Genomic DNA, 40,488 nt, shown 5'->3' with positions numbered 1-40,488 from the left:
ATTGTCACTGGTGAACAGCACGACAGTATTGTCAGCCAAGCCCTCTTCCTCCAGCGCCGCATTGATTCGGCCCACACTGCGATCCAGGGCGCGAATCATTGCGGCATACACGCGCAGGCGATGGGGCTTGATATCGCCGACTGCCTCGTAGTCTTCCCGGGTGGCCTGCAGGGGCGTGTGCACACCCCAGTGAGCGAGATAAAGGAAGAACGGCCGGTTTTTGTTGGCCTTGATCACCTTAATGGATTCATCGGTCCAGTAATCCGTAAGATAGCCGCCAGGCTCAAAACGGTCTTCATTGCCGGTATTAAAGCTGTTCGCATAGACAAGGCGCGCCCAAAGAAACTGATCGATAGGGTCGAAGTCCAACTTGGCATTAACCACGTTTGGGTCGTCCTCCGGGAGGTACAGGCCACTGGCCATAAGCAAGCTCTCATCGAAGCCCTGCTCATTAGGTGCCATGCCGTTTTTACGACCCAGATGCCATTTGCCGATATGAGCAGTCTGGTATCCCTTGTCTCGTAGTATCTCGGCGACGGTAACTTCTTCAGAAGGCAGGCCCTGGGTCTCGTAGGGAGGTTTGGATTCGTCCAACTCAGCATCGTAGATGCCGGGCGGTAAGCCATTGTCCAATCCCGCCGCGATACTGGAAACCATTCCACCCATACCCGAGGGTGTCGGCGTGAACTCAAACCCCGTGCGCGTCGGGTAGCGCCCGGTCATCATCATCGCTCTCGACGGCGCACAGGTACCCGCCCCGGAGTAGGACTGGGCAAACACCGCCCCTCCGGCCGCCAGCTGATCGATATGCGGGGTCTGCACACGCCCACCCGCCACGCCACCGCCAAATGTAGAAATATCGTTGTACCCGAGATCGTCAGCGACAATGAGAATGATATTCGGCGGCCGCTGCTGGGCCTCCGCAGCGGCCTCTGCGGGACCTTGCGCCCATTTAATTTCGCGCGCAGGCCCAACGTCATACTCGTTGGCAGACTTGTACTTAACAAGGGCGAGGAGCAGCTGCGTTTTCATCGAGTAGCCAACCCCGGCGGCTACCACAAGCAATACCAGCAGGGGCAGGAGTATTTTTCTAATCATTCTCTTCTCCGATCATGTGGACGAGAACTGGCGGCTCCCCCCTGATCCGCAAATTGTTCCGCCATGTCAGCTGTACGCGTCGTTGCCTTCAATCAAATTCTTCAGCAAGTTCTTTACGATGTTGCTACTGCTCTTCTTACTCAGTTTTTGGTGACGCCGCAGCCTGTGCCACATTTCAAAGGAGGCTATGCCGTCTATGGCTTCACGAGTCTCGCGGGTTAAAGATTTGAGCTCTGGCAATCTGTCATCTAGATCCTTGCGCAAGCCACGCTGGTTCCGGGCGTAGTTTTTGCGCAACACCTCGTAGCGCCACAGCTGCGCCTGAGTTCCCAGCATAATATTGCTAACACCCTCATAACCATCGGCATAACGTTCCACAGCCTTGTCAATCCGCTGCGCAAGCGTGCCGCTGCGATCTCCGCCCAGAAAATGCGCTTCGTAGGAATCTCGGATGTGATTGTCAGCCACCTCAAAAAGAGACTCCATGTCCTCAAAATGACGGAAGAAGGAACGAATGCCCAGTCCCGCACGATCGGATATCTGCTGAGCAGTCGGCACCAGCACGCCCTCTTCCTGCAAAGCCAAAGCCGCTTCAATGATGGCAAGTCGACTCCGTTCGCTGCGCAGACGGCGCCCGTCTATAACCTCGTCAAGCTGATCGTTTGACATATTGACCCCGAGTTACGCTCCGAAAACGCTTACTTATTGACACTAACTATGCAACAAACGGGTTCTGAGTTTCCAGTTTCGACTAACTGCGCTGCGCGTTAGTCGAAACTCGTAGAGGCTGCGGACTGTGCGGCAGAGAAGGAGGGTCTGGGGAGAGTCCGACGGGCGTACCGCAGTGAATCAAATCCCAATGCACTCATGAGACGCCGTATGTGACTATGTGACAGATACGAAAAAGGCCCCAGAGGGGCCCTTTCTTGTATCTGGCGGAGAAGGAGGGATTCGAACCCTCGATACGCTATTAACGTATACGCCCTTAGCAGGGGCGCGCCTTCAGCCACTCGGCCACTTCTCCGTAAGGCGCGGGATGATACCACCGTCCTCTATTGGGTCAAACCCGTTTTAGCCTACTCGGGCAAATCATTTGATTCCACAAAAAAGGACGCGATCTCCTCCAGCGGTTTCTTTATCAACGCCGCGGCAGGCACTGTCGCGTCAGCAGCTGGATGACCGACCACTATCAGCATGTAGGGCCGTTCGGTGGATGGTCGATTCAAAATCTTGCTAAGGAATTTCATAGGGTTGGGCGTATGCGTCAGGGTAGCCAGACCTGCGCTATGGAGCGCATTCAATAAAAACCCTGTGGCGATACCCACGGACTCAGACATGTAATAGTTTTTGCGCTTATTGCCTTCTGCATCCTTACCCTGGCGCTCGACAAAAACAGCGATAAGCCAGGGCGCCGTCTCCAAAAAAGGCTTGAACTGATCAGTACCTAGTTTGCTGAGATTGTTAAGCCACTCATCCCCGCCTCGTCCGCCATAGAATTCGGCTTCTTCAATCTCAGCAGCCTCACGAATCTGCCGTTTGAGGTCGGGAGCATTGACGCAAGCAAAGTGCCAGGGCTGGTGGTTTGCACCACTAGGGGCCGTGCCAGCAGCAAGAACGCAGGCTTCGATGATATCGGCCGGTACCGGGGTATCCGCGAAGCTGCGAACGGAGTGACGAGCTTGTACATGTTTTAAGTAGCCTAAAGCGCGCTCACGGGACTGCTCAACGCTCAGGTTTTGAACGTCAGGCAGTGGAACCGCTTGGTAGTCGTCGCTCACAGACCGGCTCAGGAGGTATACATTAGCTTTCGTCGCCGCTAGTTGGCTCTGAGCCGGCATCAGCGATTTTGTCGTAAATTTCTTCTCGGTGTACCGCCAAATCTCTCGGAGCGTTCACCCCAATGCGCACGTTGCCGCCTTTTACGCTGACCACGGTGACCGTAATGTCGTCCCCCAGCCTAAGGGACTCACCCTCTTTTCGTGTCAGGATTAGCATGTCATTCGTCCTATGTTGGCGCCAAGCTTACGCGACGCGACCACAGATTAGGCAGCAGACTCCTCTGTGGGTTCCGCATCAAGCCCGAAAGAGGAATGCAGAGCCCTTACCGCAAGTTCCAGAAACTTTTCTTCGATAATCACCGAAATCTTAATTTCTGATGTCGTAATCATCTGAATATTGATTCCGACGTCAGCCAGCGCCTCAAACATTTGGCTGGCGACACCGGCGTGGGAGCGCATACCCACGCCAACGACAGAGATTTTGGCGATGCGGCTGTCTGAGCGAACCTCTCTCGCACCCAGTTCGGCGGCGATTTGCTTAAGGATTTCCTCACCCCTGGCCAACTCGCTGCGCGAGACCGTGAAGGTAAAATCCGTGCTGTTGTCCTCAGCCACGTTCTGAACAATGACGTCGACCTCGATGTTCGCCTTGCCGATAGGGCCCAGTATTTTAAAAGCGACGCCAGGCATGTCGGGAACGCCAAGAATGGTGAGTTTGGCTTCGTCGCGGTTAAAGGCAATGCCGGCGATTGTCGGGGTTTCCATAAGGTCTTCCTCTTCCTCTAGGCTGATGAGGGTGCCCGGCCCGTCCTGAAAGCTATGGAGAACGCGCAACGGCACGTTGTACTTGCCAGCAAACTCCACTGCTCGAATCTGTAACACCTTGGATCCCATGCTGGCCATTTCCAGCATTTCTTCGAAGGTGATTTTGTCCAAACGCTTCGCGCCGTCCACAACCCTTGGATCGGTCGTGTAGACACCGTCCACATCGGTGTAAATCTGACACTCGTCAGCCTTAAGGGCCGCTGCAAGCGCCACGGCAGTCGTGTCTGAACCACCGCGCCCTAAGGTGGTGATGTTGCCTTTCTCATCGACCCCCTGAAAACCAGCGACAACCACCACGTGGCCGCTTTTTAAATCGGCGTGGAGCCGAACATCGTCAATCTCTCGAATACGCGCCTTGGTGTGGGCGTCGTCCGTGAGAATACGCACCTGCGAGCCGTTGTAGCTCTTGGCCGCCTTGCCGCGTTTTTGCAGGGCCATAGCCAGCAAAGCGGTGGTGACCTGCTCTCCAGTGGATACCAGCACATCCATTTCCCGTGGCACCGGTTGGTCCTGTATCTGCTGAGCAAGATCAATCAAGCGGTTAGTTTCGCCACTCATTGCAGACACTACGACGACAATGTCATGCCCCTGATCACGAAAGTTCGCAACCTTCTCGGCCACCTGCTCGATACGCTCCACACTGCCTACCGAAGTGCCGCCAAACTTTTGAACAATCAGTGACATCTCAAGCCTTCAGATTTTCCGCTACCCAGGTCGGAACCGCTTCCAGAGCTGCAGGCAGCAAAGTCGGCTCAGTACCACCGCCTTGGGCCATATCAGGACGACCGCCGCCTTTACCACCCAGACGTCCAGCGAATTCGCGCATTAAATCACCCGCCCGAACGCGATCCGTGAGGTCCTTGGTTACGCCCGCAACCAAAGCAACTTTGTCGTCATTCACCGCCGCGAGCAGTATCACGCCACTGCCAATTTTGTTCTTGCACTGATCCATGATCCCTCGTAGCGAACCAGCATCTGCACCGTCAACAGCGGTGGCGAGCACCTTCACGCCCTCGACCTCTATCGCAGACGCCGTGATATCACTGCCCGCCGAGGACGCCAGTTTTTGCTTTAAGCGCGCGAGTTCTTTCTCGAGGTCGCGATTTTGGCCGCGCAAAGCCGCGACTTTGGCACTGACGTTTTCCCTTGTGCCACGAACCACCTCACAAACATTGGCAAGAGCATCATCAACTGTGCGCATCTCCCGCAGGGCGTGGGCGCCCGTAACCGCTTCTATCCTCCGAACACCTGACGCGAGTCCTCCCTCAGAGAGGATCCTCAGCAAGCCGATATCGCCAGTGCGCCCCACGTGAGTTCCTCCGCATAACTCTACCGAGAATCCATCTTCGCCCATGCTGAGCACGCGAACTTCGTCGCCATATTTCTCACCGAAGAGCGCCATGGCCCCGGCCTCGCGAGCATCATCCATGCTCATCACTTGGGTAGTTACTTCCGCGTTGGCACGGATTTGAGCATTCACGCTGTCTTCTACAGCACGTACTTGCTCGGCTGTCATCGCTTCGGGGTTGGAAAAGTCAAAACGAAGGCGCTGACCGTCGACCAAAGACCCCTTCTGAGCAACGTGATCGCCAAGCTCATTGCGAAGAGCGGCATGTAAAAGGTGCGTTGCGGAGTGATTGAGACGGGTATTCTGCCTGAGCTCGTTATCAATCTCGCTGGCTACCGTATCGCCGACAGCAACAGAGCCCTCTAGGACTTTGACGTGGTGTAGATGATGACCCTGCGCCTTTGTCGTGTCGCCGACCTCCATACGAAGGCCCTCGCCGCTGAGGTAACCGCTGTCCCCCGCCTGACCACCGGACTCTCCGTAGAACGGTGTTCGATCCAGAATCACAACGCCGTGTTCCCCGGCGCCCAGTTCAGACACTTGCTCGCTGTCGCGCAGCAAAGCGACGACGATTCCATTACCGGTGATCTGATCGTAACCGGTAAATGTCGTCTCTCCCTCAAGCGTCAGGGTGCTGTTGTAATCTACGGTAAAGCCACCGCCCTCTTTCGAACGCTCTCGCTGGGCCTGCATAGCGGCTTCGTAGCCGGGCATATCCAGACTGAAGTTTCTCTCCCGCGCAATATCGTTAGTCAGATCCACAGGGAAGCCGTAGGTGTCGTAAAGCTTAAACACCACATCGCCGGGAATGACATCCCCGTCCATCGCCGCGAGGGCTTCATTGAGGATTCCCATACCCTGCTCAAGGGTCCGGGCGAACTGCTCTTCTTCACCGCGTATGACGTCTTCGATGCGCGACTGCTGCTCTGACAGTTCGGGATAAAAGTCTCCCATTTGAGCGACGAGGGTTCCGACCAATTTGTAAAAAAACAAGGCGTCAGCACCCAGCTTGTTGCCGTGACGAATCGCCCTGCGCATGATCCGGCGCAACACGTAGGAACGGCCTTCGTTGCCCGGTAACACGCCGTCAATAACAAGAAACGCGCTGGAACGAATATGATCGGCAATGACGCGTAAAGAAGATGCCGCGTAATCCTTGGTACCCACCACCTCAGCGGCAGATTTGATCAGCGCCTGAAACAGGTCGATCTCATAGTTGCTATGCACACCCTGGAGGATCGCCGCGATGCGCTCCAAACCCATGCCCGTATCTACCGAGGGCTTGGGTAAGGGGGTCATCTCGCCATCAGCGCTGCGGTTGTACTGCATGAATACCAGGTTCCAGATCTCTATGTAGCGATCCAGGTCATCATCGGGACTTCCGGGAGGCCCTCCCGGTACGTCTTCGCCGTGGTCATAAAAGACCTCTGAACTCGGCCCACAAGGCCCCGTATCGCCCATCTGCCAAAAATTATCTTCATCGAGTCGAGAAATACGCTCTGCTGGAAAGCCGATCTCCTCAATCCAGATTTTTTCCGCTTCGTCATCACTGATATGCACGGTGACCCAAAGTTTTTCCTTGGGGAGACCCAGGTTTACCGTAAGAAAATCCCAGGCAAAACGAATCGCTTCACGCTTAAAGTAATCACCGAAGCTGAAATTTCCCAGCATTTCGAAGAAGGTGTGGTGCCGCGCGGTGTAGCCCACGTTCTCAAGGTCATTGTGCTTACCCCCCGCACGAACGCAGCGCTGGGCACTGACCGCTCGGTTGTAGGGGCGCGACTCTGCGCCAAGAAAAACATCCTTGAACTGATTCATACCGGCGTTAGTGAACAGCAACGTCGGGTCATCGGCTGGCACCAGTGAGCTACTAGGAACTCGCTGATGGCCATGGGACTCAAAATAGGCGAGAAACGCCTCGCGGATTTCTCCGGTTTTCATGCCTTACTCTCTCTACTGGTGATTTCTGGGGTCGAAATCGCGACTAAGCGTTTTTATCAGTACGCGTTTTTAAAAATACTGCTGTCTTGGGTGTTCGCAGGGCGCGAACTCAGCCGACCATTTTACCCTCAGATAGCGTGCCACCGGCAATGATGTGTAAGTGCAAATGATGCACTGTCATTCCAGCGCCCTCTCCATTGTTGATGATCAAACGAAAGGCCTCGGCTACACCCAGCTGTCTGGCGACGTTTCCTGCAGCGAGCATTAAATGGCCGAGCAGGGCTTGATCGTCACCCTGCGCGTCAGAGAGTTTTTCGATCACTCTTTTAGGTATCACTAACACGTGCACCGGCGCCTGAGGATTAATGTCATTGATCGCGATGCAGTGATCATCTTCGTAGATCTTCTCTGCCGGGATTTCGCCATTAATGATCATTGTAAAAATACTGTCTGCCATGCCTAGCGCCTGCCTCTTTACTCTACATTTTTTCGGTGTCTACCCTACTTTGACAATTTTCTAACCCAGCTTCTCATCAGCCGTGAGCTGGCGGGCTTCCTCTTCCAGCATCACGGGTATGCCATCTCGTACCGGGTACGCTAATCCGCTGGCCTTGCAAAACAGCTCTTCGCTGGCCTCGTGATATTCGAGGGGCGCCTTACTCACGGGGCATACGAGGATGCTCAAAAGCTTCTTGTCGAGCACGGTGTGTCATCCTTTCACAGAAATATACGATTATACGGTTTTTTGCCCGCTGCAGGCGCTTCTCACGCCATTTGTCTTGTGTTTCTGGCTACCATGGAGGAGAATTTCGCGCCCGAATTAACCCCATAAGAGTCAATCTCATGTCATTAAACAACGTTCTTTCCAGTATTTTCCTGGCGGCGAGCCTCACCGCAGCGCCTTTCGCTGGCGCAGCCCATCACGAAGAGCCCATGTCAGACCACGCCGAGCGTGCGATGGCAATCGAAGTCGATGCCGAAGTTATTGCTGTGGATGCTGAAACCCGAGAAATGGTTCTTCAACTCCCTACGGGCGAGCAACTGACCACCAAAGTTGACCCCCAAGTAGAGCGTCTGTCCGAAGTCGTACCCGGTGACTTTTTGGTCGTTACCTATCTCGCAGCATTGGCCGCTGAGCTTCGTGAGCCTACAGAAGAAGAGATGGCCAACCCTTGGGTTGAAGGTGCTGATGCCGGCGTGGCAGGTGACGACGAAGCACCCGGCGGCGCTATGGTGTCAGCGGTTCGTGCTGTGTGCACCATCGAAGGCATGAACCGCCTTCTGGGAACCGTGACCATCATGGATTCTCGCGGCAAAGCTCACGTCATTGGCGACGTTAGCGCCGAGCGCATTGAGCAGCTCAGCATTGGTCAGTCTGTAGTGATTACCTTTACTCAGGCGCTGGCTGTTGGGATCGAAAAAGCAGCAGAGATGTAAATTGACCTCGCTCCCCGCCGATCTATCGGCGAGGGAGCGACGTTACTCCTGAGTGGATTTTTGAGGTGCCGGCTCGGGTTTAGGCGCAGGCTGGGGTTTAGGCGCAGGCTGGGGTTTGGGCATAGGCGGCACGAGTCTTTGCGGGTCGACCCGCCGATCTCTCCAGCTCATCCGCCAGTCCAAATGGGGTCCCGTCGCCCTCCCTGTTGCACCCACTGCACCGATTAGATCGCCTATTTCCAGCTCGTCACCTACTTTTGCAGACACCTCACTCATATGCAGGAAGGATGACGACAGACCGTAGCCATGATCAAGAATGACGGTACCCCCTGAGTAGAACAAATCCTGCTCGGCCAGCGTGACCCGACCCGCAGCTGGCGCATAAATTGGCGTTCCCGTGGGAACAGCGACGTCCACACCATAGTGCGGGCTTCCTGGCTTACCGTTGTAAAAACGCTGACTGCCGTAGACACCCGAAATCCGCCCCTGCACTGGCCAAACAAAGCCACCATCAATCTGCATGAGCCAATCGGGGCGCTCAATTACTTGTGCCTTTGCGGCGGCCACCAACTGCCGCTCACGACGAATTCGCTCTAGCTGCTCTTTGGGTGGCGTCACGGTCCTTTGGGGAACCCCCTCCACGCGCGAAATCCGATACTCACGCTGAGCAACAATTACCGGGTGCTCGCAGTCGCTCCCTACTCGCAGCACACTGCTTTTCGGCGCATCTCTATGGAAGGCTGCTACTACGTAGCCATTGGGCGTCACCGTTAACTGCTGATCATCCAGCTGTACCGGGGTGTCCGGTGCAACTTTTGCCCAGATCAAGCCGCCCTCCACGGGGTCTCCTTGCACATCGACGCATTGAGCCAAGGCAGACGACACAAAGGAAGCCGCAAAGGCTCCTGCGAAACATGCTCTGAAAAAGTAATGTGATCTCATATGGCGAGTGTAGGTGCCTCTGGTGTATGCAGCAATAAGCCCCGGGCATTTGTATGGATAGATCGTCTTAACACCACGGGAAATGCACTCCAAAGGACACCTGCCAGGCTAGAATACTGCTATGGGACGGTACAGAGCACCACGCCCGCGAGGGACACCACTAATCACGGCTGCAGGTGAGGCGCGACTGCGAGCGGAACTTGACGATTTATGGCGCAAAGAGCGACCCGTGGTAGCACTGGCTGTACAGGATGCCGCCAAGAACGGAGACCGCTCGGAGAACGGTGACTACATTTACGGCAAGAAACGCCTTCGAGAAATTGACGGCAGAGTACGGTTTATCAGCAAGCGACTCGAAGTCCTTCAGGTCGTGCGCGAACCCCCGAGCGACCAGGAACGGATATTTTTTGGAGCAACTGTAGAGGTCGAAGATCAACATGGTGCTCAGCAAAGCTTCACCATCCTCGGGCCCGATGAGTTCGAATCTTCTCGAGGCGAAGTGTCTATCGATGCGCCCATCGCCCGAGCGCTTTTGGGAAAAGGCGTTGGCGACTGTGTAAACCTCGAGAGCCCGGGGGGCCTAAGAGAGCTGGAGGTACTGGACGTTGCTTATCGCCACAGTTAAGCGGCTATTCTTGCCCCGTACTACTAGTCCAGTACCGCTAGCCGAGCACCACTCGCCCAGCGCCACTAGTCGAGAGCAGCATACACGAGCGCTTCCAATTGCCCTCTAAAATTAAAGGTGCTCGAGGGTATCAGCTGCGTCATGAACACCACCGCAAGATCCTCGGCTGGATCAACCCAGAATAGCGTGCTCGCCATACCTCCCCAATAAAAGCTCCCCTGCGTTGCCGGGTAGCCATTAACGACGGGATCGACCTTGGACGCGAAGCCCAAGCCAAAGCCCACACCTTCATGGTCGGTTTCGGTAAAGCCGGCCATGGCGACGCTCGCCAGATCAGCTTCCTCAGGTAGATGATTAGCCGTCATAAGATCCAGAGTCTTGCGACTAATGATCCGCTGCCCGTTAAACGCCCCTCTGCCAAGAAGCATCTGACAGAAGCGTAAATAATCGGCAGCGGTAGATACCAATCCACCACCACCGGAGTAAAAGCTGCGGCCCATGTATTGCGACGATTGAGCATCATCCTGAAGGACCAGTCGTTTCTGCCCATCTCTTGTGTAACAGGACGCGAAGCGATGCAATTGGTCATCTCGGGGACTAAAGGAGGTGTCGCACATTCCCAAGGGATCAAAAATGGTCGACTGCAAATACTCCGGAAGACTCTGGCCGCTGATCCGTTCCACGAGGTAACCCACCACATCCGTGGCCACCGAGTAGTTCCAGCGATCTCCGGGCGAAAACTCCAGGGGCAGCGTAGCGAGCTGCTCAATCATATCCTGGAGCGTGTACCCCTCAACGGGTCTGGCTACCTTAAGTTTTCGGTACGCCCTATCGATCTCCGTAGACTGCATAAAGTCGTAAGTAAGACCTGACTGGTGCGTCAGTAAGTCGCGAATCCGCATTGGACGCTCGGGAGCTCGGGTTTGGAACTCAGGATAACTCCCACCCTCTCGCACCTGGAGGCCTTTCCACTGAGGAATAAATCGATGAACCGGATCATTAAGTGAAAACAAGCCACGCTCCCAAAGCGTCATGAGCGCAATGGATACAATGGGCTTGGTCATGGAATAGATACGAAAGACCGTATCGTCAGTCATTGGGAGTTCGCGCTCGCGATCACGCTGACCAGCAATGTGTAGGTACGCGAGCTGATCGCCACGCAAAACAGCGGTAAGGCAGCCGGCGATTTTGCCCGGCTCCACATAGCTCCGCTCCAGATGCTCACCGATGCGTTTGAGGCGACCCTCGGACATCGCTGCGCGGGAGGGATCAACGCGAGTAAAATCCATTGCTCCTGGCTCCAAGTCGTGATTTTCGAAAGCGCGCAAGTGTAATGGAGGCGGTGATTAAGGTATACAAAACCGCCACGGCAATTGCTGGTCCGGCGACCACGCTGCTAAAATGGCGCGCTTTCCAACGGGCAACCAGCCCCCGCATTTGTGGAACGCTACCATGAGCATGGACCGCCTCACGACACTTGAAGGCCACGACGAGTTTCTCGCCCGACACATAGGGCCTAGCGCTGCACAACAGAGCGAAATGGCCTTAGCCGCCGGGTACGACAGCGTTGAGTCTCTCATCGACGCCACCGTCCCCTCAAACATCCGCCTGAGCAATCCCATGGCCTTAGACGGCCCTCAACGCGAAGTCGATGTTATCTCCCGCTTAAAGGCAATGGCAGAGAAAAATCGCATCTGCAAAAATTTCATCGGCATGGGGTACTACGGCACCCACACCCCCGCGGTCATCCAAAGAAACGTGCTGGAGAACCCGGGTTGGTATACCGCGTACACGCCGTATCAGGCAGAGATATCCCAAGGACGCCTCGAAGCCTTGCTCAGCTACCAACAGGTCATTATGGATCTGACCGGTATGGAGCTCGCCAACGCGTCCATGCTGGACGAGGCGAGTGCCGCAGCAGAGGCAATGACGCTGACCCAACGGGTCAACAAAAAGAACAAGAGCATGCGCTTCATTGTGGATAGCGACTGCCACCCGCAGACCCTTGCTGTCCTGAAAACCCGAGCCGAACCACTGGGCATCGAGATTGTGCATGGCAATGCTGCACAATTGCTGCAGCAAGGGGATGCCTTCGGCGTATTCATTCAATATCCGGGCAGCAGCGGCAACGTGTCTGACCCCACCGAAACCATAGAAACAGCCCACGCTCAAAACACTTTGGTCGTGGTAGCGAGCGACCTGCTAGCGCTTTTACTGCTCAAGTCTCCGGGGGAGCTCGGTGCCGATGTGGTTGTTGGCAATAGCCAGCGCTTTGGTGTCCCCATGGGCTACGGCGGACCTCACGCGGCGTTCTTTGCCACGCGAGATGCTTACAAGCGCTCGACCCCCGGACGCATTATTGGTGTCTCCGTCGATCGCGATGGGCGCCCTGCCCTGCGTATGGCAATGCAAACCCGGGAACAACATATTCGGCGTGAGAAGGCCACAAGCAACATTTGTACAGCGCAAGCCTTACTCGCGGTTATGGCGGCTTTTTATGCGATGTATCACGGACCAGCGGGTCTGCGCCAAATCGCCGAGCGCGTGCAGTTACTAACGGGCGCACTGGCTTCGGCGCTGCGTTCATCGGGCGTAAAGGTTCTTAACTCGCACTTCGTGGACACCCTGACGATCGCAAGCGACGATCAAAGAGAAAGCATATTGGCTCGCGCAGAGGCCAAGGGCGTCAACCTGCGCTGCGACAGTACTGAAACACTGGGGGTTTCGCTGGATGAAACAACTACGCGTGCCGACCTTGAACTACTCTTGGAAGTAATCACCGGAGAACCTGTAAGCATCGATAGTCTCGACGTGGAAAACGGCATTCCGGACGACCTGCACCGCGACGTCGATTACCTTCAGCATCCACTCTTCAACGAATATCATTCTGAGACTGAAATGCTGCGCTATATGCGCCGTCTCGAAAGCAAAGATATCGCCCTCAATCGCTCCATGATTGCACTGGGCAGTTGCACCATGAAGCTGAATGCCACCACTGAGATGTTGCCGGTCACCTGGGAAGGTTTCGGTGCGATACATCCGTTTGCGCCCCTTGACCAGGCGGCGGGTTATGCAGAGCTCCTGACGGATCTTGAGCGAATGCTCACGGAATGCACTGGTTACGACGCTGTATCGCTGCAGCCCAATGCGGGATCCCAGGGAGAGTACGCAGGCTTGCTAGTGATCAAGCGCTACCACGAAAGCCGGGGGGATACGGACCGCAACGTATGCCTTATTCCATCGTCTGCACACGGAACAAATCCCGCGAGCGCGGTGCTGGCAGGAATGCGTGTTGTCATCGTTGAGTGCGACGAGCAAGGCAATGTCGACACAGCTGACCTTCGCGCAAAGGCTGAGCAACACAGTGAGCAGTTGGCAGCGATCATGGTGACCTACCCCTCCACACACGGGGTTTTTGAGGAGGACATCGTAGAGGTCTGTGAGATCGTGCATGAACATGGTGGTCAGGTATATGTCGATGGCGCCAATCTCAACGCTTTAGTCGGCTTAGCAGCTCCCGGTAAGTTCGGCGCAGACGTGTCTCACCTCAACCTGCACAAGACCTTTTGCATACCCCACGGCGGTGGCGGTCCCGGCATGGGACCCATCGGCGTCGGCGCGCACCTGCAACCATTCCTGCCGTCAAACCCCGTAGTACCCGTTCCGGGACTTTCACCAGATAACGACGTCGTGTCAGCAACTCCCTACGGCAGTGCATCAATCTTGCCGATTTCCTGGGCCTACATTGCACTGATGGGTGCCCGTGGACTGACACAGGCCAGTAAAGTTGCCATCGTGTCCGCAAACTACATTGCCCATCGACTGCGCGATCATTATGGCGTGCTTTATACGGGTAGCAGCGGCACCGTCGCTCACGAGTGCATTATTGATATTCGTCCGATCAAAGAGGCTAGCGGCATCGGCGAGGAAGACATCGCCAAGCGACTCATGGACTTTGGCTTTCATGCTCCCACGATGTCATTCCCTGTCGCCGGCACTCTAATGATAGAACCCACGGAATCCGAGTCTCTTGCAGAGATCGATCGCTTCTGCGATGCGCTTATCACCATTCGTGAAGAAATACGTGAAGTGGAGAGTGGACGCTGGTCGCTGGAAGATAACCCGCTGGTCAACGCACCGCACACGCTACGTGATCTGACGACAGAGGAATGGACTCACGCCTATAGTCGTAAGCAAGCCGCGTTTGCTATGGACTCTCTCCAGCAAGACAAGTACTGGCCACCGGTAAGCCGTATCGACAACGTCTACGGCGACCGGAATCTGTTTTGCGCCTGTCCGTCTATCGACAGCTTTCGTGAAAGCACTGAGAGCGAAACTACTTTGGGATAAACAGTTTACCGACAAGAGCGTTTATCGAAGTCGCACACATCACTCAGCAGCGTGAATAACGTTAAGCAGGCGATGACGTTAGCGCGATGGCGAAAAGCTAGCTACACTCAGGAGTGTCATCCCTGACGAGGTGGTAGCTGTAGTGAGTGAGACACATCTCTTGCCGCAAAGCGATGCTGTGTTCCTGTCGGCAGGTATCGGCACGTGGCGCTGGGACGCGAAGAGCGGCGAATTTCAGCTTTCCGACGATGGCATTGAAATGCTGCAAGTGCGCAACGACGAATTGCCCCTTTGCGTAGATACTATCCTCGGTCAGATTCTCGACGAGGACGTCGACGACTTTCAAGCAGCCATGGCTCAACTTATGATCGAGCCAGGCCTTATCAAAGTCGATTTTCGAGCCCTCCTCGACAACGGCGATGTTCGGTGGTATCGCGCGGTTGGTCAAAGTTATGAAGCCGACTCAGGCAGCGTAGCGTACGCTTCAGGCGTGCTTGTTGATGTCACAGGCCAGCACAATGCTGAGCACTACTACGATACGTTCTTTCAGCAGCCCAACGGTATGCACTTGGTCGCGAGCATTGACGGCGTCATTGCACTCGCAAACAGTGCGTGGCAACTCGTTTTAGGCTACACCCCTTCAGAACTTATTGGGCGTAACTTTCTGGATCTTGTGCACGAGGAGGATCAGGAAAGCACCGTTGCCGAAATGGTCAACCTGTCAAGGGGTCTGAAAACCCTGTACTTTGAAAATCGTTATCGGCACAAGGACGGCAGTTACCGAGTCATTGCCTGGTCTGCCGCCACCGTAGAGCGAGAGTCGGTTATCTGTGGGGTGGGTAGAGATATATCGCTGGAACACGCGGCTAGACGCGAGCTCTTTCAGGCTGCGGCATTGTTCAACAATAGCGGCGAAGGAATCCTCATCTCTGATGCAGACGGCCGCATCCGGGATGTGAACGCTGCGTTCTCCCGCATAACCGGATACAGCCGCGATGAGGCTATAGGGGAGTCCACAAACCTACTGCGGTCCGGGCGTCATGACGCAGATTTTTATCAGACAATGTGGCACGCCCTGCAGAAAAATGGTGTATGGCGAGGCGAGATATGGAACCGGAGAAAGTCTGGAACCGTTTTTCCCGAGCTACTCACGATTAGTAAAATTGACGGCCCGGATGGCGGCTTCATGGCAATCTTCAGTGACATCAGCCAACTCAAAGAGACCGAAGCCCAGCTGCAAAAACTCGCGTACTACGATCCGCTGACCAATCTGCCCAACCGCTTTCTTATTAATGAGCGGCTCGAGCACGGCATTCGCCGCGCTCAGCGTCGCTCTGATCACCTTGCTGTATTCTTTCTCGATATCGATGGCTTTAAAAACATCAACGACAGCCTCGGGCATCTCGCTGGAGACAGGCTCCTCGGTATCACCGCGAACAGGCTCCGAGATGTGCTTCGTGAAGATGATAGCGTCGGCCGAATTGGTGGAGACGAATTCCTCATGCTCCTTGACGACATCGGATCACCCGAAGACGCCACCAACATTGCAGAGAAAGTCATTGGTGCCCTTCGCAAGCCTATGATCCTGGAGGGCCGCAGCGTATCGGTAAGTGCAAGCATTGGAATCAGCATATTCCCCGATGATGGGCAAACCGCCGAAACGCTGATGAGCAATGCCGACGCAGCGATGTACAACGCAAAAGATCAAGGCCGCGACACCTTCCGATTTTACTCAGAGCATCTAACGCGACAGGCATTTCAGAATGTCCTCATTGACTCTGCTCTTCGCGAGGCCATAGCAAAAAAAGAACTTCGTTTGGCGTATCAACCGCAAGTGATTAATGACAGCCAAACACTCCTCGGGCTAGAGGTTCTCCTGCGCTGGCATCACCCCACACTAGGAAAGGTACCCCCTGCGCAGTTTATTCCTCAAGCCGAACGTACCGGACTGATCCGCGACATTGGTCACTGGGTACTCGAACAGTCTTGCATTCAAGGTAGCCATTGGCTGGCTGAGGGACTGGAGTTCGGTCACCTGGCGGTCAATGTATCTGCGCCCCAGTTCCGCGCCGAAGACTTCGTAGCGCAAGTAAAGAAGGTCATCCAGGACACCCAATTCCCTCCAGAAAAACTTGAGCTAGAACTCACGGAGAGCGTTTTGGTGAAGGATACAGAAGCACTCATTGAGAGCATGCATGAGCTCAGAGCATTAGGTGTGATGTTCGCCATCGACGACTTTGGCACCGGCTACTCTTCCCTGTCCTATCTAAAGCGCATGCCCATAGATCGACTCAAACTAGACAAGTCCTTCGTAGACAACATTGCCAGTGATGAAAGCGATCGCATCATTGCCGGGGCGGTACTCGCACTGGGCGACGCACTTGACATACCAGTCATCGCGGAGGGTATTGAGCTGGACACGCAGGCACAGGTGCTAAAGGGACTTGGCTGCACGCATTTTCAGGGTTTTCTGTATGGCATGCCGATGTATGCGCCGCGCGCGGAGGCGCTTTTACGTTCGCATAAGGCCTGAGCCCGCCACACGACGCTTGCAAGATTGTCTTACCCAAAATGCCCATGCGAAAAAAAGGCGCCCGGAGGCGCCTTTTCAACTTCTAAAGGTTTTAGAAGCTGTAACGGAAGTCCACTCCGTAGCTTTGAAGCGCAGAAGGATGCAAAAAGCTTCCGCCGAACTCGGGCGTAGGAATCACTTCCTGCAGATACTCCTCATCGGTGATGTTGCGACCCCAGGCGGTAATCGCCCAGTTTTCGCCCTCGAGCCCTACTCGCAAGTCCACGGTGCTAAACGCATCGCGAGATGACTTGGAGAAGTTCTGATTGAATCCAGGACCGAAGAAGGCGTTCCAAATTGTGGGAGTCTCCTCACCCTGTAGGGTGTGGAACCACATCTCGCCGGTGTACTGCCAATCCAATCGGCTCACCAACTGCATGTTGCCGCCCACGGGGAAGCTTAGCTCCGCACCAAGGTTACCGGTTGTCTCTGGCGCTTGAGGAACATCATTGCCCTCAGACAGAGGACGGTGATTGTTCTTCTCAATCTCAGAATCCATGAGGCCTATTCCGCCATAGACTGTAAGGTATTCAGTCGCAATGAAGGTGAAGTCCGCCTCGATACCCTGAATATAGAGCTCATCGATAGTTGTAACTGTACGCAAGATTCCGAAAGGTCCCGCGTAGAACTCAAAGAACTGATTGTCTTCAACATCCGTGCGGAAGGCAGCGGCATTTAAGCGCAGACGACGATCCATCAGTTCGGACTTAAAGCCTACTTCAAAGGCGGTGGAGATTTCCTTGTCATAGTCGTCGGTTACCTGAAGCTGCGCATCAACGACTTCGCCCGGGCCACCAAAACCTGAGTTAAACCAGAAGTTCAACAAGTCCTCGGTACCGATAGCATTGAAGCCACCGCTTCGAAATCCAAGACCATAGCTTGCATACACGTTCACAGCATCAGTCATCGCCCAGTTCCATGTTGCCTTGGGCTGAAGCTGACTAAAGTCACGCGCACGATCAGGAATGCCATTAGGGTTGTTGGCAAAGGCCGGGTTGATCGGCAATGGAGCGCCCGTCGCCGGATCCAGCAGGTTAATGTTGAGGCCCGAGTTCAGAACGTTAGGCACCTTGTTACTGACCTCTCGCTCTTCACGGTCATAGCGCAGCGCGAAAGACAGCTCCATGGTGTCGGACAGATCGAACTCCAACTGCCCGTAGATGGCATACACCTCAGTGTTAAATTCATCCCAGAAAAGGAGATCAGTGGGATTAGGTCCCGTTGGGTCAACGTAGGGCTGCTTTAGGAACCCCTGCCCTTGGTCAGCACCGTAGCCCACCAGCGATTCTCGCTCAATATCTGCGTAGTAAACGCCCGCGATCCAGCGAATCGCGTCGTCTTCAGGGCCGACTAAACGCGCATCAATACTAATGTCTTCCTGATTACGCTCTTGATACTGATAGCCATCACAGGTCAGAGGATTGTATGGGCCGTAGACACCCTGGAAGTCAGCACCCGGCGGCAAGACGCCAAAGGGGTTGAACGGTTCGCCGAACAAATCAGGACGAGTAAAGCTGTTTAATTCGCCGCGACCTGCCTGACAGGATGGTGTCAGCTCGTAGCCATAGAAGGTCGCTGCTGTGCCATCAGAAAGCAGAGACTCTTCTAGATCGCTGTAGGCAACGCTCGCAACAAGGTCCGCAAAGTCCAAAGCCCAATCCAGCTTGATCGCAAAGTCCGTGGTGGTCTGCTCATTCTCGCCCGGCGTGTTGAACGTGAAACGGAAATCCACGTCATTAACATCCTGGTTGTAATTAGGCGCACCAAAAGCGTCAACAAATGCGGGAATCGCAAATCCGGCGTTGAAGTTGATAGCGCCAGCACTGACATCGGAGTAACCACCCCTGAAGTCTATGGTCAGATCGTCAGTAACATTCCACTTGAGACGACCACGCACGCTAGTGTCTTCAAGATAATCAACAACATCATCCTGATTGGTGAAAATGTTCTCGTAAAAACCGTCGGTCTCGCTGGTGCTGATAGCGATACGACCCAGCAACTTATCCTTTACGATAGGACCGCTAAACATCGCGTTCCCACGGAGAGTACCGACATTTCCAACGGTGCCTCCCACGCGACCTTCAAATTCGTTAGTCGGCTCTTTGGTGGTAACAAGAATCGCACCAGCCACGGCGTTCCGACCATAAAGAGCGCCCTGAGGACCTTTCAGGACCTCAATCTGCTGAACATCGAAGAGCTCTTCGTTAAAGCTGTTCGGGTTGGTGCTTAAGACGCCGTCGACGACATAAGCGAAGGTCGATTCCGCATCTCGTGTAGAAATGATGCCGCGAATGCTTAACTGTGTATCACCCACGTTCGCTGAATCTACGAGAGTAACGTTGGGTACCAGACCGACGTAATCACCCGCACGCTGAATGCCTGCACGCTGAATCGTGTCCTCATCGATAGCAGAAATCGCGATGGGTACTTCCTGAAGGTTCTCAGAACGCTTTCGCGCCGTTACCACCACTTCTTCGATGGCGAGGTTATTCCCCTGAGCCATCACCCATTGCGTTGCAGGCAATAACAGCGTCGCTGCCAAAGCCTGCACTAGCGGTTTCTTCATGCTTTGCATTCCCGTTCTCCTACCCTCGTGAGTGTTGATTGCTTTTCTTATTGCCAGCACCATCGGTGCCGAAATCTTGATTCAGGTCCATTTCCTTGAGGCGCCGCCACAAGGTGGTGGGACTAATACCTAACTCTTTACTGACCGCGTTCTTATCTCCGGCGAAGCGCTGCATTGCCTCAGCAATAGCTCGGCACTCCTGCTCCTTAAGCAAACCTGCGGGCATCTGCCGGGCAGGCTGCACTGCTGATAGCTCCGGAAGAAGCTCCTCAAGCTCCAATTGGTCCACCGCAACACCTTGAGCTGCGTTCACAGCGAGCCGCTCTGCAAAGTTCTGCAGTTCACGAACATTCCCCGGCCAACGGTACCCCAGGAAAGGGCCTGTTAACTGAGCCATCAAGGCCGCAACATCCAAATCAACCTCATACTGCCTCGCGTACTCAGCCAAATAATGCTCGGCAATGGCTTCCACGTCCTCAGGCCGCTCCCGAAGGGGCGGAAGTCTTAAAGTAAATACGTTGAGGCGGTAATAAAGATCATCTCGAAACTGACCGGCATCTACCGCTTCTTGCAGATCGGCGTTAGTAGCTGCGATCACCTTAAAATCGAGAGGTAATTCTCGGGTGCTACCCACAGGCCGCACACTCCGCTCCTGCAATACCCGAAGCAGCTTCACTTGTTGCGAGAGAGGCATCTCCCCGACCTCGTCCAGATATAGAACACCGCCGTTGGCTTGTTCGACCAATCCTACTCGGCCGCCTCGCCGAGAGCTCGTGAAAGCTCCATCGACGTAGCCGAAAAGTTCGCTCTCGAAAAGCTCATTGGGGATGCTGCCACAGTTGATGGCAACCAACGCCCCGTTGCGATAGTCCGAGGCCTGATGAATCTCTCGCGCGATGTGCTCCTTACCAGTACCACTTTCTCCCTGAAGTAGCACCGCAGCACTGCCTCGAGAGTAGGTCCGCGCCAATTCCGCAACGCGGGACATTTGCGGAGAGTCGATCACGAATCGGCCTGGTGATTGCGCCGTGTCTCGCTCTGCTGAGCGCACACGAGCCTGGCGTAAAGCCTCATCGAGCATTGAGCGCGCGGACTCTCGACTGTAGATCAGTACTGCGGGCAGGCCTCGACGGGTCGCTAACTCGCAAATATAGCTTGGACCCACGACCACGTCGGCACTGCCAGCCGCCGCCATGGCCAGAAGCTTCTCAGCCGCCTCGTCAGTCGTTGCATAGCTTTGGTGCCGAAGACTCCCACCCAACAATGCTGGCAAGGCAGTAAACAGACGCCCTTCAGATTCCGGCACCGCGGCGTAGGTGAACACGTGAACCCGTTCAGCAATACGTCGAGCTCGCGCCACTGCATCCACAATATCGGTATCGGTTACCGGTTGAGCGATGACTGGGACCTTCAGTGAGTTCTGCAGGAAAGCAGCGTTTGATCCTGCACTGGCGATCACGTCGGGCTTGTGCTCCTTCACCAGGGCCTGATAGTCCACACTCCCCGATGCCACGGACTCTACGATAATGATCTCAGCCTCATCCTTGTACTCGGGTAGTACAGAGTTAATAAGTTCGCTGAACTTGCGATAGCCGATGAGTAAGATGCGCGCGCGGCTGCTCATGAAGCGACCTCAATCGCATCGCGCACATCATCCAACGATACGACTTCAGCATATTTCGCGTGCATATCGTGCAGGTTCGCGTTATGAGCCTCTTTGTTGCGATCACCTACTGCTTCTTCAACCACCCAAACCACGTAGTCATGTTGCAGTCCATCCACCACCGATGCTCTTACGCAACCACTCGTGGTTAAACCCACCATCACCAGAGAGTCCACTGCCTGATCCTTTAACCACTGCTGAAGCCCCGTGGCAAAAAATGCACTGGCGTAGTGCTTCTCAAAAACCGGCTCTGAAGCCAGGGGGCTGAGTCGATCGTCAACCTCTACCGCAAGGCTGTCCTTGGAGAGAGTATTCAACGCAGGAAGCCGTTCTCGAAATACGGCAGCTTGAGCTTCATTCGAGTACGCCACGGTAGTGAAGCACACCGGCAAATCACGACTGCGAAAAATTGTTTGCAAATCAGCGCAGGCCGCGACGACCGCATCGCTTTCTGATCCGAGAGGACTCCTGGAATCAGTAAACGCGTTGATCATATCGATCAGCAACAAAGCCGGACGGGCTCCGAGTGCTAGCGGTTGTCGGGCGAGATCAGGCATGACTCAGGCTTGACGCTCCGCAGGAAATTGCGGGGTCACTGGTGGAGGAAGATGCGTCTCTTCTTCACAGCGCGCCTTAATCTCCTCGATCGTGCCACCGCGATTAAACAGAGGCTGATCGTCGCTGCGCTCTGACCGAAGCTGCTGGCGAAGGGACTCTGTGGCATCAGTATCGACGCTGCCATCAGCAGCCATCACCACGCCGTATCGCTTTGCGCCGTCTGCACTAACCAAGCGCCTCGCTACGTCCGCACGAACTAGCTCGGGGTCCCGTGCGAAGGGATCACCCCAGCCGCCGCCACCCCAGGTATTAAAGTACAGCAAGTCGCCTGCCTTGACCTTTATGCCCTCTACCTTGGCCGGCAACCATTGCTCACTGCCATCGCCCCGCACCAGACGCTTCGTAGAACGCTGCCCCGTATCACCGCCCAGAACCCCCCAGGGATGGGTCAACCAGCGCTCATCGTGAATACCGATCTCGCCATCTGCCAAAAACCGATAGGCGACAGAAAGACCATTACCACCGCGGTGGAGTCCAGCGCCACCAGAATCGCAAATGGTTTCATAGCGTTCTATGCGCAGTGGAAAGTAGGACTCAATGAACTCATTGGGAACATTAGTAAAGCCCGGCCACAGAGAGTGGCCATCAGGTCCGTCACCAACAGGACGGCCTGGTATGCCGCCGAAACCAATCTGAAACAACTGGAACCACTCGCCGTCCTTACCGGGGCGCTGATCGTAGCCCGAATAAAAAAGGTGCGGTGAATCAGAAAAGCCAGCTGCGTTAAGCATTTGCTCTGGCGCCCCCATACCCAGTAACGCGCCTAGCAAATCAAAAATTCGTCCCAGGGCATGAGTACGTCCTGACAAGGCTGCGGGGAACCTGGGCTTTAGGAGCGTGCCTTCAGGGATACGCACGTCCACAAGATCATAAAAACCGTCGTTGAATACGATCTGGGGATCCACCACGTTGATAGTGAAGGAACCAAAGAACATCTTGAACATATCCTCATTGAGGAAGAAGTTCACAGAACTCTGCGCCTGGGGATCCGTGCCATCAAAGTCAAAGATGGCGGTGGAGCCCTCGCGCCACATACGGCATTTAATCCGATAGGGACCCATACCCATGCCGTCGTCGCAAAGATAATCTTCGAATTCCCGAGGCTCTTCCGGGATAAACATCTCGATGATGTGCTTCATTGCTGAATGGTTGCGATCAAGCATCACGTCCATGGTGGACTTGAGCACATCATCACCAAAGCGCTCCGCCAGCTCCACACAGCGCTTAGCCGCCGTGTTGCAGGCTGCCACCAAGGCATTTAGATCAAAGCGATTCCATTGCGGCGTTCGCACGTTATGCAGAATAAGCTCCAGCAGATCAGTCTGCAGTTCACCGCGCTTGTAAAGCTTCGTAGGCGGTATGCGAATGCCTTCCTGATAAATGGTGGTGGCCTCGATGGGGATAGAACCCGGAACCATTCCACCGTTGTCGGACATGTGCCCAAACATAGCCGACCAGGCTATGTGGCGACCGCCCTTGAATACAGGCACAAGAACCACCCAATCGGGCAAGTGAGAAACCGCAGCGTTACACATGTAAGGATCGTTCGTGAGGATAATATCTCCCTCCTCGATCTCCGCGTCGTAAGCTTCCAGAAAGGGGCCGATAAAAGATCCAAACTGACCCACAACCATTTTGCCTTCACGGTTGGCGATCATGGGAAAACAATCGCCCTGCTCACGGATACCTGGCGACATCGCGGTTCTAAACAGTACCGCGTCCATTTCTTCGCGAGCGTTGCGCAGAGCATTCTCAATAATATCGACCGTCACGCCATCGACGTCGACACTCTGAAGTGCCGCGGTATTAGTCTCTTTGATGATCGCGGGCATATCAGGCGCCTCCATTGCTTGGGTTGATCAAAAGATTGCCAACGGCGTCTACTTTTGCCGTATAGCCCGGAAGCACTACAGTGGTCGAGTCCATTTCCGCAACCACACAGGGGCCAGCAACATCCAGGCCTTCGTGCAGACGCCCGCGATCGTAGATGGGCGCCGGGTGCCAGGCACCCTCAAAGTAGAAACGGCTGTCATGTATCTTGCACTCGTCAAGTGAGCTCTCGCTCGCAGCCACATGCTTATCCGCGATCTTGCGGGCGGCCGCTTTCACGACGGCTCGGATCATCAATATCTCATGACCGTCGCCCAGCTTGAACGTGAACAGCTGCTCGTGCTCGGCGTCAAAGGCTTCAGTGAGCAGTGCGACGCCTTTATCCATGAGCTCCTGTTCATCGAAGTCCACAGTGATCTGAAAGGCTTGCCCCGCGTAGCGAAGATCAGCCTGATAGGAAACTTCCTGCTCTGCATCAGGAATGCCATCAGCTCGGAGCGACTCGCCAGCGCGATCGCGCAATTCATGCAAATCCGTCAGCATCTGTGCGTCACTAAGGTCTCCAGCCATCGTCAAATAGGTGCGAGCGGCTTCGTCCTGAACTTGAGTCGTCGCATCACCATAAGCACATAAAACGCCTGGACCTGGAGGCACAATCACCGGCCAGGCGTCTGTGAGAATACCCAGCGCGTTCGCATGCAGAGGACCTGCACCGCCAAAACCCACCAACGCAAAGTCTCTCGGATCATAGCCCTGCTCGACCGACACAAGTCGGAGTGCACCAAACATCGACTCATTAACTATTTTGATGATGCCTTCGGCGGCTTCCATAAGGTCGATGCCCATGGCATCAGCAACCTTCTGCACCGCCTTTTCTGAAGCGTCGCGATTGATCTGCATCTTGCCGCCAAGCTGAACATCGGACGGTAAATAGCCGAGTACGACGTTAGCGTCACATACCGTGGGCTCTTCGCCGCCCTTCATATAGCAAGCTGGGCCAGGAACAGCGCCTGCTGACTCCGGCCCAACACGCAGTGCTTTCGTCAGCTCAGGCACGAATGCAATAGATCCTCCACCGGCACCGACCGTGCGGACATCTACGGAAGGCGCGCGAACGCGAACATCTCCGACTATGGTCTCGCGCCGTACTCGGGCGCGGGCATCCTGAATGAGAGCTACATCAGTAGAGGTGCCGCCCATATCAAAGGTGAGAATGTCGCGGAAACCGGCCCGCTCACAAAAATAGATTGCGCCGGCCACCCCACCCGCTGGGCCACTCATCAACAAGTTCACAGGTGAATCTGCTGCCGCACGCGCCGACGCCAACCCACCATCGGATCGCAGGATAGAAAGCTGAGCTCCCTCGCCCAAACGCTCATCCAGGGCAGCCTGAAGGTTGTTAACGTAGCGAGCCACTTCGGGACGCACGTAGGAGTTAACAACCGTGGTCTCTGTTCGCTCGTACTCCTGCATTTCCGGAACGACATCGCTGGACACCGATATAGGGGTATCCACAAAGATCTCCGCAGCGATGGCAGCGACTTGCCGCTCGTGTTCGGAATTTATGTAGGCGTTGATCAAACAGATAGTCAGAGCCTCAACTTCGCCGCGATCACGCAGCGCCTGGAGATCTCGTCGCAGAGAATCCTCATCGATCGGCTCAACAATCTCCCCATCCGCGCCGATGCGACCGGCGGCACCGATGGTGAGCTCCAGGGGCGCGAGTAAAGGACTTTTAACAAAGCTGACCCATCCACCCAGACCACCCGGGCAATAGGAACGAGCGACCTGCAAGGTATCTTCGAAGCCAGCGGTGGTAACAAGTCCAACGCGCGCGCCGCGACCAGTGAGCACGGCGTTAGTCGCCACGGTCGTACCGTGCATAACCAGCTCAATATCTTTTGGATTTACACCTGACTCGTCGCAGATTCGCGCTATGCCATTCAAAACGCCGATGGACGAATCCTCGGGGGTCGATGGCACCTTGGCTGTGAAAGTTTCTCCACTTTCTTCATTCAACAGCAGAAAATCTGTGAAAGTTCCGCCTACGTCTACACCTAATCGGTAACTCATTCCTCGTCCTTCTACCTGATTGCAGCGCCGCCTGAAGCTGACGCAAAAAAGTTTTAAGCCGCGTTACGACTCAACCAGTAATGCGCTCTTCCACCCTGGGGTCGCCCCAGCATCTCACTTACAAGATCAACCGCTTGAAGCAAAGCCGGCATTTCAATATCCGTTTCGCAACCCATTTGCTCACAAAGCATGACAACGTCTTCCGTAGCGACATTGCCCTTTGCACCAGGGGCAAAGGGACAGCCACCGAGACCGCCAATGGAAGAGTCGAAGCGTCGCACCCCGCTCTCAAGCGCGGCGTAAATATTGGCAAGGCCAAGGGCTCGAGTGTCATGAAAGTGACAGGCTAGGCGCTCAGACTCATGCTCTTTCGCGAGGGCGGTCATCAGCTGTTTCACCTGCGCGGGATTCGCAGCACCAATCGTGTCGGCAATGACCAACTCGGAAGCACCCGCATCCAGCAGCTGGGCCGCCAAGGCTCGCACGTACCCTGGATCTACGGCCCCTTCAAACGGACACTCGAATGCTACTGCCAGGTAAGCCTGCACACGCTTTCCTTCGGCGCTGCCACGCTCGATCACCGCTCGAGCAACGTCCATGGTCTCGTCCATGCTCAGATTGATGTTCTTCTGATTCATTGTTTCGGTGGAGGAAACAACAACCGCCATGGTTTCTACGCCGGCATCGCTAGCTAGCTCATAGCCCTTCATATTAGGCACCAGGGCACTTAGCTCTACGCCATCACGGCGCCCAAGACGCCGAGCAAGATCGCCGGTGCCCGCCATTTGTGGCACCGCCTTTGGGGAGACAAAGCTGCCCATCTCCACATGCCTGACGCCCGCTGCCAATATGGCCTCTACGAACGCAAAGCGCTGCTCGAGGCTGAGAGAGCCATCCTGACTCTGCAGTCCGTCTCGAGGACCTACTTCATTAATAATGATCGAATCGCTCACGCTACTGCTCCTACACCTCTTAAGGTCTCAAGCTGGTCATCGCTATAGCCCAGTAGATCCCGCAGCACAGTATCGGTGTGCTGCCCCAACAAGGGCGCCGACGTAAAACTCTCCTCATCAGTACGTGAGAGTTTGATGGGGTTTCCCGGCCCCCGGGTGCTACCACCTTCGGGGTGTGTAAGCTCGACGACCATGTTGCGAGACAACACCTGTTCGTCCGCGAGGGCCTCGTCCAGCGTATTCACTCGAGCGCAGGGAATTCGCTTCTCGGTCAATTTTTCCAGCCAATACTCGGAACTTTGGGTGCTGAGGATTTCGCCCAAGCGGCGATCAATAAACTCCTTATCTGCAAGGCGCGCAGGCTGGGTGCGATATTTCTCTTCACGAAATGCAGGCTCGTCGATAACGTCCATCAAGTTGTCCCAAAAGCTGTCAAAGATCACAGCGATAATGATGTGCCCGGTCGCTGTGGGATAACTGTTGTAGGGCACATGAACAAAATGACTGTTACCAATGGGGTGGGGAACTTCCCCGGAAAGAAAATGCATAGTCGCCATGTAGTTGAGCATTGAAATCTGACAGTCGAGCATAGAGATATCTACGTGCTGACCGAGACCACTTTGCCCTCTTTCGTAAAGCGCAGCGAGAACTCCCATGACTCCGAACATGCCCCCGCCAAGATCACCGATGGGAATGCCAGCACGAGTAGGCTGCGCAGCATCATGACCCGTTATGGACATGCCACCGCCAATAGCCTGAACAACCTGATCGAATGCAGGTCTTTGGTAATTAGGACCACCGGAGCCAAACCCGGAAATAGAGCAGGTGATGATCTTGGGATTTACTTTCGACAGATGATCGAAGTCGATACGTAACTTGCCAGCGACACCGGCACTAAAATTTTCCACGACAATGTCGCTGTTACGTACGAGATCATAGAAGACCTCCAGACCGGCGTCTGACTTAAGATCCAGTGCGACGCTTTGCTTGTTACGGTTTAGGGTCACAAAGTACGCGCCCTGCCCGTTGAGTGAGTTCTTGGGGTCACTCGCGAGTAATTTGCGCGTACCTTCACCCTTTAGCGGCTCGACCTTGATGGTTTCCGCACCGAGGTCGGCGAGGATCATCGCGCCGTAAGGGCCGGAGAGCATATGGGTGAGATCCAGAACTCTCACACCGCGAAGGGGTTTTGCCATACGGTCAATCCTCTTATTGTCTTGATGCCCCAAGACTGCGCGCGAAGCCGCTTTGGATTTACGCGCCGAACTCAAGGGCAGTGTCAGATCATTCCGCCTTCCCAAGGGCAAGCTGGAACAATGACAAGGTAGTTGGCAAGAATTAGTCCAACATCGATCCAAACCCCTAGAAATTTTTTTTCCCTATACAAATCAATAAATTAACAGAGATAGTGCACCGGGACTGATGTGGCATAGTTCGACTAGTTCGATGATTAATAATTCATACTGAAAAAATATTTCATTTTGAAGTAAAAAGCCACTGCAAGATGTCACACAACAATGCGACAAACTGACGGAGTCCGGCGACAAACTGCGTTGTAGCCAGCGCTTGATCACAAGATACTGGGCTAGTTGACTACATCACTGAATCAGGGGAAATAAATGAGGGCAAAACTGCTGAAATTTAGCGGTCCCGTACTGGTACTTGGCATCGCGGTTGGGGTCGTCATGCTCCTCAAAGCTACTGCCCCGGAGCCACAGACCGACGAAGCACCGCCCCGTCCGGTCACGGTCTATACGCACCTGGCAGAAAGCAGCGATGCAATCCTTGATGTGCAGACTCAGGGCGAGGTTCGAGCTCGCACCATGATCAACCTCACCGCTCAGGTAGGCGGGCGCATCGTCTCAGTATCCCCCGAGTATGTAGAGGGCGGCCGCTTTGATTCCAGCACCGTACTGATGAAGATTGACGACAGCGACTACCGCGTAGCCCTGCGGGAAGCTCAAGCAGCAGTGGCCGCTGCGGAGCTATCCGTTCAACAGGCGCTGGCGGACGCAGACGTCGCACGCAAGCAGTTACGCGATGTACCCAACGCATCAAATTTGTCGCTGAAGAAGCCCCAGATTGCTGAAGCCGAGGCGCGACGCGAAGCTGCACTGGCAGCTCTCGAGCTGGCGCAGCTAAATCTTGAGCGCACCAACATTCGCCTTCCCTTCGAGGGCCGTGTAGCACTTACAAGTGTGCACATCGGCGAAGTGATCTCCATGGGCACAACCCTGGCGGAGGTCTTCTCCACTGATCGCGTACAGATTCGATTACCCTTAAACAACCGTCAACTCGCTGCCCTCGGCTTACCCATTGGTTACGCCGCAGAAGCCGGCACAGCGCCAACAGTTGATTTCTCTGCCGAGGTTGCTGGCAAGACGCAACATTGGACTGGGGAGCTGGTCCGCATTGATGCCGCAGTCGACCCCAGTACGCGATTGATCTACGCCACTGCTGAAGTAAAAGACCCTTACGGTCTTGGACGCTCTGAAGACGGCATGCCTATGGCCGTAGGACTCTTTGTAGAAGCACAGGTCACTGGACGCCGCCTTGAGAACACCGTGCGCATTCCCAGCAAAGGCTTACGACCCGGCAACCAGCTATTTGTTGTGGACTCCAGTGGACTACTGGACATACGCACTGCGGAAGTCGCCCACACCGGCGCCGAGCATGCAGTCATAAGCAGCGGCCTGAGACCCGGTGAACGGCTCATCGTATCCGCTCTGCGCAATCCAATTTCCGGTATGGCGCTATCGACCATCGATGAACGCCAGTTCGCAGCGCGGGAAGACTGATCATGGAGAGGCTTATTTCCTGGTGGGTACATAACCCCGTTGCTGCCAACCTACTTATGGTGGGAATCGTACTTGCGGGCATCATGGGCTTTATCTCAATGGAGCGCGAGGCGTTCCCGCAGGTTAAGCCCTATCAAGCAAACATTGAGGTGGTTTGGCCGGGTGCCGCGCCACAAGAAGTTGAAGAACAGATCATTTCACGCATTGAGGATCGCCTCAAAGATCTCGATCAGATCAATCATATTTACTCCACAGCAGTGGAGAGCATGGCCGAGATCACCGTTTCCACCTTCCCCGGCGTCGACATAAACGGTTTCCTCAACGATGTGAAAAACGCCGTAGACTCTGTCACCTCCCTACCCCGGGACATCGAAAACCCACGGGTGCGCCGCAGCCAGTTCAAACAAGAAATGCTCCGCGTCGCGGTGCACGGCGATGTGAGTGAACGAGAGCTGACCCGTCTCTCCGAAGATCTCCGACGCGAGGTCGCCACACTACCCTGGGTATCTACCATTGAATTGTTTGGAACGCGACGCGAAGAAGTCACAGTAGAGCTCTCGGAGGCCAGCCTTCGACAATACGCATTGTCGTTCGCAGAAGTAGCCGACGCGATTAGAGCCAGCTCCATTAACTTGTCCTCCGGACAGGTGCGCACAGCGACCGGTGATGTACAGATTCGTGCCCGTAATCTTGCCGACACAGAACAAGACTTTTCACAGATTATCATTCGCCAGAGCGCTGACGGCGGCACCATCCGGGTTGGCGATGTCGCCCGTGTTATCGATGGCTTTGAAGACAACGAAATTCTCGCGACGATGAATGGCCAACCTGCAGTGCTTTTGCAGGTTCAGAGCACAGACAACATGCAGGTCGTCAAAGCCAGCGAAGCCGTTCATGCCTGGATGGAAGAGCGTCGCGCAAGCCTGCCTGAAGGCATAGAGCTGTCTATGTGGTTCGATACTGCGGACATCTACAGCGAGCGTATGGAGCTTATCGGCAAGTCATCGTATCTCGGACTCGCCCTGGTTTTCCTTGTACTCATTTTAACTTTGCGTCCTCGCGTCGCCCTTTGGGTTACCGCCGGTATCGGCGTTGCCTTCGTGGGCACCTTTTCCATACTTCCCGTCAACGACGTCTCGCTGAACATCATGTCGACCTTCGCATTCTTGTTGGTACTGGGCATTGTGGTGGATGACGCCATCGTCGTCGGAGAGAGCATTCACCATCATGCCCATGAGATGGGTGGCGGCAGCGAGGCGGCCATTCAAGGAGCGTTTGCCGTATCACGGCCCGTGATTTTTGCGGTACTCACCACGATGATTGCGTTCGCCCCGTGGCTCTTTGTTTCGGGGGAAGCGGCGCAGGTAACCCGCCAGCTATCGATTGTTATTACCGCGGCCCTGACAATTTCTCTCATCGAAGCCTTTCTGATTCTCCCGTCTCACCTTCGAGACCTCAGTCATCGGAAGAACTTAACGGGACTGGCGCTGCGTCAACAGAAGATTGAGCACAGTATTTCTGGATTCGCGTCGCGTGTTTATCAACCCATTCTTCGCTGGGCGGTGGAGCGTCGCTATCTCACTGCCAGCGCATTTTTGGGCGCATTCCTGATTGCTATCGGTCTATTTAATACTGGATGGGTGAAGTTCTACTTCATGCCGCAGGTGGAGAGTTCCCAGATTGTTGTAGACGTGAAACTTCCCCCTGGCACTTCCTATGATCGTGCGCTCGGTGTGCTTGATCAGCTACAGGAAGCCGAACGCACGCTTGTAGAAGAAGTGGACGAAGCGGCGCGAACCACCGGTGAAGGAACAGGGCAACTTATCGAAGGCTGGTATACGCGGTCTCGTCGCGACAGTGTCATTGCGATAGTAAAGCTGGCTCCACCCGAAGTGCGTGATCTGTCGGCCCGCGAGACCGCTGAGCGGCTGCGGACGCTGGTGGGCGATATACCCGATGCCGATGAAATACAGGTCAATTACACACTCAATGACAATGACGCTGATATAACCTATCTGCTCAGGCATCGTGACGGCGATGCACTCACCGCTGCCTCAAAAGAATTACAGGCAAAGATCGGCAGCTACAACGGCGTTCTGGATGTGCGGGACAGCCAACAGGGTGAAACCGATGAAATCGTTTTGAGCCTTAAGCCCGGCGCAGAGACCCTCGGCATTCGACTGGCAGATGTTTCTCGTCAGGTACGCCAGGCCTACTTTGGAGAAGAGGTACAGCGTCTCCCCAGAGCCAATGGCGATGTAAAGGTTATGGTGCGCTACCCCACGGAGGCGCGACAAACCCTCTCGAGTCTCAACAACTTCCGAGTACGCACTGCTGATGGCCGCGAAGTTCCATTGTTTGCTATAGCAGACGTGGAATTGCAAGGTGGCGTTCAGCGCATACAACGCCGGGACGGGAACCGAGTAGTCTACGTTCGGGCCGATCTCGAGCAGGACTTGATCAGCGACATTAAACGGGATATCGAAGAAACCCATCTCACTGATCTACAGAATGAATACCCTGGATTAGTCATCCTCAAAGGCGGCGCCCAGGAGGAGGAGGATCAGTTTATTGGCGAGATCGCGGCGCTCTACTCTATAGCCTTGTTCGCTATGTATGCTCTGATCGCCATTGCCTTCCGCTCATACTGGCTACCTCTGCTGATTATGACGGCTATACCCTTCGGCTTCATGGGCGCAATATTTGGGCACTTAATCTTTGCGACTCCCCTCGCCCTGTTTTCCTATTTTGGCATTGGCGCGGCGGCGGGCGTCGTGGTGAACGATAACCTCGTTTTAGTGGACTACATTGGGCGTTTGCGCGAACAGGGGAAAGGTACCCTGGATGCTGTAATTCAAGCGGGCGTAAACCGCTTCAGGCCCATACTCCTGACCACGGTCACAACCTTTGTAGGACTGATACCCATCATGGCGGAGCGCAGCACCAACGCGCAGTTCTTGAAGCCCGCCGTGCTATCACTTTCCTTTGGGGTTTTGTTTGCGCTGTTTGTCACCCTTCTACTGGTACCTTCGCTTTACCTCATTGGTGAGGACGTGGCAAAGGCCGCAGCGGTCGCTCGTCAGCGCTTCTGGCCAGGAGGATCACCAAGTCCCGCGACCGACAAACCCTCTTAGATCCCAAGCAATAAAAAAACCGCGTTGTAACACGCGGTTTTTTTTGATCCCGAAAAAGCTCGCTCTACTCAAATTTAAGATAGGCGTCCGTTAACTTATCGATGGACCATGAGTCAGGACGCTGGCTGGGTGGATACTTCTCAAAAGTCATCAAGAACTGCTGCATCACAGCGCCTCCCATGTACATCTGCGCTGCCTTATCAACATACCAATCCCAATAGGTATTTGAGTTGTGATCCGCCCGCTCGAAGGGATCACGACGAAGATGAAAGAGCTTCGGCAATCTTAAAGTCACGAAAGGCTCCGCCCAAAGCGCCAGAGTCTTTGCGCGATTCTCGGCGTATACAGACTTCCAATCACCAAAGCGTACGGCAACCGGCGCGCCGATATCATTGATGTAAACAAAGCTCTTGCGAGGCCCTTGCTCCGTCTCTCCTGTGAGATACGGTAAGAAGTTATAGCCATCCAAGTGCAGTGTGGCGCTCTTGTCACCCACGCGTCTTCCCTCAAGAAGCTGCTGTTTGAGGCTTGTTTCTCCAGCCGCTGCTGCCAGGGTGGGCATCCAGTCCAAATGCGACATAATCTCGGTAGAGACCTGACCTGAAGGTATTTTTGCCGGCCAGCGCACCATAGCTGGAACACGGTAGGCGCCTTCCCAATTGGAGTTTTTCTCGCTACGAAATGGCGTAATTCCCGCGTCCGGCCAGGTGTTGTAGTGCACACCATTGTCCGTGGAGTAAAAAACAATCGTGTTCTCTGAGACACCAAGGCTATCTAATTGATCAAGCAGAGAGCCTACCAACTCATCGTGGGCGACCATGACGTCATTGTAGAAACCCTGGCCTGACTTCCCTTTATGCTTGTCCGCACGATGGGTCCTGAAATGCATACCCGTGGTGTTTACCCAGACAAAAAATGGCTTGTTGTCTGCCACACTTTTGTCGATAAAGGCGCTTGCGGCCTCTACAAACTCCTCATCAGCGGTCTCCATACGCTTGCGCGTGAGGGGACCAGTATCCTCAATCCGTCCGTCAGCGTAGGAGTGGATAACGCCGCGCGGGCTAAAGCGCTGCTGGAACCAATCCTGCTGCGGATAATCTTCATCCTCGGGCTCTTCTTCGGCGTGGAGGTGGTAAAGATTGCCGTAGAACTCGTCAAAACCGTGATTGGTTGGCAAAAAGCCATCCTTATCACCGAGGTGATTCTTGCCAAACTGGCCCGTGGCATAGCCTTTGGTCTTGAGTACTTCAGCAATAGTGATGTCACGGTCCTGGAGACCTAGATCAGCGCCGGGCTGACCGACTTTCGACAAACCGGTTCTCAGGGGCGACTGTCCCGTGATGAAGCTGGATCGACCCGCGGTGCAGCTCTGGTCACCGTAATAATCCGTAAAACGAACGCCTTCATCCGCGATGCGATCGATATTGGGCGTCCGATAACCCATGATCCCATCGCCATAAGCGCTGATATTGGTGATGCCGATATCGTCACCCCAAATGACAAGAATATTTGGTTCCTGTGCCGCATGACTCGTCAGCGCGACGCTCGCAAACGTCATCGCTCCAACGAGGCTGCGAATCCGCATAGAAATACCCATGTTAGCTCTCCTGTTTTTATTAGTGTGTTTGACCGCTCATGTTAGCAGTCGCCCTTTTTGTTAAATTGTTTGGTGAATTGTTTGGTGAATCGATGGAGCCTTTACTGTTGCGCTTGAAACTGTGCCAACTGCTCTGGTGTCGCCTCTGTCTGGTGCTGACTCTTCCATTGAGAATAAGGCATGCCGTATACCCTCTCTCGAGCCGCTTCGTAGTCAACGCTTAGACCTCGGTCTTCGGCCGCCGCCACATACCATTTGGAAAGGCAGTTCCTGCAAAAATTGGCGAGATTCATCAGCTCAATGTTCTGAACCTGCTTATTGCTATCCAGGTGTTCCAGCAGTCGCCGAAAAACCGCCGCCTCAATTTCAGTGCCAAGGCTATCTTCGTCGCTGCGTCGCGAGTGTTCTTGATCGTTCAATGCCGCTCTCCTGCTGTAATTTGTTGGTCAAAAGCGAGCTTAACCCTATCCCCTCCAAGTTCACGGCGCAATTCTTCCAGCAACTCTTCACTGGGAGAAACCCGCCACTGTTGGCCGAGCATTAAAGAAGCACTCTGACGACCCTGATGGTATCTAAGGCGCACCGGGCACTCACCCGGAGCGGTGGACAAAAGCTCCCGGAGAAATTCCCGGAAACGATCATTTACCTCTGCAGCTTCCACATGAATCGTCAGGCCCGAGGCTAGACGCGCACGCTCCTCCGCCAGACTATGGAGTGCTGATACGCGCATTACCGTAGCACCGCTGCGATCATCCTGAGAGAGACGTCCCTCGGCAATCACGATCTGATCTTTGACCAATAGCTCACGATACTGTTGGTACACCTCAGAATATGCCGTCGCTTCCAGTCGTGCACTGCGGTCATCCAGCACAAAGATTGCCATGGCACCACGGGCGCTCTTCATGGCTCGCATACTGAGTATGAGCCCTGCAACACGGCAATTCCCGCGACTGTCGGGGCGTAAGTCAGCAAGGCGCTGGGGCGCAAAGCGCCGGATTTCGTCTTCGCAGCTATCAATTGGATGCCCGGTTACGTAGAGCCCAAGGGTATCTCGCTCACCCTGCAGACGCTCCCGGTCGGTCCAGGGCCTGATATGTCGCAGCTCGGCGTAGGGGTCCCCCTGCTCCTGACTTGCCTGCACCGTCTCACCGAATAGATCAATCATACCGGCGTCACGATTCGCCGCGTTCTGCTCTGCTGCACGGAGCGCATCATCGATACCCCCCAGAAGAACCCAGCGATCCGTTCCCAAGGAATCGAATGCACCACTACGAACCAGGGCCTCCAATGCTTTGCGATTGAGTTTTCGCGGGTCGGTGCGCGCACAAAAATCAAAGAGGTCCGAGAAGGGCCCGTGAGTCTCACGGCTTTCCAGCAATCCAGACACGGGGCCCTCGCCAAGACCTTTGATGGCACCCAAACCATAGACAATTTCGCCCGCCTCACTCACAGTGAACATGTATCGACCTTCGTTCACATCCGGAAGTCGAACCGACAGACCCATGCGACGGCATTCCTCAATGAACACGACAATCTTATCGGTGTTGTCCAGCTCAGAGCTCATCACCGCCGCCATGAAAGCTGCAGGGTAGTGACTCTTCAACCAAGCGGTTTGATAGGAGACTAGCGCGTAGGCTGCAGAGTGCGACTTGTTAAAACCGTAACCCGCAAACTTCTCTACGAGGTCAAAAAGCTTGGTCGCCAGATCAGCATTTACGCCTTTATCAGCTGCGCCCGCGGCAAACACCGAACGCTGCTTGGCCATTTCTTCGGGCTTTTTCTTACCCATGGCCCGGCGTAACAAATCGGCGCCTCCCAGGGTGTATCCGGCCAGAATCTGGGCTATCTGCATTACCTGTTCCTGGTACAGAATAATGCCGTAGGTGGGCTCAAGAACGGGCTTAAGAAGCTCATGCTGATAGTCAGCATCGGGATAAGACACCTTCTCGCGGCCGTGCTTTCGATCGATAAAATTGTCGACCATACCGGACTGCAGTGGCCCCGGACGGTAGAGCGCCACAAGGGCAATGATGTCTTCAAAGCAATCGGGGCGAAGTCGCGCAATCAGCTCCTTCATGCCTCGGGATTCCAGCTGAAACACCGCGGTAGTTTCCGCTGAGCGCAGCAAATCAAAAGAGGCCGCATCGTCTAAAGGTATGTGATTGATATCCAGGGGCGACTCGTCGCTACGCGCGCGTATCTCGTTGATCATCCCCTGAGCCCAGTCGATGATCGTCAGGGTACGTAGGCCCAAAAAGTCGAACTTCACCAAGCCCGCGTCTTCGACGTCATTCTTATCGAACTGAGTAACGAGACCCGCGCCCTCACCGTCACAGTACAGCGCAGAAAAATCAGTGAGTTCCGAGGGTGCTATGACAACACCTCCGGCGTGCTTACCGACGTTTCGAGTCACACCCTCCAGCTGCACAGCCATGTCCCAGATTTCCTGCGCTTCGCCGTCGTCGCGGAGGAACTGCTGAAGACTGTCCTCCTGCTCCAGCGCTTTTTCCAGAGTCATTCCCACCTCAAAGGGAATCATCTTGGACAGGCGATCACCGAGGCCGTAAGACTTGCCCTGCACACGCGCAACATCACGTACCACCGCCTTCGCAGCGAGAGTACCGAAGGTAATAATCTGTGACACAGCCTCACGACCATAGGTCTCGGCAACGTAGTCAATAACCTCGTCTCGACGCTCCATGCAAAAATCCACATCGAAGTCCGGCATCGACACGCGTTCAGGATTAAGGAATCGCTCGAAGAGCAATTCGTACTCCATAGGATCAAGGTCTGTAATTGATAATGAGTAGGCGACCAGCGATCCCGCACCTGATCCTCTCCCCGGCCCCACAGGAATACCCCGCTCCTTCGCCCAGCGAATGAAGTCCATCACAATCAAAAAGTAACCGGGAAACCCCATATCAATAATGGTGTCCAACTCAAAATCCAGGCGGTCCCGGTAATCCTTCTCGAGCTGCTGTGAATTCTCACGTTGGCTAATTTGCAGCGTCACCATCCGTTCATCGAGCCCGCGATGGGCAAGCTCCCGGAAGAAGGTATCCATGGTCATGCCTTCGGGCACCGGATACTCCGGCAAACAAACGCGACCAAGCTCTATCTCCATAGAGCAGCGTCTTGCGATGGCTACCGTGTTCTCTAGGGCCTCAGGAACGTCTTCGAACAAGTCCTGCATTTCCTGCGCGGTTCGCAGGTATTGCTCTTCGCTGTATCGCCGCTGTCGGCGCGGATCATCCAACACCCGACTTTCGGCGATGCACACTCGAGCCTCGTGAGCCTCGAATTCACTCGCATCAATGAATCGAACGTCGTTGGTAGCGACTACCGGACAATTGTATTGCGCTGCAATTGCCAAGGCCGCATGCACATGCTCTTCGTCGCCGACCCTACCGGTACGATGTAACTCCAGATAAAAACGATCGGGAAACACTGTAAGGCATCGCTCCAAACGCTCCTTCGCAAGTTCAGGCTTATCGTTCACCAAAGCCTGGCCAACTTCGCCCGCTGCCCCGCAGGACAGCGCAAGTAGCCCATCGGCGCCCTCTTCCAACCACTCCCACAATACGCGCGGACCTTCGTGGGTCTGTCCCTCTCTATAAGCCCTGGATAGCAGCCGAGTAAGATTCAGATAACCCGCGGAGTTCATGATCAATAAGCTCAGAGGGTGGGCTTCATCGCCTTTGAGGGACTCCGTGACCCAGACATCCGCCCCAAAAATGGGCTTAATCCCCGCGCCCACCGCCGCTTTATGAAACTTGATAAGACCGTAAAAATTGCAGACGTCGGTGACTGCCACAGCAGGCATTCCCAAATCCGCAACTCGTGCCGCCAGCGGCTTTATACGGACGAGACCGTCGCTCAGCGAATATTCACTGTGTACCCGTAAATGAACAAAATCTGACAAGCGTCAATGTCCTCCAATAATTGCGCGCACCGGCGCGAAGCTGCGACGATGCAAGGGACTCACCCCATGGGTTTTTAAGGCGGATAAGTGTGCAGCGGTGGGATAACCCTTGTGGGCATCAAAGCCGTACATAGGCCATCGCTGGTGTTGCTCACACATGTATCTGTCACGCTCCACTTTCGCAACAATAGACGCAGCCGCTATCTGCTGAACTCTCGAGTCGCCCTTAATCACTGCGATGCTGCGGTAGTTCCAACGGGGTAGCTGCCTGCCATCGACCAGCACCAGATCAGGGTTCACCCCCAAGGCGTCCACCGCTCGCCACATTGCTAGAAGACTGGCTTGGAGTATGTTCAGCTCATCAATCTCCTCGGGAGAAGCCCGCCCCAATGCCACGGCCTTTGCCCGAAGGTGTAATTGTTCTGACAGGAGCTCTCTACGCTTTGCTGTGAGCTTCTTTGAGTCAGCCAGACCATCAATGGGATCGTTCCTATCCAGCACTGCGGCGGCGGCCACCACATCTCCTGCCAAGGGCCCGCGGCCCACTTCATCGACACCGACGATGCAGGCATCGTGAGGCAGCTTGGCAATCGCTTGTTCCCAGTCATCCAAAGCCACTAGTGAGCTCTCTCCAGCGCAAGCAAAGCTTCCAGAGCCGGGCCCAGCGCAGCGTCAAAGTCTCGCTCCATAGCGGCAATTGATGGTTGCAAGGCCTTCACTTGATCCTCACCGTGCGCCAGAAGGATCTCCGCTTCCAGTGCGAGTGCTGAGGGCGACAACGCATCCTGAAGTAATTCGGGCACTACAGGGCCTCCAGCAAGAATATTGGGAAGGCCAACAAATTTCGTTACGGCGAGTCGAGACATGAGCGCCCAAGACATTCTAGCGACACGATAGCCAATGACCATGGGCCTCTGTAAAAGCATGGCCTCAAGGGTGGCTGTACCCGAGGCCAATACAACTACATCTGCTGCAATCATGGCGTCCCGGGATTGGCCTTCGATAAGTCGAATTTCGGACTCAGCCGACGCCCCCCGCAACAGCTCTCTGCACTGCTGTAAACGCTCCGAGCTCGCCGCAGGCATGATGAGTTGGCGACGAGGATCCCTGGTACGAAGCATGCGACCCGCTTCGATAAAACTCTGACCTAGCTGCGCGACTTCGCTACCGCGGCTTCCCGGAAGTAGTGCCACCACCGGTGCGTCAGCGTCGATACCGAGCTTCTGCCGTACCGACTCTCGTGTCGGCACCTGCCGAAGCTCCGCGGCCAAGGGGTGACCCACAAACGTGGTAGAGAGAGATACCTCATCGTAAAAAGGCGGTTCGAAGGGAAAGAGACACAGCAGGCTATCCACTGATCGTGCAACGGTAGCGACACGACCCTGCCTCCAAGCCCATACCGTAGGGCTTACCAGTTGCGCGGTACGCAGGCCGCCTTTTCGCAATCGTCGCGCCAGTGCAAGATTAAAATCCGGAGCATCAATGCCTAAAAAGAAAGCGGGCGGTGATTCGTCCCAACGCCTGTACAAGTCCCGACGAATGCGCAGCAATTCTGGCAATCGCCCCAGCGGCTCTATTAAACCCATAACTGCCAGGCGTTCCATGGGGTACAGGCTGTCAAAGCCCTCCCCCTGCATCGCAGCACCGCCAATCCCCTCTAACTTCAACTTTCGATCGGGAAACTGGGCTCTCAAAGAACGAATCACGCGACTACCTAACAGATCGCCGGAGCTTTCCCCCGCCACCATAGCAATCCGCAGGCTGGCACCTGAGTTATGATCTGAATCTGAGTTAAAACCGTTCAGAGCGTCAGCGAACGATGCCGCGTTCCGAGGCACGAATAGAGTCGATGAGAACCTTCACCTCGGGTGTGTCACTCAACATCGTCTCGAGTCGTTGAATAGCAATATCCAGGGTGAGATTTTGACGATACAAAATCTTGAACGCCCTGCGCAGTTGGCTAACAGCAGAGTCGGAAAATCCGCGCCGCCGTAACCCTTCGGTATTAATAGTCTTTGCTTCGGCAGGGGACCCGGAGACAGTGACATAAGCAGGAACATCTTTACCGATTGCTGTCTGCATCCCACTAAAGCTGTGCTGACCTATACGACAAAACTGATGGACGAGGGTGTAACCGCTAAGAATCGCCCAATCGTCAACAAAGACATGCCCCGCCAACGCGACGTTATTCACTAAAATCGTGTGGTTGCCAATGACGCTATCGTGGCCAATATGCGCATAGGCCATGATCAAGTTGTCGTTGCCGATAATGGTTTCGCCGCGATCCTGAACGGTGCCTCTATGAATGGTCACCCCTTCGCGGATCGTGTTCCGTTCACCAATGGTGAGTCGCGTAGGTTCATCCCGGTACTTAAGATCCGGCGTCGCCTCTCCCACGGATGCAAACTGGTAAATGTG

At 54.9% G+C, this 40,488-nt stretch carries 29 protein-coding genes and 1 tRNA gene (1 of these 30 cut by a window edge); 6 read left to right on the top strand and 24 right to left on the bottom strand.

The features are described from left to right. The 9 genes from AB8B76_RS07280 to AB8B76_RS07240 form a co-directional block, all read right to left on the bottom strand. Positions 1-1,098, bottom strand: a 1,098-nt coding sequence (locus AB8B76_RS07280) for a sulfatase-like hydrolase/transferase (RefSeq protein WP_405271354.1), incomplete at its 3' end; no start/stop codon positions are given. A 66-nt stretch (positions 1,099-1,164) separates the two neighbouring features. Continuing rightward, a complete protein-coding gene (locus AB8B76_RS07275; RefSeq protein WP_405271353.1) occupies positions 1,165-1,767 on the bottom strand; it encodes a TetR/AcrR family transcriptional regulator in 603 nt (200 codons plus the stop codon). Between the two features lie 264 nt (positions 1,768-2,031). Beyond that, a tRNA-Ser gene (locus AB8B76_RS07270) sits at positions 2,032-2,122 on the bottom strand. A 52-nt stretch (positions 2,123-2,174) separates the two neighbouring features. Further along, complete coding sequence (locus tag AB8B76_RS07265) at positions 2,175-2,876, bottom strand: nitroreductase family protein (RefSeq protein WP_405271352.1); 702 nt, start codon at positions 2,874-2,876, stop codon at positions 2,175-2,177. A gap of 22 nt (positions 2,877-2,898) precedes the next feature. After that, positions 2,899-3,093: a carbon storage regulator CsrA gene (gene csrA, locus AB8B76_RS07260; RefSeq protein ID WP_405271351.1), complete on the bottom strand. Its 195-nt coding sequence runs from the start codon at positions 3,091-3,093 to the stop codon at positions 2,899-2,901. A 47-nt stretch (positions 3,094-3,140) separates the two neighbouring features. Then, positions 3,141-4,385: an aspartate kinase gene (locus AB8B76_RS07255; RefSeq protein ID WP_405271350.1), complete on the bottom strand. Its 1,245-nt coding sequence runs from the start codon at positions 4,383-4,385 to the stop codon at positions 3,141-3,143. Position 4,386: 1 nt separating this feature from the next. Beyond that, entirely contained in the window at positions 4,387-6,990 is a 2,604-nt protein-coding gene (gene alaS, locus AB8B76_RS07250) for an alanine--tRNA ligase (protein ID WP_405271349.1), read from the bottom strand. Positions 6,991-7,099: 109 nt separating this feature from the next. Further along, positions 7,100-7,447, bottom strand: coding sequence for a histidine triad nucleotide-binding protein (locus AB8B76_RS07245; RefSeq protein WP_405271348.1), 348 nt, complete (start codon positions 7,445-7,447; stop codon positions 7,100-7,102). 60 nt (positions 7,448-7,507) lie between these two features. Then, positions 7,508-7,693, bottom strand: a complete 186-nt coding sequence (locus tag AB8B76_RS07240; protein ID WP_008296215.1) for a Trm112 family protein — start codon at positions 7,691-7,693, stop codon at positions 7,508-7,510. Between the two features lie 140 nt (positions 7,694-7,833). On the opposite strand from AB8B76_RS07240, the gene AB8B76_RS07235 reads away from it, so the two are divergent. After that, the gene (locus tag AB8B76_RS07235) at positions 7,834-8,427 is read left to right on the top strand and encodes a hypothetical protein (RefSeq protein WP_405271347.1); all 594 of its coding nucleotides are present in this window, start codon (positions 7,834-7,836) and stop codon (positions 8,425-8,427) included. Positions 8,428-8,469: 42 nt separating this feature from the next. Here the strand turns inward: AB8B76_RS07235 and AB8B76_RS07230 are convergent, their stop codons facing one another. Beyond that, the gene (locus AB8B76_RS07230) at positions 8,470-9,312 is read right to left on the bottom strand and encodes a M23 family metallopeptidase (protein WP_405271346.1); all 843 of its coding nucleotides are present in this window, start codon (positions 9,310-9,312) and stop codon (positions 8,470-8,472) included. Positions 9,313-9,490: 178 nt separating this feature from the next. Here AB8B76_RS07230 and greB point away from each other — a divergent pair, with 178 nt between their 5' ends. Continuing rightward, positions 9,491-9,994, top strand: coding sequence for a transcription elongation factor GreB (gene greB / locus AB8B76_RS07225; RefSeq protein WP_405271345.1), 504 nt, complete (start codon positions 9,491-9,493; stop codon positions 9,992-9,994). 65 nt (positions 9,995-10,059) lie between these two features. Here the strand turns inward: greB and AB8B76_RS07220 are convergent, their stop codons facing one another. Continuing rightward, complete coding sequence (locus AB8B76_RS07220; RefSeq protein ID WP_405271344.1) at positions 10,060-11,283, bottom strand: serine hydrolase domain-containing protein; 1,224 nt, start codon at positions 11,281-11,283, stop codon at positions 10,060-10,062. Positions 11,284-11,446: 163 nt separating this feature from the next. Here AB8B76_RS07220 and gcvP point away from each other — a divergent pair, with 163 nt between their 5' ends. Both gcvP and AB8B76_RS07210 read left to right on the top strand, forming a co-directional pair. After that, entirely contained in the window at positions 11,447-14,344 is a 2,898-nt protein-coding gene (gcvP, locus tag AB8B76_RS07215; RefSeq protein ID WP_405271343.1) for an aminomethyl-transferring glycine dehydrogenase, read from the top strand. Positions 14,345-14,486: 142 nt separating this feature from the next. Continuing rightward, on the top strand, positions 14,487-16,877 hold the full coding sequence (locus AB8B76_RS07210; protein ID WP_405271342.1) for an EAL domain-containing protein: 2,391 nt from the start codon (positions 14,487-14,489) through the stop codon (positions 16,875-16,877). A 91-nt stretch (positions 16,878-16,968) separates the two neighbouring features. Here the strand turns inward: AB8B76_RS07210 and AB8B76_RS07205 are convergent, their stop codons facing one another. The 7 genes from AB8B76_RS07205 to AB8B76_RS07175 are packed head-to-tail and all read right to left on the bottom strand — an operon-like array spanning position 16,969 to position 27,815. Further along, positions 16,969-19,482 carry a TonB-dependent receptor gene (locus AB8B76_RS07205; protein WP_405271341.1) on the bottom strand — a complete coding sequence of 838 codons (2,514 nt, stop codon included), beginning with the start codon at positions 19,480-19,482 and terminating at the stop codon, positions 16,969-16,971. A 19-nt stretch (positions 19,483-19,501) separates the two neighbouring features. Then, entirely contained in the window at positions 19,502-21,106 is a 1,605-nt protein-coding gene (locus tag AB8B76_RS07200) for a sigma 54-interacting transcriptional regulator (protein ID WP_405271340.1), read from the bottom strand. Next, positions 21,103-21,702, bottom strand: a complete 600-nt coding sequence (locus AB8B76_RS07195; RefSeq protein WP_405271339.1) for an isochorismatase family protein — start codon at positions 21,700-21,702, stop codon at positions 21,103-21,105. Before AB8B76_RS07195 ends, AB8B76_RS07200 begins: the two co-directional genes overlap by 4 nt. Before the next feature lie 3 nt (positions 21,703-21,705). Further along, complete coding sequence (locus tag AB8B76_RS07190; protein ID WP_405271338.1) at positions 21,706-23,595, bottom strand: hydantoinase B/oxoprolinase family protein; 1,890 nt, start codon at positions 23,593-23,595, stop codon at positions 21,706-21,708. A 1-nt stretch (position 23,596) separates the two neighbouring features. Beyond that, complete coding sequence (locus tag AB8B76_RS07185) at positions 23,597-25,666, bottom strand: hydantoinase/oxoprolinase family protein (RefSeq protein WP_405271337.1); 2,070 nt, start codon at positions 25,664-25,666, stop codon at positions 23,597-23,599. A gap of 53 nt (positions 25,667-25,719) precedes the next feature. After that, entirely contained in the window at positions 25,720-26,619 is a 900-nt protein-coding gene (locus tag AB8B76_RS07180; RefSeq protein WP_405271336.1) for a hydroxymethylglutaryl-CoA lyase, read from the bottom strand. Then, positions 26,616-27,815 (bottom strand): CaiB/BaiF CoA transferase family protein, encoded by a 1,200-nt coding sequence (locus AB8B76_RS07175; protein ID WP_405271335.1) that lies wholly within the window; start codon positions 27,813-27,815, stop codon positions 26,616-26,618. The genes AB8B76_RS07180 and AB8B76_RS07175 overlap by 4 nt, the downstream gene beginning before the upstream one ends. A gap of 423 nt (positions 27,816-28,238) precedes the next feature. Here AB8B76_RS07175 and AB8B76_RS07170 point away from each other — a divergent pair, with 423 nt between their 5' ends. Further along, positions 28,239-29,417, top strand: a complete 1,179-nt coding sequence (locus AB8B76_RS07170; protein WP_405271334.1) for an efflux RND transporter periplasmic adaptor subunit — start codon at positions 28,239-28,241, stop codon at positions 29,415-29,417. Positions 29,418-29,419: 2 nt separating this feature from the next. Then, entirely contained in the window at positions 29,420-32,551 is a 3,132-nt protein-coding gene (locus AB8B76_RS07165; RefSeq protein ID WP_405271333.1) for an efflux RND transporter permease subunit, read from the top strand. A 64-nt stretch (positions 32,552-32,615) separates the two neighbouring features. Here AB8B76_RS07165 and AB8B76_RS07160 read toward each other — a convergent pair whose 3' ends face one another. The 6 genes from AB8B76_RS07160 to lpxA form a co-directional block, all read right to left on the bottom strand. After that, entirely contained in the window at positions 32,616-34,148 is a 1,533-nt protein-coding gene (locus AB8B76_RS07160; RefSeq protein WP_405271332.1) for an arylsulfatase, read from the bottom strand. A 101-nt stretch (positions 34,149-34,249) separates the two neighbouring features. Beyond that, the gene (locus tag AB8B76_RS07155; protein WP_405271330.1) at positions 34,250-34,567 is read right to left on the bottom strand and encodes a DUF1244 domain-containing protein; all 318 of its coding nucleotides are present in this window, start codon (positions 34,565-34,567) and stop codon (positions 34,250-34,252) included. Continuing rightward, positions 34,564-38,070 carry a DNA polymerase III subunit alpha gene (gene dnaE, locus AB8B76_RS07150; protein WP_405271329.1) on the bottom strand — a complete coding sequence of 1,169 codons (3,507 nt, stop codon included), beginning with the start codon at positions 38,068-38,070 and terminating at the stop codon, positions 34,564-34,566. Before dnaE ends, AB8B76_RS07155 begins: the two co-directional genes overlap by 4 nt. 3 nt (positions 38,071-38,073) lie before the next feature. Further along, positions 38,074-38,688: a ribonuclease HII gene (gene rnhB, locus AB8B76_RS07145; protein ID WP_405271328.1), complete on the bottom strand. Its 615-nt coding sequence runs from the start codon at positions 38,686-38,688 to the stop codon at positions 38,074-38,076. Further along, on the bottom strand, positions 38,688-39,908 hold the full coding sequence (gene lpxB / locus AB8B76_RS07140; protein ID WP_405271327.1) for a lipid-A-disaccharide synthase: 1,221 nt from the start codon (positions 39,906-39,908) through the stop codon (positions 38,688-38,690). The genes rnhB and lpxB overlap by 1 nt, the downstream gene beginning before the upstream one ends. Continuing rightward, positions 39,880-40,488: the 3' portion of an acyl-ACP--UDP-N-acetylglucosamine O-acyltransferase gene (gene lpxA / locus AB8B76_RS07135; RefSeq protein WP_405271326.1), read on the bottom strand. Its footprint extends 162 nt past the window's final position; the window shows 609 of its 771 coding nt (coding positions 163-771); the start codon falls outside the window, past its right edge; it ends in the stop codon at positions 39,880-39,882. Before lpxA ends, lpxB begins: the two co-directional genes overlap by 29 nt.

It is taken from the genome of Congregibacter sp. (assembly GCF_045107095.1).
Taxonomy (GTDB): Bacteria; Pseudomonadota; Gammaproteobacteria; order Pseudomonadales; family Halieaceae; genus Congregibacter.
The sequence above is the reverse complement of the archived record's forward strand: the minus strand, read 5'-3'. Positions and strand labels throughout refer to the sequence as shown.

Bases quoted from the DNA above. Each gene is read 5' to 3' on its own strand.
- greB (WP_405271345.1), top strand. From the start codon at position 9,491: ATGGGACGGTACAGAGCACCACGCCCGCGAGGGACACCACTAATCACG.
- AB8B76_RS07275 (WP_405271353.1), bottom strand. From the start codon at position 1,767: ATGTCAAACGATCAGCTTGACGAGGTTATAGACGGGCGCCGTCTGCGC.
- AB8B76_RS07195 (WP_405271339.1), bottom strand. From the start codon at position 21,702: ATGCCTGATCTCGCCCGACAACCGCTAGCACTCGGAGCCCGTCCGGCT.
- gcvP (WP_405271343.1), top strand. From the start codon at position 11,447: ATGAGCATGGACCGCCTCACGACACTTGAAGGCCACGACGAGTTTCTC.
- AB8B76_RS07200 (WP_405271340.1), bottom strand. From the start codon at position 21,106: ATGAGCAGCCGCGCGCGCATCTTACTCATCGGCTATCGCAAGTTCAGC.
- alaS (WP_405271349.1), bottom strand. From the start codon at position 6,990: ATGAAAACCGGAGAAATCCGCGAGGCGTTTCTCGCCTATTTTGAGTCC.
- AB8B76_RS07160 (WP_405271332.1), bottom strand. From the start codon at position 34,148: ATGGGTATTTCTATGCGGATTCGCAGCCTCGTTGGAGCGATGACGTTT.
- AB8B76_RS07190 (WP_405271338.1), bottom strand. From the start codon at position 23,595: ATGCCCGCGATCATCAAAGAGACTAATACCGCGGCACTTCAGAGTGTC.
- AB8B76_RS07205 (WP_405271341.1), bottom strand. From the start codon at position 19,482: ATGAAGAAACCGCTAGTGCAGGCTTTGGCAGCGACGCTGTTATTGCCT.
- csrA (WP_405271351.1), bottom strand. From the start codon at position 3,093: ATGCTAATCCTGACACGAAAAGAGGGTGAGTCCCTTAGGCTGGGGGAC.
- AB8B76_RS07165 (WP_405271333.1), top strand. From the start codon at position 29,420: ATGGAGAGGCTTATTTCCTGGTGGGTACATAACCCCGTTGCTGCCAAC.
- AB8B76_RS07220 (WP_405271344.1), bottom strand. From the start codon at position 11,283: ATGGATTTTACTCGCGTTGATCCCTCCCGCGCAGCGATGTCCGAGGGT.
- AB8B76_RS07235 (WP_405271347.1), top strand. From the start codon at position 7,834: ATGTCATTAAACAACGTTCTTTCCAGTATTTTCCTGGCGGCGAGCCTC.
- AB8B76_RS07175 (WP_405271335.1), bottom strand. From the start codon at position 27,815: ATGGCAAAACCCCTTCGCGGTGTGAGAGTTCTGGATCTCACCCATATG.
- AB8B76_RS07255 (WP_405271350.1), bottom strand. From the start codon at position 4,385: ATGTCACTGATTGTTCAAAAGTTTGGCGGCACTTCGGTAGGCAGTGTG.
- AB8B76_RS07185 (WP_405271337.1), bottom strand. From the start codon at position 25,666: ATGAGTTACCGATTAGGTGTAGACGTAGGCGGAACTTTCACAGATTTT.
- AB8B76_RS07170 (WP_405271334.1), top strand. From the start codon at position 28,239: ATGAGGGCAAAACTGCTGAAATTTAGCGGTCCCGTACTGGTACTTGGC.
- AB8B76_RS07245 (WP_405271348.1), bottom strand. From the start codon at position 7,447: ATGGCAGACAGTATTTTTACAATGATCATTAATGGCGAAATCCCGGCA.